This window comes from Paenibacillus catalpae (assembly GCF_900112695.1).
GTDB lineage: Bacteria > Bacillota > Bacilli > Paenibacillales > Paenibacillaceae > Pristimantibacillus > Pristimantibacillus catalpae.
In genome coordinates, this window is sequence record NZ_FOMT01000003.1 from 1 (window position 1) to 57671 (window position 57671).

Annotated in this window: 50 protein-coding genes and 4 tRNA genes; 42 read left to right on the forward strand and 12 right to left on the reverse strand. The window is 50.1% G+C overall.

All coding sequences use genetic code 11. The annotated features are described in order from the left end of the window. The first annotated feature begins 2 nt into the window (after positions 1-2). The 10 genes from BM200_RS13720 to BM200_RS13765 all read left to right on the forward strand — a co-directional run bounded on the left by BM200_RS13720 (position 3) and on the right by BM200_RS13765 (position 5050). Positions 3-77 (forward strand) — tRNA-Gly (locus tag BM200_RS13720). Between the two features lie 11 nt (positions 78-88). Next, positions 89-162: transfer RNA gene (locus BM200_RS13725), tRNA-Cys, on the forward strand. Positions 163-180: 18 nt separating this feature from the next. Further along, positions 181-257 (forward strand) — tRNA-Arg (locus BM200_RS13730). Positions 258-269: 12 nt separating this feature from the next. Continuing rightward, positions 270-351: transfer RNA gene (locus BM200_RS13735), tRNA-Leu, on the forward strand. Between the two features lie 670 nt (positions 352-1021). Further along, on the forward strand, positions 1022-1321 hold the full coding sequence (locus tag BM200_RS13740) for a LiaF transmembrane domain-containing protein (protein ID WP_091186360.1): 300 nt from the start codon (positions 1022-1024) through the stop codon (positions 1319-1321). 23 nt (positions 1322-1344) lie between these two features. Continuing rightward, on the forward strand, positions 1345-2028 hold the full coding sequence (locus BM200_RS13745; protein ID WP_091186363.1) for a PspA/IM30 family protein: 684 nt from the start codon (positions 1345-1347) through the stop codon (positions 2026-2028). Continuing rightward, positions 2016-2510: a PspC domain-containing protein gene (locus BM200_RS13750; protein ID WP_091186366.1), complete on the forward strand. Its 495-nt coding sequence runs from the start codon at positions 2016-2018 to the stop codon at positions 2508-2510. Before BM200_RS13745 ends, BM200_RS13750 begins: the two co-directional genes overlap by 13 nt. Before the next feature lie 2 nt (positions 2511-2512). After that, positions 2513-3211, forward strand: coding sequence for a PspA/IM30 family protein (locus BM200_RS13755; RefSeq protein WP_091186367.1), 699 nt, complete (start codon positions 2513-2515; stop codon positions 3209-3211). Between the two features lie 130 nt (positions 3212-3341). Beyond that, complete coding sequence (locus BM200_RS13760) at positions 3342-4355, forward strand: sensor histidine kinase (RefSeq protein ID WP_091186370.1); 1014 nt, start codon at positions 3342-3344, stop codon at positions 4353-4355. Positions 4356-4372: 17 nt separating this feature from the next. Then, complete coding sequence (locus tag BM200_RS13765; protein WP_281248378.1) at positions 4373-5050, forward strand: response regulator; 678 nt, start codon at positions 4373-4375, stop codon at positions 5048-5050. A 106-nt stretch (positions 5051-5156) separates the two neighbouring features. Here the strand turns inward: BM200_RS13765 and BM200_RS13770 are convergent, their stop codons facing one another. Next, positions 5157-5822 carry a hypothetical protein gene (locus BM200_RS13770; protein WP_091186376.1) on the reverse strand — a complete coding sequence of 222 codons (666 nt, stop codon included), beginning with the start codon at positions 5820-5822 and terminating at the stop codon, positions 5157-5159. A gap of 71 nt (positions 5823-5893) precedes the next feature. Next, complete coding sequence (locus BM200_RS13775; RefSeq protein WP_091186378.1) at positions 5894-6277, reverse strand: hypothetical protein; 384 nt, start codon at positions 6275-6277, stop codon at positions 5894-5896. Between the two features lie 91 nt (positions 6278-6368). Between BM200_RS13775 and BM200_RS13780 the strand changes: the two genes are divergently transcribed. From BM200_RS13780 to BM200_RS13820, 9 genes are all read left to right on the forward strand, one after another. Beyond that, on the forward strand, positions 6369-7139 hold the full coding sequence (locus tag BM200_RS13780; protein WP_091186380.1) for a YwmB family TATA-box binding protein: 771 nt from the start codon (positions 6369-6371) through the stop codon (positions 7137-7139). Between the two features lie 123 nt (positions 7140-7262). Next, complete coding sequence (gene zwf, locus BM200_RS13785; RefSeq protein ID WP_091186383.1) at positions 7263-8807, forward strand: glucose-6-phosphate dehydrogenase; 1545 nt, start codon at positions 7263-7265, stop codon at positions 8805-8807. 50 nt (positions 8808-8857) lie between these two features. Further along, a complete protein-coding gene (locus BM200_RS13790) occupies positions 8858-9481 on the forward strand; it encodes a cyclase family protein (RefSeq protein WP_091186385.1) in 624 nt (207 codons plus the stop codon). Between the two features lie 39 nt (positions 9482-9520). Next, the gene (locus BM200_RS13795; RefSeq protein ID WP_091186387.1) at positions 9521-11107 is read left to right on the forward strand and encodes a peptide chain release factor 3; all 1587 of its coding nucleotides are present in this window, start codon (positions 9521-9523) and stop codon (positions 11105-11107) included. A gap of 451 nt (positions 11108-11558) precedes the next feature. Further along, the gene (locus BM200_RS13800; protein WP_091186390.1) at positions 11559-12572 is read left to right on the forward strand and encodes a LacI family DNA-binding transcriptional regulator; all 1014 of its coding nucleotides are present in this window, start codon (positions 11559-11561) and stop codon (positions 12570-12572) included. A 28-nt stretch (positions 12573-12600) separates the two neighbouring features. Beyond that, the gene (locus BM200_RS13805; RefSeq protein ID WP_091186392.1) at positions 12601-13770 is read left to right on the forward strand and encodes a Gfo/Idh/MocA family protein; all 1170 of its coding nucleotides are present in this window, start codon (positions 12601-12603) and stop codon (positions 13768-13770) included. A gap of 30 nt (positions 13771-13800) precedes the next feature. Then, positions 13801-14496, forward strand: a complete 696-nt coding sequence (locus tag BM200_RS13810) for a ThuA domain-containing protein (protein WP_091186395.1) — start codon at positions 13801-13803, stop codon at positions 14494-14496. Continuing rightward, the gene (locus tag BM200_RS13815; protein ID WP_091186397.1) at positions 14489-15589 is read left to right on the forward strand and encodes a Gfo/Idh/MocA family protein; all 1101 of its coding nucleotides are present in this window, start codon (positions 14489-14491) and stop codon (positions 15587-15589) included. Before BM200_RS13810 ends, BM200_RS13815 begins: the two co-directional genes overlap by 8 nt. A 124-nt stretch (positions 15590-15713) precedes the next feature. Next, positions 15714-16916 carry an alpha-D-ribose 1-methylphosphonate 5-triphosphate diphosphatase gene (locus BM200_RS13820; RefSeq protein WP_091186398.1) on the forward strand — a complete coding sequence of 401 codons (1203 nt, stop codon included), beginning with the start codon at positions 15714-15716 and terminating at the stop codon, positions 16914-16916. 1 nt (position 16917) lies between these two features. On the opposite strand, the gene sspI is transcribed toward BM200_RS13820, so the two are convergent. Next, positions 16918-17145, reverse strand: a complete 228-nt coding sequence (sspI, locus tag BM200_RS13825; RefSeq protein ID WP_175532869.1) for a small acid-soluble spore protein SspI — start codon at positions 17143-17145, stop codon at positions 16918-16920. A 165-nt stretch (positions 17146-17310) separates the two neighbouring features. Between sspI and BM200_RS13830 the strand changes: the two genes are divergently transcribed. The 5 genes from BM200_RS13830 to BM200_RS13850 all read left to right on the forward strand — a co-directional run bounded on the left by BM200_RS13830 (position 17311) and on the right by BM200_RS13850 (position 23296). Beyond that, a complete protein-coding gene (locus BM200_RS13830) occupies positions 17311-17976 on the forward strand; it encodes a potassium channel family protein (protein ID WP_091186401.1) in 666 nt (221 codons plus the stop codon). Between the two features lie 8 nt (positions 17977-17984). Continuing rightward, positions 17985-18782 carry a TrmH family RNA methyltransferase gene (locus BM200_RS13835; RefSeq protein ID WP_091186402.1) on the forward strand — a complete coding sequence of 266 codons (798 nt, stop codon included), beginning with the start codon at positions 17985-17987 and terminating at the stop codon, positions 18780-18782. A gap of 112 nt (positions 18783-18894) precedes the next feature. After that, the gene (locus BM200_RS13840) at positions 18895-19863 is read left to right on the forward strand and encodes an aldo/keto reductase (protein ID WP_091186405.1); all 969 of its coding nucleotides are present in this window, start codon (positions 18895-18897) and stop codon (positions 19861-19863) included. Positions 19864-20056: 193 nt separating this feature from the next. After that, a complete protein-coding gene (glgP, locus tag BM200_RS13845; RefSeq protein WP_091186407.1) occupies positions 20057-22225 on the forward strand; it encodes an alpha-glucan family phosphorylase in 2169 nt (722 codons plus the stop codon). Between the two features lie 144 nt (positions 22226-22369). After that, a complete protein-coding gene (locus BM200_RS13850) occupies positions 22370-23296 on the forward strand; it encodes a glycoside hydrolase family 43 protein (RefSeq protein ID WP_091186409.1) in 927 nt (308 codons plus the stop codon). A 98-nt stretch (positions 23297-23394) separates the two neighbouring features. On the opposite strand, the gene BM200_RS13855 is transcribed toward BM200_RS13850, so the two are convergent. Then, entirely contained in the window at positions 23395-23829 is a 435-nt protein-coding gene (locus BM200_RS13855; protein ID WP_091186411.1) for a DUF2663 family protein, read from the reverse strand. Positions 23830-23954: 125 nt separating this feature from the next. On the opposite strand from BM200_RS13855, the gene BM200_RS13860 reads away from it, so the two are divergent. Together BM200_RS13860 and BM200_RS13865 are read left to right on the forward strand one after the other, a co-directional pair. After that, positions 23955-24188 carry an HPr family phosphocarrier protein gene (locus BM200_RS13860; RefSeq protein ID WP_091186414.1) on the forward strand — a complete coding sequence of 78 codons (234 nt, stop codon included), beginning with the start codon at positions 23955-23957 and terminating at the stop codon, positions 24186-24188. A 163-nt stretch (positions 24189-24351) separates the two neighbouring features. Continuing rightward, positions 24352-25983: a response regulator transcription factor gene (locus BM200_RS13865; RefSeq protein WP_091186416.1), complete on the forward strand. Its 1632-nt coding sequence runs from the start codon at positions 24352-24354 to the stop codon at positions 25981-25983. 72 nt (positions 25984-26055) lie between these two features. On the opposite strand, the gene BM200_RS13870 is transcribed toward BM200_RS13865, so the two are convergent. Further along, positions 26056-28785 (reverse strand): alpha-mannosidase, encoded by a 2730-nt coding sequence (locus tag BM200_RS13870; RefSeq protein ID WP_091186419.1) that lies wholly within the window; start codon positions 28783-28785, stop codon positions 26056-26058. A 139-nt stretch (positions 28786-28924) separates the two neighbouring features. Between BM200_RS13870 and BM200_RS13875 the strand changes: the two genes are divergently transcribed. From BM200_RS13875 to BM200_RS13885, 3 genes are all read left to right on the forward strand, one after another. Then, positions 28925-30733, forward strand: coding sequence for a cache domain-containing sensor histidine kinase (locus tag BM200_RS13875; protein WP_091187859.1), 1809 nt, complete (start codon positions 28925-28927; stop codon positions 30731-30733). 161 nt (positions 30734-30894) lie between these two features. After that, the gene (locus BM200_RS13880; RefSeq protein WP_091186421.1) at positions 30895-32220 is read left to right on the forward strand and encodes an ABC transporter substrate-binding protein; all 1326 of its coding nucleotides are present in this window, start codon (positions 30895-30897) and stop codon (positions 32218-32220) included. A gap of 128 nt (positions 32221-32348) precedes the next feature. Further along, complete coding sequence (locus tag BM200_RS13885; protein ID WP_091186423.1) at positions 32349-32651, forward strand: hypothetical protein; 303 nt, start codon at positions 32349-32351, stop codon at positions 32649-32651. Positions 32652-32797: 146 nt separating this feature from the next. Here BM200_RS13885 and BM200_RS13890 read toward each other — a convergent pair whose 3' ends face one another. Continuing rightward, the gene (locus BM200_RS13890; protein ID WP_091186425.1) at positions 32798-33007 is read right to left on the reverse strand and encodes an H-type small acid-soluble spore protein; all 210 of its coding nucleotides are present in this window, start codon (positions 33005-33007) and stop codon (positions 32798-32800) included. 117 nt (positions 33008-33124) lie between these two features. Here BM200_RS13890 and BM200_RS30820 point away from each other — a divergent pair, with 117 nt between their 5' ends. The 5 genes from BM200_RS30820 to BM200_RS13915 all read left to right on the forward strand — a co-directional run bounded on the left by BM200_RS30820 (position 33125) and on the right by BM200_RS13915 (position 36455). After that, on the forward strand, positions 33125-33568 hold the full coding sequence (locus BM200_RS30820; RefSeq protein WP_091186427.1) for a CBO0543 family protein: 444 nt from the start codon (positions 33125-33127) through the stop codon (positions 33566-33568). A gap of 132 nt (positions 33569-33700) precedes the next feature. Then, complete coding sequence (locus tag BM200_RS13900; RefSeq protein ID WP_091186430.1) at positions 33701-34030, forward strand: PadR family transcriptional regulator; 330 nt, start codon at positions 33701-33703, stop codon at positions 34028-34030. A gap of 15 nt (positions 34031-34045) precedes the next feature. Further along, positions 34046-34912, forward strand: coding sequence for a pentapeptide repeat-containing protein (locus tag BM200_RS13905; protein ID WP_091186432.1), 867 nt, complete (start codon positions 34046-34048; stop codon positions 34910-34912). Positions 34913-34925: 13 nt separating this feature from the next. Next, positions 34926-35687, forward strand: coding sequence for an ABC transporter ATP-binding protein (locus BM200_RS13910; RefSeq protein WP_091186434.1), 762 nt, complete (start codon positions 34926-34928; stop codon positions 35685-35687). After that, complete coding sequence (locus BM200_RS13915) at positions 35688-36455, forward strand: ABC transporter permease (RefSeq protein WP_091186436.1); 768 nt, start codon at positions 35688-35690, stop codon at positions 36453-36455. A gap of 105 nt (positions 36456-36560) precedes the next feature. Here BM200_RS13915 and BM200_RS13920 read toward each other — a convergent pair whose 3' ends face one another. The 3 genes from BM200_RS13920 to BM200_RS30025 all read right to left on the reverse strand — a co-directional run bounded on the left by BM200_RS13920 (position 36561) and on the right by BM200_RS30025 (position 38976). After that, entirely contained in the window at positions 36561-37877 is a 1317-nt protein-coding gene (locus BM200_RS13920; protein ID WP_091186439.1) for an amino acid permease, read from the reverse strand. A gap of 67 nt (positions 37878-37944) precedes the next feature. After that, entirely contained in the window at positions 37945-38571 is a 627-nt protein-coding gene (locus BM200_RS13925; RefSeq protein ID WP_091186441.1) for a LysE family transporter, read from the reverse strand. 249 nt (positions 38572-38820) lie between these two features. Next, complete coding sequence (locus BM200_RS30025) at positions 38821-38976, reverse strand: hypothetical protein (RefSeq protein WP_175532870.1); 156 nt, start codon at positions 38974-38976, stop codon at positions 38821-38823. Positions 38977-39190: 214 nt separating this feature from the next. Here BM200_RS30025 and BM200_RS13930 point away from each other — a divergent pair, with 214 nt between their 5' ends. From BM200_RS13930 to BM200_RS13965, 8 genes are all read left to right on the forward strand, one after another. Further along, on the forward strand, positions 39191-40114 hold the full coding sequence (locus tag BM200_RS13930; protein ID WP_091186443.1) for an ABC transporter permease: 924 nt from the start codon (positions 39191-39193) through the stop codon (positions 40112-40114). A gap of 17 nt (positions 40115-40131) precedes the next feature. Further along, positions 40132-41016: a carbohydrate ABC transporter permease gene (locus tag BM200_RS13935; protein WP_091186446.1), complete on the forward strand. Its 885-nt coding sequence runs from the start codon at positions 40132-40134 to the stop codon at positions 41014-41016. 56 nt (positions 41017-41072) lie between these two features. Continuing rightward, positions 41073-42638: an extracellular solute-binding protein gene (locus BM200_RS13940; RefSeq protein ID WP_091186448.1), complete on the forward strand. Its 1566-nt coding sequence runs from the start codon at positions 41073-41075 to the stop codon at positions 42636-42638. 129 nt (positions 42639-42767) lie between these two features. Continuing rightward, positions 42768-48701, forward strand: coding sequence for an S-layer homology domain-containing protein (locus tag BM200_RS13945; RefSeq protein ID WP_091186451.1), 5934 nt, complete (start codon positions 42768-42770; stop codon positions 48699-48701). Positions 48702-48858: 157 nt separating this feature from the next. Then, on the forward strand, positions 48859-49827 hold the full coding sequence (locus tag BM200_RS13950; RefSeq protein WP_091186454.1) for a Gfo/Idh/MocA family protein: 969 nt from the start codon (positions 48859-48861) through the stop codon (positions 49825-49827). Positions 49828-50027: 200 nt separating this feature from the next. Further along, complete coding sequence (locus BM200_RS13955; protein WP_091186455.1) at positions 50028-51251, forward strand: enolase C-terminal domain-like protein; 1224 nt, start codon at positions 50028-50030, stop codon at positions 51249-51251. Between the two features lie 28 nt (positions 51252-51279). Beyond that, a complete protein-coding gene (locus BM200_RS13960) occupies positions 51280-52119 on the forward strand; it encodes an NAD-dependent epimerase/dehydratase family protein (RefSeq protein ID WP_091186458.1) in 840 nt (279 codons plus the stop codon). Between the two features lie 118 nt (positions 52120-52237). Then, positions 52238-54838 (forward strand): GH116 family glycosyl-hydrolase, encoded by a 2601-nt coding sequence (locus tag BM200_RS13965; RefSeq protein WP_091186460.1) that lies wholly within the window; start codon positions 52238-52240, stop codon positions 54836-54838. Between the two features lie 159 nt (positions 54839-54997). Here the strand turns inward: BM200_RS13965 and BM200_RS13970 are convergent, their stop codons facing one another. From BM200_RS13970 to hxlA, 3 genes are all read right to left on the reverse strand, one after another. Continuing rightward, positions 54998-56146 carry a family 8 glycosyl hydrolase gene (locus BM200_RS13970; RefSeq protein ID WP_091186462.1) on the reverse strand — a complete coding sequence of 383 codons (1149 nt, stop codon included), beginning with the start codon at positions 56144-56146 and terminating at the stop codon, positions 54998-55000. Between the two features lie 187 nt (positions 56147-56333). After that, a complete protein-coding gene (gene hxlB / locus BM200_RS13975; RefSeq protein WP_091186464.1) occupies positions 56334-56885 on the reverse strand; it encodes a 6-phospho-3-hexuloisomerase in 552 nt (183 codons plus the stop codon). Positions 56886-56890: 5 nt separating this feature from the next. Further along, positions 56891-57523 (reverse strand): 3-hexulose-6-phosphate synthase, encoded by a 633-nt coding sequence (gene hxlA / locus BM200_RS13980; protein ID WP_091186466.1) that lies wholly within the window; start codon positions 57521-57523, stop codon positions 56891-56893. Positions 57524-57671 lie beyond the last annotated feature (148 nt).

Genomic DNA, 57671 nt, shown 5'->3' on the forward strand with positions numbered 1-57671 from the left:
ATGCGGAAGTGGCTCAGCGGTAGAGCATCGCCTTGCCAAGGCGAGGGTCGCGGGTTCGATTCCCGTCTTCCGCTCCATTAATTAGGATGGCGCCATAGCCAAGTGGTAAGGCAGAGCTCTGCAAAAGCTTTACCCCCAGTTCGAGTCTGGGTGGCGCCTCCACAATTATTTCAATAAGATGTGCCCTTAGCTCAGCTGGATAGAGCGTTTGACTACGAATCAAAAGGTCAGGAGTTCGAATCTCTTAGGGCACGCCATATTTTCTAAATGCCGGTGTGGCGGAATGGCAGACGCGCGCGACTCAAAATCGTGAGGGAAACCGTGGAGGTTCGAGTCCTCTCACCGGCACCATATATTGAAATGATTGCGCTGATTGTACTCATGTACGATCAGCGTTTTTGCGTTTTAATCAGAAGTTCCTAAGATTATATGATCTTAGGTTTTTTTTGTTTGTTTAGAGCTTCTCTCTATGGCTTTAAGACTGACTAAGCAAGACAGCTGGATCTTTTTAATTATCGGGATGTGCTGGAAATGCTTTCTGTATTGCTCTAAGTTACTCTGATGTCACGCTATCCGGTGAAATGATATCAGGCAAAAGGCTTGGGTCTCTTTCTTATGTCATTTAGCCTTTTGTTAACGGCATTCCAGCCTGGCATTATTCTGTCGGTATTGTCGATTATTATGGACAAGAATATCGTGACATAAATCGGGTTTACACGAAGGGGATAGTTGGTTTATGCAATGATATCTATACTCGTTATCCCAATGCTTCTCCTTTATGTCGATCTGATCCGCTCTAATTGGGAGAAGACCATTTACGCTGCACTTGTCAGGGAATCGGCTTTTTTGTTGTATTTTGACCCTTAAGGCGGAAGAGCGACTCGACCTAGGTCTAGCAAAGAAACCGTCGGTGGTCCGTTTTAGAAAGAGCGAAATCGATCTACAATAGGAACATAAGCAAGAGAGCATCACAGTAAGAAAAAAAACAAAGCAATTCTATAGAGAGGCGGTGGAAGAAGCAATGGATGGTAAAAAAGCGTTAGGCTTATTGCTTGCTGTTGCAGGCGGTATCATGGTACTTAAATTCTTCGGCATACATCTTGGAGCATTAATTGGTACCCTGTTCGCGATTGTATTAATTGGACTTGGGGTAGTTGCCTGGAGAAGCAATAGAAAGATTATCGGCGGAATTGTTGGTGCAATTGGTATTTTAATGCTACTTCCGGCATTGTCCAAATTGATCATGCTGGGAATCGCGGTTGTGCTGATCTTGTTCGGCATTTCCCTGGTTAAGAAAAATAACAATCATCGACATTTCTAATAAAAAAGTTGGGAGGGCCAAACATGAGTATTATGCGGCGAGTGCGCGACATTACAGTTGCAACCTTAAATGAAAGATTGGAGAAAGCAGAAGATCCGGTTCGCCTGATTGACCAGTTCCTCTGGTCGACACGTGAAGAGATTATTCAAGCGGAGCGACTGCATCAGCAATATCTCGGACATAGCAATCATCTCAAAGCGCAGTGGCTGCAAGCGGAGCAGCAGAAGGAAAAGCGTGAGCAGCAAGCATTGACTGCACTGAAAGCCGGTGAAGAACAGCTGGCACGGATTGCACTTCACGAGAAAGCAACGAGTGAGGAGCGTTCGATACAATACCGTGATTTGTATGAGCAAAGCCGTCAAAATACGATGGATCTGGAAGATCAGCTTCGCGAAATGCGCAGCGAATACCAGCTGGTATATGACAAACGTGAGTATTACGCAGCAAGAATGGAGTCCCTGAGGCTTCAGCAGCGTATGAATGCAAGGTACACGGAAGGCAGCCAAGGCGGCATTCAGCCCGGTTCGATGTTCCGCAGACTGGAAGACCGGATCGGCGATATGGAGATGGAGGCGAAAAGTCTTCATGATCTGCGCCGGATGGGTAAAGAGTTCATTTCTGAAGCAGGCAATCAAGTGCAATCCGTCATCGAACGCGAGCTGCAGCAATTAAAGAAGAAGCTTGAGAAGGAAGGATGGTCGTCTTGAAAAAACTGTACCGATCCCGCCGCGATAAGAAGTTATTCGGCCTTTGCGGCGGACTTGCGGAAATGATCAATGTCGATGCGACTCTTATCCGTATCCTGCTTATCGTTGTAACGATCTTTACGAGCGGATTCGCCATCCCGGTATATATCATTGCAGGCCTTATCGTTCCGAAGGAACCTAACCTTTATAACGGCAACGGTTTTGGACCTGGTCCAGGCTTTGGAGGATACGGAAGCGGATTTGGCGGCAGTGGTTACGGTAACGGCTATAACGGAGGTCAAGGCGGCTACGGCTCCTCCTTCGGCGGCCCTTACAAGAATCCGCCGCAAGGACAATGGGACAACTTTTCGCAAGCACGTCCCGGCCAGCAATCGTCGTCGCAATTCGATAGCATGATGGATGATTTGGAAAAAAAAGCTCTACGCAAGGAAGTTGAAGAATTGCGTGCCAAATTGGCTAAATACGAGAAGGGAGAGATTTAACAATGGGAATCTTTAAAAGAATGAAGGATATGACTAAGGCATCGGTAAATGAGGTATTGGACAAAATGGAAGATCCGGTTGTTATGCTTAATCAGTACCTGCGTGACATGGAATCGGAAATTCATCAAGCAGAGGTAACGGTAGCGAAACAAATGGCGAATGAGCGCCGTCTGAAACAACGTCTGGATGAAGCGGTCCGCAGCATTGCCGACCGTGAATCAAAAGCAGAAGCGGCACTTCGTGCTGGTCAAGAAGAGCTTGCTCGCAAGCTGCTGGAAGAAAAGCTTTATTTCGAACAAAAGGTGAGCGAGTACAGCGATCTTCATGCTCAAGCGAGAACACAGGCTGAAGAACTGATGCAGCAGCTGCACGATATGAAAGACGAGTTCTACCAGCTTCGCAATAAACGAAATGAGCTCGCATCCCGCGCTCAAATCGCGAAAGCGCAAAAGCAAATGGCTACAATCTCTTCGAACCATACGATCGACAGCGGTACAGCTTCGAGAGGCTTCTACCGTATGGAAGAGAAAATTATGCAGCTTGAAGCGGAAGCAGATGTTCTTCGCACTCCTTACGCCGCATATAACGGTTCAAGCAATACGGCCGGTGCTTTTAATGCCGTCGACATGGAGAAAAAGCTGAAGGTTGATGAGCAGCTTGAAGCTTTGAAAAATAAGCTGAACAAACCGGAAGAACAATAATCATTAAGATGGTATGCCATGATGGAAGAGCGGATCGGGTAACCGCAATGTCATTAAGTCTTAGACTTAATGACATTGCGGGAAACCGGTCTGCTCTTCCCTGCGTGCGTATGAAAAGGAGTGGACTTCGTTGGCGGATGGACAAGCGAATGAGCATCATCGTACGGACAGGCCTAATAAAGAAGCAAGACGCAAAAATGTGACCGAGACCGTATTATGGCTCATTATTATCGTGAGTCTTGTCATCATAGTGCTGCAGGCTATTGGTTCTGTGCAGCTGTATACCTTTAGAGGGAAGTGGGCGATTCTAGGTCTGACTGTCATTGGAGCAGCTATGGCAGCGGCAGCTATTGTCGGCTTCCTGCAAAACTCCAAGCTGAAGCAGGCGGTTGAGAGACTGAGCGAACAGCAGCGCAGACGCAGCTATAGGGTAACGCTGAATTCGACCGAGGAGACGGAGGGCGCACCTGTATCCGAACAGGAAGAAAGTGATGCCATCTGGACGGAAAAGGTCAAGTTCTCAGCTGTTATCGAGGAACGGCAGCGGCTCGCCAGAGAACTGCATGATGCGGTCAGCCAGCAGCTGTTTGCCATATCGATGACGGCGACGGCGGTCAGCCGTACGATAGAACGGGATTGGGAACGTGCCCGCAGACAGGTGCAGCTTATTGAAGAGATGGCTTCGGTTGCCCAGTCGGAGATGCGCGCCCTGCTGCTTCACCTCAGACCAGTTCATTTGGATGGCAAAAATCTGTCTGCCGCGTTAAGCGCGCTAGTGGAAGAGCTCAAGCAGAAGGTACCAATGACGATCGATTTGGATGTTGATGATTCGATTACCATGAAGCCAAATGCGGAGGATCATTTGTTCCGGATTGCGCAGGAAGCCTTGTCTAATACACTCCGGCATTCAAAAGCAGAGAGTATGGAAATTAAGCTGCATCGGAAAGGCCCTGAAGTACGTATGATAATAAAAGATACGGGCATCGGGTTTGATTTGGAAGCGAAGAGACAGACCTCTTATGGATTATTAACGATGGAAGAGCGTGTAAATGAGCTGGGCGGCTATTTACATATGGTTTCAAAGCCGGGAGAAGGAACAACCATTGATATTCGGATTCCGGCCGATGGCGGAATAGAGTCGTAGTACATGTGAAGGAAGCGGTGAATAAGTTGGAACCGATCGAACAACTAAATGAGCAAATTAAAGTATTGTTAGTGGATGATCATGAAATGGTACGAATCGGACTTGCTGCGGTGCTGGACACGGAGGAAGGCATTGAAGTTGTTGGGGAAGCCAGCAACGGTTATGACGGAATCCGGCTGGCCCAAGCTTATAAACCTGACATTGTCCTTATGGATCTTGTTATGGACGGCATGGATGGTGTGGAAACGACTCAAAAGCTTCTTGAGCTGTATCCGGAGTGCAAGGTTATCGTGCTGACGAGCTTCATTGATGACAGTAAGCTGTATCCTGTGATTGAAGCAGGTGCATTCAGCTACCTGCTGAAGACAGCAAGAGCGACGGAGATTGCAGATGCAATCCGGGCGGCAGCACGCGGCCAGTCTGTGCTGGAGTCGCAGGTTGCAGCCAAGATGATGAACCGGCTCCGCAAGCCTAAGCAGCCGGTACAAGCAGCCTTGCATGATGATCTGACAGAGCGGGAGATGGACGTACTGAAGCGGGTAGCCAGGGGGATGTCCAATCAGGAAATTGCGGACGAGCTTTTTATCGGCGTGAAGACGGTGAAGTTTCATATTACGAACATTTTTAATAAGCTTGGCGTTGAAGACCGTACACAAGCGGCCATCTATGCGCATAAGCAAGGAATAGCGGAGTAGACAGTATGATAGTTACCCACGAGGGGCCAGCCTGAAGTTTTTCTTTAGGAGAGGCCCTTTTTATTTTGGAGCGGTGGAGGATGGAACCCGTTTTTGTTGAAATAAGTTAAAGGCGACGATTAAGCAGCATCCCGCTTGTAGGGAACGGCCAATACGTGGTCATGGAATTGTAGTAACAGCTATAAGGCTGCAGAAGAGGAATATCTTTGCGCAGCAAGTCAAGAGCACTGACGGAGAGAGGATCTTCCAGCGCTTTATGAAGACAAGTGATCCAGCCTTTAGGGCCAGTAAGCTGTTGAATAGAAATTTCTGTCCTCGCGGAATCGGGTAAATGGAGCTGCCATGTGCCGCATTCACCAATCAAGCCAAGCTGGCTGGCAGCAGGATGCGCCATCGCCTGCTCAATGCCATGCCAAAGCTGCGGCTTCAGAAGAGATTCATCCTCCTTGAAGAGGACATGAAGTCCGTTAACTGCCGAAACGATACGCTGGAGCTCTTCTTCTATGACAGCAGGGGAAGGATTGTGCTTAATCTGCTTGGCGGAGAGACGAAACGTAAGTTGGGCTTGTCTGCTGTGCTGAAGCCAGCTTGCCGCTGTTTCGGCAGCGCGACGGTAAGTGGCACCCCAATCAAAGCTGTCAAACAAAGCAGATCCGGGAGGCAGCCGTGTCGGCTCCTCTTCACGGAATGTGTTACTGCCGTATGGCCGAATGGGAGAAACGACAAATAATCGTTCTGTACGTTTGGCAGGCGATAATGGTGATATTGGCATTTAGGCTACCTCCTTTGCAGTTAGCACAAGCATATTATGCTTTCACGGCAAAAGCTGGCGAATGATGTCTGTCAGAACAAAAGAAACAAGAATGCAACAAGCGCAAAATCAAGCGTAATCACGTCGCGGAACGGATAGTACGGACGAGGCTCGTAGTAGTAAGGATCAAACGGATAGGATTGTGTTTGAACGGGCGGCTCCGGCTTATTTGATTTGGCTTGTGATTGTGATTTGGATTTTGAACCTTTTTTATTCTTCTTCGAAGAAGATTTAGGCGGCACAGCTTCCGGCTCGGCCGCAGCCGAAACATTAGGATCCCCGTTCAACGTCAGCTTCCCGTTGCTGCATCTGCTCAAGAGGCCGATGTGCCTCGTTCCATCCTTCATCACGATATACACGGGCATTCCGCAATATTGCGATACGACATCTTCCTCAAGAGGATAAATTTGTTCCATCCTGGCTCCTCCTTATGATTTGCAATAGGCTTTGCAACCAGTGTATTCACCTACAAGCGAATAGGTATGGTTAAACACCTAGCGGTAATAAATGGTTGAGAAGGGGGTACCCGTCATCGGAACAAATCGATTCGTCCGAAAGTCAGCCGAGCAATCCTCCGCAAAGAGAGCCCGGCTTGCTGTTATGATGGCTGCTGTTGTGCTGGTGACCGGAATCATCTGGGCAATAATCAACAAGGATCAGATCCGGTCCGATAAAAATCCGAGTATTCTTGCTCATGATATTGCTTTGTTATGGCAGTGGACGGACAAGCTCTACAGCAAAGGCGCAGCTACTGTGGAATGGACGGTAAGATGGGACATTGAAGGAGATGCAGCTTCTCTGGAACAGGTGCAGCAACAGCTGCAAGCGGATGAAAAAGGACAAGAAAAGGGTACACTGTCCATATTCCCGTTAACGGAGGACAATCAGGCGATGATTGTGTATGTCTCGAAACAGAAAACGGATGAGAAGCAGCTGCTGAATGTTATTAATAGCGCAGAGGCTATTTTTAAGGAATCGGGCCTTACCTATTCCGGGGGAATGACGGTTCGGGGAGAGACGGAATATAATAACGCAGCAGAGCGTCTGGCCCAGGCTGCAGGAGGGAAGAGGATCGACCGATATAAGGACGAGAGCGGTACAGTCAGCGAAGCTTATTATTCGGAGAAGCTGTTCTCGGCTGTTGAGGCAGGTGCAGGGAAGAAGGCAAATCTGCAAGTCGCCCAGCACCGTGAGACCGAGTCCGGGAGGCTGTCATTAATTGTTGGAACCCCGCTAATTACAGGGGATTACACGGTTCGGGAGCAAGAAAACGATTAGAAGAAATAAGAAGGCTAATCAGTTTTTTTTATGATTGGATGAATAGCAGTTTAAGGATTAATATGCTAAACTACATAAATAAAAATAAAAAAATATAGGAAAGAATGAGGGAACCGAACTGTTATGAACGTTGAATCATCAAATGCGCAAGGCGCTATTTATTATATTTTTGGAGCGACAGGCGATTTGGCGAAGCGCAAGTTGTTTCCTGCCCTGTTTAGCTTATATAAAGAAGGAAAACTGTCTGAAAATTTCGCCGTTGTAGGTCTCGCCCGCAGAGAGCGTACCAACGAGCAGTTCCGCGCCGATTTGTATGAATCGATCGTAGAATTCTGCCGTTATAAAGCAGATGATGTAGAGCTCTGGAACCGTTTCGCGGAGCATTTCGAATATATGCCGCTTGATATTAATAATGTGGAAGCATTCCGCGGTCTGGCTACCCTGTCGGAACAACTGGATGCGAAGTTCAATATCCCGGGCAACCGTTTGTTCTACCTGGCACTTGCTCCATCCCTGTTCGGCCCTGTATCGTTCAGCCTGCGCGACGGCGGACTGCTGGAATCGAAAGGCTGGAACCGCGTTGTTATCGAGAAGCCATTCGGTTACGATCTGGAATCGGCACAAAAGCTTAATGATCAAATTACGCAAGTATTTAAAGAAGAAGAAATCTACCGTATTGACCACTACCTCGGCAAAGAGATGGTGCAAAATATTCAAGTGATTCGTTTCGCGAACGCGTTTTTTGAACCGCTGTGGAACAATAACCATATCGCAAACGTGCAAATCACGCTGTCCGAAACCGTTGGAGTAGAAGAGCGCGGCGGTTACTACGATAAATCAGGTGCCCTCCGCGACATGGGTCAAAACCATATGCTGCAAATGCTGACGATGATTGCAATGGAGCCGCCTAGCCGTCTGCATGGCGAGGATATTCGCGATGAGAAGGTAAAAGTACTTCGTTCCCTTCGTCCATATAGCTCGAGCGATGTTGTGCGCAGCCAGGTTGTTCGCGGTCAATACAGCGAAGGCTCCGTAAAAGGGAAGGACCTCCCTGGTTACCGTCAAGAGGATTCGGTCGCCGAGAACTCCACGACTGAAACTTACTTTGCGGCTAAGCTCGCTGTTGATAATTTCCGCTGGGCGGGTGTACCGTTCTATATCCGTACAGGCAAACGCCTCCCGGTTAAAACAACGGAAGTGGTGATCGAATTCAAATCGATGCCGCAAAACGTCTTGTTCGCACAACGTCATGATCTGCAGCCTAACCTGCTTGTTATCCGCGTTAACCCGATGGAAGGCATCTATATTAAAGTAAATGCCAAAACACCGGGCGAAGATAATTCGGTACAGCCGGTAAACATGGAATTCTGCCAAAGCTGTCAAATCGGCATCAACACGCCGGAAGCTTACGAGCGCCTGATCCATGATGCGGTTCGGGGCGACTCCACATACTTTACTCGTTGGGATGAAGTTGCTCAAGCATGGGAGTTTGTTGACCGAATTGCTGCTGCATGGCGTGAAGGTTCGTCGGACCTGCAGCATTATCCGGCAGGCTCTTGGGGGCCGGAGAAAGCAGATCAGCTGCTGGCACAAGACGGCTTCAAATGGTGGCCGGTTAACGGGCAAGAAGAAGACAATGTCATTTGGGTTTCAAATAGCGGCAAGTAAGCGATCGCTTGGGTGATCAAAGCACAGCGCTGACGGAGGGATATACCTTTATGTTTAAGGTTTACGATATTTCGATGACAATCGAAGAGGGTATGCAAGTATGGGGCAACCATGAAGGTAAGCAGCCTCATATTAACTCTCAGCCTACCTCTCCAGACGGCGTTAATGAATCGCGCATTGATATGGATGTCCATTGCGGCACCCATGTCGATGCGCCTCTGCATATGTTGGAGGATGGCGAAACAATCGAGACGCTTGGTCTTGAAGAGCTCGTGGGCAATGCCCGGGTTTTGGATTTCACAGAGGTAAAGGACAGCATCACAAGAGAAGATCTGGAGAAACAGGGCCTGCAAAAGGGCGAGTTCATCCTTGTGAAGACGAGTAACTCCTACACGGATACTTTTGCTTCCGATTTCGTATTCTTAAGAGAAGACGGGGCCCGTTATCTCGTAGAGGTAGGGGTGCGCGGTATTGGTACGGACGGACTCGGGATTGAAAGATCCCAACCGGAGTATCCGACACATCGGACGCTGTTCCGCAACAATGTTATTATTGTAGAAGGTCTTCGCCTGAAGGAAGTGCCGCCAGGCTCTTATTTCATGGTGATCGCACCTTTGAAATTGACCGGTATTGAAGCTGCGCCAGCGCGTGCGCTGCTAATCGGGAATGGATAAAGGGGCGTTGCTTCGCGACGCCATGAAGGGAAGGCAAGCATGAGCCAAACGTTAAGTAATGAAATTTCACAGGAAGTAGATAAGCGCCGTACATTCGCGATTATCTCCCACCCTGACGCCGGTAAAACAACATTAACAGAGAAGCTCCTCTTGTTCGGGGGAGCTATTCGTCTTGCGGGATCTGTAAAAGCCCGCAAAGCAAGCCGCCACGCAACATCCGACTGGATGGAAATCGAGAAGCAGCGTGGTATCTCGGTAACATCCAGTGTGATGCAATTTGATTATCTGGGACACCGGGTTAACATTCTGGATACACCTGGTCACCAGGACTTCAGCGAAGATACGTACCGTACGCTGACCGCAGCGGATAGCGCGGTCATGCTGATCGACGTTGCAAAAGGCGTCGAGGCGCAGACGATCAAGCTGTTCCAGGTCTGCCGCAAACGGGGTATTCCGATCTTCACCTTCATTAACAAGCTGGACCGTGAAGGTCAAAGTCCATTCGAGCTGATGGAAGAGCTGGAGCGGGTGCTTGGCATCCGTTCGGTGCCTATGAATTGGCCAATCGGTATGGGCCGCGAGCTTTGCGGGGTCTATGACCGGATGAAAAATCAGGTTGAACTGTTCCAGGGCAATGACCACAACACGATCGAGGTTCGTAAAGTTGATGACTATAATGATCCGGTGATTCGTGAAATGGCCGGAGACTACCTGCATGATCAACTCATACAGGACTTGGAGCTGCTAGACGTGGCAGGCGATCCATTCGATTTCGAAAAGGTTCGGGCAGGTGAATTAACACCGATCTTCTTCGGCAGTGCCGTGAACAACTTCGGGGTTCAAACCTTCCTGGAGAATTTCCTGGAGCTGGCGCCAAAACCGGCTTTGCGGATGAGCACGGACGGACCGGTCGAGCCAACGAACGAGAAGTTCTCCGGTTATGTCTTCAAGATTCAAGCAAATATGAACCCGGCCCACCGCGACCGCATCGCATTCCTCCGGATTTGCTCCGGACGTTTCGAACGCGGCATGAGCGTCCGCCATGTTCGTGCGGGCAAAGACATTAAGCTGTCCCAGCCTCAGCAGTTCCTGGCGCAGGACCGTGATATCGTCGAGACAGCGTATCCGGGCGATATTATTGGTTTGTTTGACCCGGGGATCTTCCGGATAGGTGATTCCTTGTCGCAAGGCTCCGAGATTGTATTTGACGAGCTGCCGACGTTCTCGCCGGAAATCTTCGCAAAAGTTACGGTGAAAAATGCCCTTAAGCATAAGCAATACCAGAAAGGGATCGACCAGCTGACTGAGGAAGGCACGATTCAGGTGTTCCATTCTGCAAGCGGGTTTGACGAGACGATTCTTGGCGTAGTAGGCCACCTGCAGTTCGAGGTGTTTGAATACCGGATGAAGGGTGAATACGGCGTAGATATTCAGCTTCACCGAATGCAGTTCCAATTCGCGCGCTGGATCGTTGACGACAAGATTGATCCTTCGAAGTTCCGGATCAACTCGACGCTTGTGAAGGACAAAAAAGGCAATTATGTTGTCCTGTTCGAGAATGAATATGCAATGCGTACAGCGATGGATAAGAATCCAACGATGAAATTCCTGGAGACAGCTCCATAAGCGGAATAGAGATAAGAAAATCCCCTGATCACTTGAGATCAGGGGATTTTTGTTGTTATTTTCGATGCATGATGATCTGCACCAGAAGCTCCTCTTCAACTTCTTTGTTGCATTCTCTGACATGCGGTAGACCAGGAAGAGATCTACAATGATCCAGATGGTCGAGACGAACAAGGCAATGGCAGGCACTGCAAACAAGATAATGCCGAGAACCTGAAAGACAGTTTGCTCGGATCCCGAAGCAATAGCGAAGAAGTTTAGACTAACAGCTAAAGTATAGAGGCTCTGTAAAATTCATACAACCCTAACTTTTATGAAATAAAAGGGAATTTTATTGGCTTATCCGGTTGACGGAACAGCGCTTTCATGCCATAATGTACGCGTGTACATTACTTATTGAAGATGAATGACAGCAGCAGAGTTGTCTTATGATTAACGCATTAACAGGAGGCTGTCGACTATCAGCAGGAAAGAAGTAGCGAAGCTGGCGGGTGTATCGGAAGCAACGGTATCCCGGGTACTAAACAATGTAGGGCCAATCAAGGAAGAGACTCGATTACGCGTGCTGGAAGCGGCGAGGGAGCTTGGTTATGTACCTAATGCGCTGGCGCAGCGTTTTGCCAGGAGGAAAAGCGGGAACGTTGGCGTTATTCTTCCGTTTGTTCCGAAGGTGCATCTGTTCTCGACGTATTACTTCGCCGAAATTTTAAGCGGCATAGGCGAGGCGGCGAAAGCCTGCAACTATGATCTGCTCCTGATTTTCCGGGAGCCGGACAGCCCGAGGGATTATGCCAAGCTGTTCCGGACGCAGAAGGTGGATGCCTGTATCGTTCTTGGCGCGCAAAATGTAGCCGAAGAGCGTGCGGCATTAGCTGAGCTTCAGGAGGAAGGTTATCCGTTTTGCCTGGTGAATCAACGCTTTGACGAGGAAGGTTATTTAACCGTTGATGCTGATCATGAGTCAGGCAGCTATACGGCTGTGCAGCATCTGATTGCAAGCGGCTTCAAGCGCATTGCCTTCCTGAATGGACCTGGCGCGTTCTCAAGCAGCGGAGACCGGCTTGCCGGCTATGAGCGTGCGCTGGCAGAGGCGGGCATTCCACTCTCGGAAGAGAGAATCTTCACCGGCAATTACAGCAGGAAGAGTGGATTCGAAGCAGCGGAACGGATGGCTGAACGCATCAAGAACAAGGCAATCGACGCGGTTTTTGCGGCTAATGACCGGATGGCGATTGGGTTGATGGACGGCCTTCGGGAACACGGCTTGGAAGCAGGCAAGGATTACGGGCTGATCGGTTACGATGATTCGGACAGCTCCAGAATCGTTAGTCCAAAGCTGTCGACGGTATCGGTTCCTTTTTACGAGATGGGCCGCAGGGCAGCAATGAAGCTGCTTGCAACGGAATCCGAAGAGATGGAGAATACGATTCTTCCTGTTCAGTTACTTAAGCGAGAAACCACATAAACACTCATTGAGAGGCGGTTGTGAAAGAATGAGCAAACTTCGTGTCGGAATGGTTGGCTATAAATTTATGGGTAAAGCACACAGCAATGCGTACCGCGCGCTGCCAATGTTTTTCCCCGAAACGGCGGTTCTGCCGGAAATGACGGCGATCTGCGGCCGTGATCCGGTAGGACTAGAGAAAGCTCGTGCGCAGTTCGGATGGCAAAGTGGCGAAACGGATTGGCGCAAGCTGGTTGCGCGCGAAGATATCGACCTGATTGATATTAACGCACCTAGTGATGCCCATAAGGAAATCACGATTGCTGCAGCGAAAGCGGGCAAGCACCTGTTCTGCGAGAAGCCGCTTGCGCTGACCCTGGAGGATGCCAATGAAATGCTGGTTGAAGCGGAAAAAGCGGGCGTGAAGCATATGGTTGGCTTCAACTATCGTTTTGCACCGGCTGTGCAGCTGGCGAAGAAGCTCATCTCGGAAGGACGCATCGGTAAAATCCATCATTTCCGCGCGGTATTCCTGCAGGACTGGATTCTTGATCCGGAATTCCCGCTTGTATGGCGTCTGAAGAAGGAAATTGCGGGTTCCGGCTCGCATGGCGACCTTGGCGCTCACTTGATTGATATGGCTCGTTTCCTCGTAGGCGAGTTCAAGGAAGTTATCGGGATGGAAGAGACGTTCGTGAAAGAGCGTCCGATCTCCGAGTCGATGACAGGGCTTAGCGCAACGAAGAGCAGCGATGATGCGCCTCGCGGCGAAGTAACGGTTGATGATGCCACGTTGTTCCTGACCCGATTCGAAAATGGTGCGCTCGGCAGCTTCGAGGCTACCCGCTTTGCGGCAGGCCACCGTTGTACGAATGCTTTCGAGATTAACGGCAGCAAAGGCAGCATCAAGTTCGACTTCGAACGGATGAATGAGCTGCAGGTGTACTTCACAGATGACGCAGAAGATGTACAAGGCTTCCGCCGCGTACTGGCAACGGATGCTTCCCATGCTTACATGGATGCTTGGTGGCCGGCTGGTCATACGATCGGCTACGAGCATACTTTCACGCATGAGGTTCATGAGCTGATGACGGCTATCGCGGAAGACCGCCAGCCGGTGCCAAACTTCCATGACGGCGTGAGATGCCAAGAGGTGCTTGTTGCGGTTGAACGTTCAATTGCGGAACGCCGCTGGGTTGCTTTGAAAGAATTTCAATAATTCCGCTAGCAGAGGAGATTAACGAAGACGATGAGAAAAGCGCTAATCGTATGGGGCGGCTGGGACGGACATCAGCCGAAGGAAGTTGCGGGGATTTTTCAAGAGGTGCTGGTGAAGGAAGGCTTCGAAGTTGAAGTATCGGATACGCTGGATGCATTTGCGGACGGGGAGAAGCTGAAGGGCCTTGATCTGATCGTGCCGATCTGGACGATGGATAAGATCAAACCGGAATATGTGCAGAATGTATCAGAGGCCGTTCAAAGCGGCGTTGGACTTGCAGGCTGCCATGGCGGCATGTGTGATGCTTTCCGGGAAAACGTAGACTGGCAGTTCATGACCGGCGGCCAATGGGTGGCGCATCCGGGTAATGACGGCACGAATTATGTCGTTAACATTAAGCATAGCTCCAGCCCGCTGACACAAGACATCGAAGATTTTGAAGTAAGCACCGAACAGTACTACTTGCATGTGGATCCTGCGGTTGAAGTGCTGGCAACAACCCGGTTCCCGGTTGTCACAGGCCCACATTCGCTGAATAAAGCGGTAGATATGCCGGTAGCCTGGACGAAGCGCTGGGGCGTAGGGCGCGTGTATTATAACTCGCTTGGCCATCAAGCCAACATTATCGATATCCCGGTTGTAAAAGAAATGATGCGCCGAGGCTTCGTCTGGTGCGCGGAAGGAAAAACAGCAGCGGTAAACGGAGGGACTCACGCTCATGCATAAGCTAAAGGTCGGCGTTATCGGAACAGGCAACATCAGCAGTGCGTATTTGAACAATGGTACGAAGTTTGACTCGATGGAAATTGTTGCTTGCGCGGATCTCGATGTTGATCGGGCTAAAGCAAAAGCAGAGGAATTTGGTATCCGTGGCTGCTCCGTAGAAGAACTGCTCGCTGATCCGGAGATCGGGATGGTCATTAACCTGACGATTCCGCAGGCCCACGCAGCCGTATGTCTGCAGGCGCTTGAAGCCGGCAAGCATGTCTATGTAGAGAAGCCATTTACGGTTACCCGTGAAGAAGCGCAGCAGGTGCTTGAGCTTGCGGCGCGCAAGGGACTGCTCGTCGGCAGTGCACCGGATACCTTCCTTGGAGGCGGAATTCAGACCAGCATTAAGCTGATCGAAGACGGCTGGATTGGTACTCCGATTGGAGCAACGGCATTTATGATGTCGGGCGGTCATGAAAGCTGGCACCCGGCACCGGAATTCTATTATCAGAAAGGCGGCGGCCCAATGTTTGATATGGGTCCGTACTATCTGACAGCGATGGTTGCCATGCTTGGACCAATCAGCCGCGTAACGGGTATGGCCCGCGCTTCGTTCCCTGAACGGACCATTACAAGCAAGCCGAAGTTCGGTCAAAAAATTCAGGTTGAGGTTCCGACTCATGTTGCAGGCATGATCGAGTTCGCAGCCGGTCCAATCGGCACCTTGCTCACAAGCTTTGATGTGAAAGGCGGTTCCACTTTGCCTCGTATCGAAGTATACGGCAGCGCCGGAACGTTGCTTGTTCCGGATCCGAATACATTCGGAGGCCCAATCCAGTTCAAACGTGCAGGTTCAAATGAGTGGTCGGACATTCCGCTTGTGTATCCGAATACGGACAACGTGCGTGGACTTGGTGCTGCTGATCTTGCTAAGGCGGCCCTCACCGGACGCAAAGCGCGACCTAGCGGCGAGCTTGCTTATCATGTGCTTGAAGCGATGCATGGCTTCTTCGATGCAGCGGAGCAAGGCGCGCATTATACGATGAAGAGCACCTGCGACAAGCCGGCTCCATTCACGCTTGGCCTTCATGCGCATAGCTTGGACTAATTTATTTATAAAAATCACACAGGCTGGCGGGTATCCGCCGGCTTGTTTTTTCTGTTCTAACCTCTTATGAATGGTGTTAAAATATGGTATCGTGTGGGAAGAAGCATGAAAGGGGAAATGCCTGATGACTGCCCGGACGCATAAGGGAAGGATGCTTATCCGTAATGGAATGGTGGTGCTGGAAGACCAGCTTGCTTCTGCAGCGATAGCCGTGAAGGACGGTATCATTGATGCGATACTGACAGACGAAGCCTCTATACACCAGTATGAGCAAAGCTGTGAAAACGATCGACTGATCAGCCTAAATGCAGCAGGGCGTTATATTCTCCCCGGACTCATTGATATCCATAACGATGCTATTGAGAAGGAAGTGCAGCCTAGGCCGGGTACATTATTTCCGCTCACGATGTCACTTCTGGAATTCGAACGCAAAATGCCGATTCATGGCATTACAACGATGTATCATTCCCTATCGCTTGGCGTGGGACTTAGCTTGCGCGGCGACCATCTTCTGACGGGAATGGTTGACTTTATTCATCAATATCGTCAAACCCGTTCGGTTATCCGCAACAGAATTCATCTGCGTTATGAAGTTTCTTATTTAGCCGGCTATGCCATCGTGGAACGATATATTAAAGAGCGCATGATTGATTATTTATCCTTTATGGATCATTCTCCTGGGCAAGGACAATACCGGGCACCAGGTTCTTTTGAACGATATGTCATGAAAAATCAAGGCGTTGGCGTAGAGGAAGTACAGGTGATTGTTGAAGAGCTGCTGACGCGGAGGAGCCAGATCGATTGGGAAAATCTACGTGAGCTTGGACGTTTAGCCGGGCGGCAGGGCATCAGACTCGCCTCCCATGATGACGATTCCATTGAGCAAGTGGAGCGGTCCAAAGGCTTTGGTATTTCGGTAACGGAATTCCCGATTAATATGGAAACAGCCAGGCATGCCGCAAAGTCAGGCTTATTCGTGTGCGTTGGGGCACCTAATCTCGTCAGAGGAGGATCTCATGATCATAATTTGCGGGCATTGGATGTTATTATGGAAGGGGCAGCATCTGTCATTTGCTCGGATTATCATCCGTCCTCGATGCTGACTGCCATCTTTATGCTTGTGGAACAAGGGATTATGGATTTGCCTGGAGCGGTTCGTTTGGGTACTCTTTACCCGGCGCAAGCGCTTGGAATTGAAGATCTATACGGAGCGATTGCGCCCGGTAAAGCAGCTGATTTAATTCTTGTGGATCAGTATCAGGGTCATCCTTGGGTTACGCATACAATCGTTGGCGGAAAAACCATCTATACAGCGGATGTACATTAAGTTAAGTCGCTGCCGATTTGGTTTGCTGGAGTTTGGCATGCAGAACGTCAACGAGCCTTGACTGCTCCTCCGCGGTGATCTCTTTCCAGATCATCTCGAATAATACACCAAGTCCGGGAAGCGTTTTTTCATCATTGCCGACGGAGTCCTCAATGACGTCTTTCATTTCTTCCTTCGTGTTGTTTCGGACATTGTTAATAATGGCTTGACGTAAATCCAGATTGATCAATCGGATTCCCTCCAAGTCTTCATGAAATTGTGCCTTAATTACTGTTTCCGATTTAGGCGATTTTCATCCGAGTGTGGTGGATATGCTATAATAATCAAGGATTAGGCAATATCGTATACGCATCTTGCAGGCTTGCAGGCATGAAGGGAGTAGGATGAAACGAAAATGGCCAAGAAACAATTTGCAGTGATTGGAATGGGGCGGTTTGGCTCCAGTATCGCCACTTCGCTGACGAACATGGGATACGAAGTGCTGGCGATTGATTCGAGCGAGCAGCGCATCCAGGAAGCGATTAATACAGTAACTCATGCCGTATCGGCTGATTCGACGGACGAAGATGCTTTGCGTTCGCTTGGTGTGCGCAACTTTGATGTTGTCGTTGTAGCCATCGGTCAAGATATCCAGGCGAGTATTCTGACTACGCTTATCCTGAAGGATCTTGGTGTAAAGATGATTGTTGTGAAAGCGCAAAACGAGTTGCATGGCAAAGTGCTGACGAAGATTGGCGCAGATAAGGTTGTTTACCCGGAGCGGGATATGGGACTTCGCGTAGCGCATCATTTAATTTCTCCTAATATTTTGGATTATATCGAGATCTCTGAGGATCACAGTATTATTGAAATCAAGGCGCCGGAAGCGATGATCGGGAAAAGCCTCAAGCAGCTCGATATCCGGGCGAAATTCAAATGCAACGTGATGGCAATCAAGACTAATGGTGTAATGAACATCGCTCCTTATGCGGAGGATCTTATTCGTCCGGAGGACATTCTTGTTATTGTCGGGAAAAACTCGGATTTATCCAATTTGGAAATAGCTTATTCGGAAGGCTGATCGGATTTATGAATCATTTATGGTTAACCTCTATTCAGAACGAACGTGTGAAGCAGTGGGCTTCCTTGCTGGATAAAAAATACCGGGACCGGACCGGCCAATTCATTATTGAAGGCGTTCATCTTGTACAGGAAGCGTTCCGGGCTTCCGCTGCTGTAAAATGCGTTGTCTATAACGGAGAGCGCGGTATTCCGCAGGAGCTCGAGCAGCTTGCCTGGGAAGGCGGCACGGAATGGGTGCAGGCGACAACGCAGGTGATGGCCAAATGTACGGGGACGGATACGCCGCCGCCGGTCTTTGCTGTACTGGAGAAGCTGAAGAGGGATGATACGGCTTTGTTCCGGGAGAACAGTCTTGTTGTTGTTCTTGACGGTGTTCGAGATCCCGGCAATGTCGGTACGATTATCCGCAGCGCGGATGCGGTGGGTGCGGATGCCGTCGTGCTTGGTAAGGGCAGTGTAGATTTGTACAATCCCAAGACAGTACGCTCGACAATGGGATCTCTGTTCCATCTGTCGATTATGGAGGCTGATCTGGCGGAGCTGCTGCATGAAGCCAAGAAGCAGGGAATCCGGCTGGTAGGGACAAGCCTGCAGGCAACCCATACTTGTTATTCGTATGATTGGACGCCTGGAACATGGCTGTTAATGGGCAATGAATCGGAAGGACTGTCCGAATCCGTTCGGCAGACGGTGGATGAATCGGTTATTATTCCAATGCAGGGCGAAGCGGAATCGCTTAATGTTGCAATGGCCGCTACCGTGCTGTTGTATGAGGCTTTGAGGCAAAGGAAGTTTAATGAATAAACCATATAAAAAGACTGGAGCCTGGATGACGATTTCTTCAACCATTTCTCCAGTCTTTTTCTGCGTTTAGGATTGTGAGCATGCCTATCATGTAGGTAAACAAGGAGGAGCCATGGAAAAGGTTAAGATTTCAGGTACTGATTTGACGAGTTCGTCGCTTGCGCTTGGCGGTGTGCCGTTCGGAAGCTCACTTGATGAGAAGATGTCCTTTGAGCTTATGGACGCGTATGCGGCCAACGGTGGCAATATGATTGATACGGCTGAGGTGTATGCGAATTGGCTGCCCGGTGAGAGAAGCATCAGCGAATCCATCATTGGAAAATGGATGAAGTCCAGAGGCAACCGCAATAGCTTGATTGTAACGACCAAGGGAGCGCACCCTCGATTGACGTCGATGCAGGTCTCTCGTTTATCGCGCGAGGATATCTTAGAAGATGTGAATGGAAGCCTGGGAAGGCTGCAGGTGGACGCCATCGATTTGTACTGGCTCCACCGTGACGATGCAAATCGCGATGCTGGTGAGATTATCGAGACGCTGAATGACGTTGTTAAAGAGGGTAAGATTCGATATTTTGGCTGTTCCAATTGGACAAAGGAAAGGATTGAGGAGGCACAGCTTTATGCCGCATCTCATGGGCTACAAGCTTTCTGTGCGAACCAGCCGATGTGGAGTCTGGCTTCAATCGATTCCTCTAAATTGGAGGATCCTACATTGGTAATCATGGATGAAGAAATGTTTAGACTGCATACCGAAACGGGCATGACTGCCATTCCATATTCATCGCAAGCGCAAGGGTTGTTCACCAAGCTCCATGAAGGCCGATTCTCTTTCAGCAATGATAGTGTCGCACCCATGTACCGAATGGAAGCTAACCGGGAAAAATTCGAGCGGATTCGAATGCTTGCAGCGGAAAAGGGAGTTCCAGTTAGTCAAGTTGTGCTAGGTTACATGCAGTCCCAACCTTTCCCGACTATTCCGATCATCGGATGTCATTCCCTTGTTCAGCTTGAAGATTGCATGAAGGCTGACAAGGTCCGCTTAACCGATGCCGATATAGTCTACCTGTCCTTACGGGACTAAGGCAGCCATTGATCATTAGGACGCATTCGCGTCCTTTTTTATTGATTACTCACGTGGGTGCCATGCCGATTGTTGACTTCAAGGCGCGCTTGCACGTAGGCACGGGTACCAGCAACCGGCATATAGTAGTAAAGCATCAAGTTATTTAGCGCTTTCACAGCGAAGCGCAATCCGGCGAAAATGAGGTGGGATAATGCAAAACAGCGGTATAGTGTATTTTTCGGCAGAGTTCGGACTTGATGAATCCTTGCCAATTTACTCGGGTGGCCTTGGCATTTTGGCTGGCGACCATGTCAAGGCTGCGGCAGACTTGAAAATTCCGCTTACGGGCGTCGGTATATTTTACGGTAAAGGTTATTTCCAGCAACGTATTGACGAAGGCGGTTCGCAGCAGCACTTGTATCCCGAAATCGACCTAGAAGAGAGCGTCTACCCGGTTCGGCTCGTGCGGGATGACAATGGCCGGCCTCTCATCATCGAGGTTCCGTTGAATGGCAGGCAGGTATATGCGAAAACGTGGTCCGTGCAGGTGGGCTCGGTTACACTGTACCTGCTCAATACCGACGTTGAAACCAACAGCGAGGCGGACCGCCGCTTGACTGACACGCTATATCCCGGCAATCAGGACGTCCGGATAAGTCAGGAGATACTCCTCGGTATCGGTGGTACGAGGCTGCTTGCGGCGCTTGGCATCCATCCCGAGGTTTGGCACATGAACGAAGGGCACTGCGCATTCCTATCGCTCGAGCGAATTCGCATGCTGTCCGCCGAAGGCGTGCCTTTCGAGACGGCACTTGAAGTCGTCAAGGCAAGTACCGTCTTCACGACGCATACACCGGTTCCGGCCGGGCACGACGTCTTCTCTATCGACATGATGGACCGTTACTTCGGCGATTATTACTGGCAGCTCGGCGCTGACAGGGAGCGGGTATTGTCGCTCGGCCGCATGGACGGCGCGTTCAACATGACGCGTCTTGCCGTCAGCACGTCTTCCAAAGTAAACGGGGTGAGCAAGCTGCACGGCGAGGTCACCCGGGAACTGTTCCACCGGTGGATGCCGCATATTCCGGTACGGGATATTCCCGTCGATTCGGTCACAAACGGCATCCATACCGGGACATGGCTGGCCGCCGGCATGAAGGAGCTGTTCGACCGGCATCTACCTTCCGACTGGGCTTTACGAGCAGCGGAACCGGAAGTATGGGCTGCCGTTCGGGATATTCCGGACATCGAACTATGGGAGGAGCACCAGCGGGCGAAATCCAAGATGCTACAGGCATTTGGGCTGCCGCTCTCCTCGGAGGGCGGAGGACCGCTAATCATCGGTTTTGCCAGACGATTTGCAACGTATAAGCGGGCGCTGCTTATCTTTAGCGACTCGGAGCGGCTTGCGCGCATCCTGGGCGATCCGAATCGCCCGGTAGTTCTCATTTTGGCCGGCAAGGCACATCCCTCGGACGGACCGGGACAGGAGCTGATCCGCAAAATTGTGGAGCTGTCTCGGGAAGAAAGGTTCAAGGACCGCGTTCATATCGTAGAGAACTACGCGATGGATAAGGCAAAGCTGCTCGTTCAAGGCGTTGATGTATGGCTTAACACGCCGCTCAAGCCGATGGAAGCAAGCGGCACAAGCGGGCAGAAGGCTGCCCTGAATGGCGTGCTTAACTGCAGCGTACTGGACGGCTGGTGGGAAGAGGGGTACAACGGGCGAAACGGCTGGGCCATCGAGAGCGCGATAGACGGCGATCCCGAGCTCCAGACGAAGCAGGATACAGAAGTGCTTTACCGGCTGCTCGAGGAAGAGATTATTCCGCTATTCTATAAGCGAGGGGATCGGATGATCCCAATGGAATGGGTCGATCGAATGAAGGAGTCGATCTGCTCCCTCGCCCCTGTCTATAACACCCACAGGATGGTGAATGATTACTGGCACAAGCTGTACGTTCCAACGAGCGCGAGAGGGAAGCGCTTCGCTGCGGATAACTTAGAAGTCGCTTCAAGGGTTGCAGCCTACAAGCAATTCATCCGCAATAGCTGGTCAGTCCAGGTCAGGAACGTGGATATTCATGAAAATAATAGCAGCGGGAACGGGATGACAAAATTCAGCGCCGAAATTCAACTAGGCGCCATATGGCACGGGGATGTCCGCGTGGAGGCGGTCGGCTCCGATGGCCACCGTGGGATCTGGAAGGTGATTCTGGAGCCGGTACAGCAGCAGGCTAAGGGATTATATGTGTACGAGGGTGCATCTCCAAACATCCCGATTAATAACATCTGGAAGGCTAACGCGAACGTGCGGGTCACACCAATCAGTCCTGATTTCGCTAACGATTTCGAGATGGAACTTTCCGCTTGGGGGTAATCAAGAAAGGGTACAGCAGCCCTAGCATTAGGGTGGCTGTACCTTTTTTTATGTATAACAAGGTTGCTAACAGATATCCATTTTATGTTACTCTACTAATAGATAATTGTGTTTCTATCAATCTTTACATAGGGGGATGTATTGATGGAGATTTATTCAAGTCCTTGGATTATAAACAGAGCAGATCCATATGTGCTTAAGCATACGGATGGGTGTTACTATTTTACAGCCTCTGTACCGGAGTATGACCGGCTTGTGTTACGCAAGGCAGCTACGCTTGAAGGGCTTGTTGATGCTGAAGAGACGGTGATCTGGCGCAAGCATGAAGTCGGAGAGATGGGCAACCATATCTGGGCGCCGGAGCTTCATTATATGGACGGCAAATGGTACATCTACTTTGCGGCGGGAACGGCCGAAGATCAGTGGGCTATACGTCCGTATGTGCTGGAGTGCGGCGATGAAGACCCGATAACAGGCCATTGGGTCGAAAAGGGGAAAATGGCTCTCGACTTCGAGAGCTTCTCACTCGATGCGACAACCTTCCGTCATCGCGGGAGTCAGTATCTGATCTGGGCGCAATATAAAGAATCGGACAGCAATCTATACATAGCCAAGCTGGTCAACCCATGGACAATTGAAGGTCCTCAGGTATTAATATCAACACCGGAGTATGATTGGGAGATTCAAGGTCATCGGGTAAATGAGGGGCCGGCCGTACTGGTGCGCAACGGGCGGATTTTTGTTGCTTACTCGGCAAGCGCTACGGATCACCGATATTGCATGGGACTGCTGGAAGCTTCTGAAGAAGCTGACTTGCTTGATTCGAACAGCTGGACCAAGCATCCTGAGCCTGTATTTGAGACCAATGAGGAAACCGCAAACTATGGACCGGGTCATAACAGTTTTACAGTGAGCAAGGATGGCTTGACCGACCTGATCGTCTATCATGCCCGCCCTTATAAGGAGCTTACAGGCAGCGCGCTTTCTGATCCGAACCGTCATGCCCGCGTGCAAGCCTTCACATGGAACGAAGATGGTACTCCTAACTTTGGGATACCGGGGAAATCATAACTTTAATAGTAGCAGCCTTCCGATCATCATTCGGTAATGAGGATGAATAAGATCACCCCATAAATCCCCCTACAGCCAGGCTGCAGGGGGATTTCATTTTACCCTTTATAATCGATGTTAATATCGTAAGAGTTCATCTCTTTCGAGATTTCGCTTCTTGTCTCGAAGCTGATGCTTTTCAGCCAGGTTGTATCAAAGCGGTCGATCGTTTCTTCTCTCAGCGTTTCATACTTTTTCTTCGCTTTATCGATTTCCTTGGCCAGCACATACAGGTAAACAAAGCTAACGATGAATACGGCTATCAGAAAGATAAGGAAGGAGCTATTCGTTATGCCTTCAAACAGGCTGACAAAGCTGCCATTAATGGTGCCGATATTTCTGTAGTACACAATGGCAAATAGTAAAAAACAAAATAAGCAAAGCAATGCACATGCAGCAGCTCTTGATTTGAAGATATCCAATTTTCTTTTGCGATCGATTAAAGTGTCGAATGTTTTCCTCGCATCGTTTGGTATGAGATCACGCCAAGCCATGTCAGCCCTCTCCCTTCACTTACCTGTCCAATACATGTTATGCCTGTACGTATAAAGCAATGTCTGTCAGCGCACAACTAATAAGAAAAAATTGGATGTACGCTGGAAGGAGCATAATAAACCCCATGATTGTGCCTATCAAAGTAAAAGATGTCAAAGACATCGAACAGATTAACCATATTGTATCCCGTTATGATTTCGACATCTGGATTCATGGAAAAAGCGGAATGGCCGATGCCAAATCGATTCTGGGCCTGTTTGTGCTAAAGCTGAATGAACCGCTGACGCTTGTCGTGCCGGATGATGTGAATGTCAAAAAGCTTTTCAAGGAATTGGAGCCGTTCCTCGTGATCGGTTAGTATGGAGAACGCGCAAGCATCCCTCACAACAATTTAATACAACCCCATAAAGTTTTGCTTTACCCCCGTGCAATCCAAAATAGAACCGTTTAGTATGGAGGTAGACCAAAGCAGCCAGACAGGTTACAAATCTCGCATCATGCATAATGGGGAAGGTGAATGGATGCTGCGTACTTTAATCGTAGATGATGAATTCGAGATTCGCGAAGGTTTACGTAACCGCTTTCCTTGGGAAACGTTTGGCATTGGGGAGGTACTGGTTGCCGATGACGGGGATACAGCGCTAATGCTGGCGCAGGATGTGCGACCGGATCTGATTGTAACGGATATTAAGATGAACCGGATGTCCGGGCTGGAATTTCTGAATGCCTTGCAGCCGATCAAGGATTATCATCCGGAAGCGGTTGTGGTAAGCGGTTATGATGATTTCGATCTCGTAAAGCAGGCAATGAAGACCGGAGCCCTCGATTATATTCTTAAACCAATTAACATCAATGAACTGGAGCAGATCGTCCGTAAAGCAGTTGAAAATATTCAGCGGAAACGTCTGGAGCAGCATAATGAGCAGCAGTTGATCAATCAGGTGAAATTCGCCATTCCGAAAATGCGCGAAGAGCTCCTGCGCGAAATGGTTGAGCAGGAGCATGATCCCTATAAAGAGACAAGACGGCGCCATCGGCTTACGACTTTAAATATGGAATGGATAACAACCGATTATATGACGGTGATGGTCATCGAAGCGGATGATCTGAAAGCGATCGAGAACCGCCGTGCGCAGGAAAAGGACCTGATCTTGTTCGGGATTGGCAATGTTGTCAATCAGACGCTGGAGGAGGATTATCCTTATCCGTATGCGATTTGCACGGACAGCTCCGGCAGATGGGTGGTGCTGCTTAGCTGCATGAGATCGGAACAATCCGAGCTGACGAGCGGGATAGCGCATCTGTGTATTAAGCGGATTAATGATTTTGTGAAAGTGAAGGCCAGTGTCGGGCTGCGGACGAACCCTTGTACCTTCGAGCACTTGCACGAAATGTATGCGGAAGCCGTTAGCGTTCTTGAGCAAAAGGCCGTGTACGGCGGCAACCGGGTATTTACGCTGCAGGGCAGTTATGAAGAGGGCGAGCATGCCGATCTGAAGCTGGCCGTGCCCGAAGAGGTGTTGGATCTGGTCAAATTCGGATCGGATGTGGATATTTCGGCTGCGATGGACCGGTTTGAACGAATGGTTCAAGCTTGGCAGCTTACCCAGCTGCGGGATATTCAGCAAAACATCTTCGAGTGGCTGTTTGAGATCTTTAAGAAAGCAGCGGCAGCCGGCATTCCCAATAAAAAATGGGGGAGCAACCCGATTGCGCTTTGGGAGCAGCTGGAGCAATATGATACGCTGCAATCGCTTAGGGAGCAGGCGGAAAGATGCCTGAAGGAAATGGCAGCCGATTTCCGCCGTCTCACCGCACCCCCAAGCCAGATCATCTGCGAAGCGGAGAAAATTCTGCAGCGGGACTATGCGGACAGCTTAACGCTGCAAAGCGTGGCAAGCGCCGTTCATGTTACGCCTGTTTGGCTCAGCAAGCTGTTCAAGAAAGAGAAACGGCAGACGTTTCTTGAATATTTGACCGATATTCGGATCGAGAAAGCGAAGGAGATGCTTGGCGATATCCAGTACAAGGTGTACCAGATCTCCTATCAGGTCGGTTACAAAGACCCTGTCCATTTCTCAAAGCTGTTCAAGAAGCAGGTCGGCTGCACGCCAAAAGAATACCGCAGACAGCGGGGCATTATAGACGAGTAAAGCATAAAGGCAGTATCCAAGGTGAATAACGCTTTCCCTTTGGAACTGCCTTTTGCCGTATCTATATAAGGATTAAGATGTAATGCCGACTGTTATGATTTTGTAGCCTTCCACTGGAATGCGGCTGTCTGCAGCCTCGCTGTTGACATCCTCCATTATGTTGCTGATGTAGGATCCGGAAGGCGCCGGTTTCGCCTGAACGATAAGGCTTGTTGGTTCACTCGACAGATTGTACCAGCGGGCCATCAGGTCACCGCGGTCCTCGTTGATCTTCAGACTGGAGAAGGCAAGGCCGTCCCCGTTCCAGGCGAGGAATTTTTCCGTCAGCGGAAGCTCTCCTTGCTGCAAACGGACGCCAGCTGCGGTAAGCGGAACCGGGAACCGGTAAGCTTCACGGTAAGCGTCAAACCGCTCGCTCTCTCCGCCGTAAGGGATGACCATCCACTCCGCGACATTGGCGCCGAGGCACTGCGCATCCGGAGTATGGAAAACTCCCCAGTCACCAAGCTCGCCAACGGAACGGAGCAGCGTCAAGGCGATTGTATTGCGCCCGTCTTGCAAGACTTCGTATTCGTTAAGACCTTTGCCGGCAGCAGTCAAACCTCTCTCGCGATCATGAACGTCGATGAAGGTCTGCAAATGCTGACAGTTGCTTGGGTTCTCCCACACTGCAGACGGTACAGTCCGGCGCTCGGCAACCTCGAAGATCGAATCGGCAAAATGAGTGGACCCTTCCGCATCGGAAGGCAGCAATACCCGTACCCGGTGATCCTTGGATTGATTGTCGATCTTTGCATGGACACGCACGCCTTTACCGTCTCGCTCCAGGCTCAGCCTTGTGATGATAACAAGCGGAGCAAGCTCGCTAGAGCGTCCAGCCTTCCGGCTGCGGAATTCAACCATGGTGTCAACCTCTTCGGCTAACCGTTCGTCGGCACTCGCCGGAATGGCGAAGGAATGGGTGATCTCGATTGCCGCTTTGTACGGCGTGTCTTCAACGACACGAATGGCGGCTTTCAGGCCTTTGGTAGTAATGGCTTTATCGCCAACGGGCTGTTTGAAAATATATTCATTGCCGATATCGCCTGCATCTTCATAGATGCCAAGCCCGCTGAAGGTTTGACCGCTAGCTTTATGATAGACGGAATAACTTCCGTCATCCTCTACCGTCAGCTTCAGATGGAGGTTCTCGATTGTACGGCCTCCGCTCAGAAGAGACTTCTCTTCTCCTGCACCAAGCCCTTCAGCGTCGCCAAGGCTTGGAATCCAGGCGAAGGTCTGATAGCCAATTTGAGGCAGGTTAGCTGCCTCAAAGGTTAACCGCAATGCACGTGCCATATAAGGCTGGCGGAATTTATCGTTAGGCAGCTCGTAACCGAAACGTACGCCCAAATCTTCTACGGTATGCGGAATGGCTTTGCCCTTAGCATGAATGAGGTAGCCTTCTGCATGGGTACGTGCCTTAACGTCGGCAGCTATGGCAACCGGATCCTCGCTTTGGTCGAAGAAGCGGTGGGAGAATTCAAGCTCAACGGTCACAACAGACGAGCCTTCGTAGCCGCTTGTATTAAAGACAACAAGCGGAACAGCCTCATCACTGTACGCAGCGAAGGAGGAAGTATTGATTTTGGAACTGATAAAATTGACGCTGTCTTCGGTCAGACGTTTGCCAACCTCCATACTTTTGGCGAAACGCGTCTTCATCTCGTCGTAAACTTCATCCACGCTGCAGCCGCAAATGCTGTCATGCGGGTGATTCTGCATCAGCGTCTTCCAGGCGTATTGCATCAGTCCATGCGGATAAGGCTTGCCGAGGCTATGCGCAGCAGCGGCAAGCGGTTCCGCTACCTTTTCCAGCAGCGTCTGATTCTGCTGATTCAGCTGTTTAATATAGACGCGGGCCGAAGCGGTGTTGACGAGAGAATACCAGCCGTCGGTCTGCTGGCCGCGCAGCTCGCCGCGAGTAACGCTCAGGCTTTCCGGCCGCTCGGCCTCGACAGCCTTTACATAATCATCGAAGTTCGAATGAACAAACTCATAATCCGGGAACAGCCTTCTTGCCACTTGCAGCGCTTCGGACAGGTTTGTCTGCACCGGCTGGTGGTCGCAGCCGTTCATAAGAAGCAGATGCCGGGTGGAAGCGAATTGCTCGGCTCGAGCCAGGCGATGCTCCCAGTAAGGCTTCGCTTTTACCGGATCAACCGGAATTTCCATCCCGTTGTTGTACCAGTTGGCAAACAGGATGCCAAGCACGCTGGAGCCGTCCGGGGATTGCCAGATAAGCTCGGAGAACGGGGATTCCAGTCCCGAATCATCCACCCGGTTATTGAAGCCGGTTGCCTTGACCCCTCGTCCGAAGACGGCCGTATCAATGCCGGCCTGCTTCAGAAGCTGCGCGGCCTGTCCCATATTGCCGAAGGAGTCGGGGAAATAGCCAAGCTTCGAGATTGGACCAAACTTCGCCGCATCGCGGTGGCCGATCTGCAGGTTGCGGACATTGGCCTCACTGCTTGTCAGAAATTCATCCTGCAGAATATACCAAGGACCAAGAGAGAGCTTGCCTTCATCGCATAGCTTCTGGATCTGCTCTCTTTTCTCCGGATATACCTGCAAATAATCTTCAAGGACAATGGTTTGCCCATCGAGGTAAAAGCTGCGGAATTCCGGGTCGGCTTCAAACGTCCGAAGCAGCGTATCCATCGTTTCGACGAGCTTTACGTGATGGGCTTCATATGGCATATACCATTCCCGGTCCCAGTGAGTATGAGAGATAACATGTACGAAACGCTTGGAAGATGCCATGGTGGTTCCTCATTTCAATAGTAGGTTTGTCATTACGCAACTAGTGTAAAGAATAGGGCATTCCTTTACAATGAGGCATAAGCAAACTTTAATGTTCATTTTTAACGCTTTTTCTTTGCATGAAAGGCAGGTTAACCGAGTGAGAAAAATTTCGTTCCGGCTCGCATCATCCTTCCGCAATCGTATGATTTTTATCTTCTTGCTGACGATTATCGTCCCATTCCTGCTGTTCGCTTACTATTCTCATATCAAATCGATTGAAGGGATATCCGAGACGAATACAAAGATGACAATGAGTTATCTTCAGCAGGCCAAAAAGAACTTCGAAATCTATTTAAATAATTTGAATGAACAGGTGAATGAGGTTATCGGCAATAAAAGCGTCCAGGAGCTGCTGTATAAGGAACCGATAGACGAGCAGGACGAGGAATCGTTTGCGGTTAATATGCTGACGGCTCTCTATCATGCGACGCCTGTGATAGACGCGTTCCGGGTGAAGGTGTATCCGATTAATCCTACGAAGTACCCTTCGTATATGAGATCCATAGATGAATCGGTGCGGATTGGCGATCAATATTGGTTCCAGCGGTCGAAGGCAACGGTTGAGCCGACCTGGTACTTAACGATGCCGAAGCAGGGGAAATATGCCAAGCCGCTTCTTACTTATGTGAAGAGGTTCTCCGGAATGTATGATTCCAAGCAGCGGGGACTAATCGTCACGGATCTGTCCGATGATTTCCTGGAGCGCTACTTCTCCCCGTCCGATCAGCTGAAGGATCAGAAGCTTCTGCTTGTCAACGATAAAGGGATCGTTCATTATGATTCGGCGGTGAATGAATGGACCGGGCAGCCGTTCCCTTCGGAATCTTTTGTCGGCTATATGAAAAAAAGCGACGCCGGCTCGAAGTCGATAACAATCGGCGGACACACCTACCTGGCGACATACGTGACGATGGCTAACCATCCGTGGACGATCATCAGTTTGACCCCGCTCAAAGAGCTGACCGGTGCGATGGATGAAATTAACCGGGTACTGATTATTTTTCTGGTCGTCTATTTGCTGTGCTGCATCAGCGTGGTTATCTATTTGACGGTTACGTACACGCAGCCGATTGCCCATCTCGTTCGTCTGATGCGCAAGCTGGAATCGGATAATCTCCATTTTTTATCGCCATGGTCATCCCGTAAGGATGAGGTCGGCTGGCTGTACCGGAGTGTCGGCAGCATGGTTCACCGCATTGACGGATTAATTAAAGAGGCTTCGCGTTCGGAGCGTAATAAGAAGGCACTGGAATTCCAGGTGCTGAGCCACCAGATTAATCCGCATTTTCTATATAACACGCTGGAGTCGATCCGGTGGAAGGCGGAAAATCACGGCAGAAGCGATATAAGCGAGATGGTCTCCGCGCTTGGCAATCTGCTCCGTTTAAGTCTCAATCAAGGGAAAGAGATTACGACATTGAAGCGGGAATTCGATCAAGTGAAAGCTTATGTGGCTATTGAGCAGGCTAGGATGGGCAAGACGGTAAGGATTCTGTACTCGGGGGATGAGGAGACACTTGATCTGCCGTTCCTGCGTCTCTTGCTGCAGCCGCTGGTAGAGAATGCGATCCAGCACAGCGTAAGGGATAACTTTGATAGAGGAAAAATTATGATTGCCGCAAGGCAAGAAGAGGATGATATTGTCATTGATATCGCCGATAACGGGAAGGGCATTCCGCAGCATGTACTCGACCAGCTCGAACAGGCGGAGGAGCCGGCAGGCAGCAAGTTCTCGCCATCGCGCAGAGGAGTAGGGCTGCGAAATGTGAATGAACGGCTGAAGCTGTATTTTGGCGAGGCGTATAAGCTGAAGATTGTAACAGGACCGGATACCGGAACGAAAATCACGTTAAGGCATCCGGTGTTAAAGGAAGGCCAGGAGCTGGATTCAACCTTGAATGAGTGAGGATGCTTTCGAAGTAAGAATTGCGTCGCAATTCTAAGCCTATGCTTTCGAAGTAAGAATTGCTTCGCAATTCTATGCGTATTCTTACGAAGTAAGAATTGCAACATCATGGCCCATACAGGCCATAAAAAAGTAGCAATTCTTTTTAGGAGGAGTATCAATTGAAAAACAAACATTATGTTGTTGGAAGTTTACTCCTGACGATTATACTGGTTCTTGCCGCATGTTCCGGTTATATCCCTGCAACGTCCGGTAAGTCACCGGAGCCGGCCCCTGTTACGTTAAGGCTGCTGACTTGGGCGGACGACCGTTATCAGCAGCTGTACGACATGTTTAACGAGAAGTATCCCTGGATTACAATTGAACCGGTCAAGGTGCAGGCGAACGATAAAGATATTATGGCGAAAATCAAAGAGCTGGAGAAGGCCGGTACTCCTGCGGATCTGACGTGGATCGACGGGGATCTGCTGGCGTATGAGCAGCAAGGGCTTCTTGCCAATTTGAAGCCTTATATGGAGAAGGACGAGTCCTTTCAGGATAAAGTACTTCCGGATGGCTATTTCGATACGATGAATTTTCGGGGGCGGAGATTGGCTGTTCCGTTCGTGGACGTACCGATGTGGATTGTCGTGAATAAAGATCTGCTGGCGAGGCATGGGGTTAAGATGCCGCCGAATACGTGGACCTTTGATGATTTCCGGACTATCGCGAAGCGGGTCACGGATCCGAAAGAAGGCGATTACGGCCTTACGACCAGTAATGAATTTGTCATGCGCCTGCTGCCGCTCAAAGCAGCTGCTGACGGACATGCGCAGAATCTGGCTTATTTGAATGAAAACATGACCCAGAGCCTGCTCGGAACGCCTGCTGTTCTGGACGATGTAGAGTGGCTGACCGAATTTGTGACGGAGGATGGCTCCATGCTCTCGTGGTCCAAGGCCAAGGAGCAGCATGATGTCGCTCGCAATTTCCTGAACGGCAAGACGGCCTTCGAGGTCGGAGGAGACTGGCTGCTGCCCCGGCTGAACCGGGAGGCGATGTTCAACTGGGATATCCTTCCTTTCCCTCGAGGGAAGCAGAACCAGTACTCCTTGCATATTTACGGACCGCTCGCTCTGCTCAGCGGCTCGCAGCATAAGGAAGAAGCGTACAAATGGATCAGCTTTCAATTTGAGCTGGAGGCGCAGAAGTGGAAGATCGACGAAGGTGCCAACGCATCCGTAATTGATCCGGAGCTGACCGATTATATCGATAAAACGCCGATCTGGCAGGGCCGTAACATCGAAGCGGTCAAAATGACCAAAGACAACGGCCTCGTCCTTCCTGGCGCGACGATCCCGGGCTTCTCCGAGTACAACTGGGTGAATATGATCAACGAGATCGTGTTCAACGGCTACGAAGCAAAGCACCTGATTCCGGAGACCAAAGCGTGGAACAAGAAGACGCTCCAGCTTCGCGAGCAGTGGAAGCAGCAAACCCTCAAATAACAAATAAAGCCGTCCATTTTGGACGGCTTTTTCTTTGTTAATCGCGGAATTGGGATCGAAGCATAACTAACCGGCATCTGGAAAAGATAAGCAATGGAAAACACGTTCCGGAATAAGGAGGGGATGGTATGCGCATCTTTCGCCAATTCAAAAAACACGATAAACAATTGAAAGCAAGACGAAATGAAAAGGTGTTTGTACCGTTAGAAAATGATGCAGCTGCTCTGAACTCATCGCTGTCCAATACGCTTTCCATCCTTCGTTCAAGAATAGGCTTCAGCTCTGATTTCATCATTCGGGAGTTGGGAGACAAGATAGCGATAAGCTATATCGAAGGATTGGTTGACCAGAAGCAACTAAGTGAATTGATGGAAGCGCTCATTACCGGAAATAATCAATTTTCCTCTTTTACACATAATCCTGCTTTTTGAGCGAATGGACGTATAAATGGCTGCTTTTTTTGTCGGCGCAGTGACTGGCTTGCAAAGAGTAACGGGTATCGGATTAAAAAAAGTGGGTTAACAATAGTGAAGAACAACAAAACGGCAGCTGATCAGCTGCCGTTTTGAAAGACGATTCACATAAACGGTGTATCAAACTCGTCGTTGAATTCTTCCGCCAGCACGTCGACGGGTACCGTCTGCTCCTCGTCCGGCCTGTCCAGTGGATGAATTCTTGCCGTACCGGCTCCCAAATTGACATGTTCGATAAACACAGGAACGCCAAAGTACGAGACGATTATCATATCCGGAGAGTCGGCGATCTCCTTCGCTCTGTACGCTTCCACGATGTCATCACCTCTTGTAAAGTATTCACGGAGACCTTGTTGTTTATCCGCGTGCGCGGATGAGTGGGGATAACTTTAGAGAATACTATTTGTAAAATGAGCAGGTAAGGTGTAATTATGATTTTTAATGTTAGCATTGGGTTTATCATTCCTTGGTTATGCTTTTTGATTGCACCACTCCCAAATAAAATAAAGTTAGTTCTTCGTGTTTTTCCTATTAGCGGGCTTATGGCATTTGTTCTCAATGACTTTTTTGTAAAACATGGCTTTTGGATTGTTAAGCCGATTGTAGATGAGAATGAATCTTATTCGGCAATACCCTATAATCTAGGTTTGTATCCGGTGTGGGCAATATTCCTCATCTACTTTATTGAGAGGCGTTCTTGGTCGCCCGCTATATTAATTGGTATTTGGAGTATTGGGATTACATTTGCGGAGTACGTCCTTGTAGAGATAGGAAGGGTTCTCTATGATAATGGCTGGCATGTCCTTTGGACTTTCATTTCATATGTGGTGGCATTCACAATCGTAGTCCTGTACAGCAAATCAAATAGGAATTGAATCAGAAACCGCACGGAGCGCGGTTTTTTTGTTATGTCTGCTCAAATTATTTGAGGCAGAGTATTTTATTTATAAAAGTACCTTGACAGTCAAGGTACTATGCTTTATTATGCAGTTATGGAGGTGATTTGCATGAGCGAAAACAAGATCACATCCGACCTGCTTCGCGGACATACGGATACGATGATATTACGGCTCTTGTCTGAATCAGATCGCTATGGGTATGAAATTGTCAAATTGATTGCGGAGCGTTCAGGCGGTGAATATGAACTAAAGGAAGCAACGATGTATTCCAGCGTTAGGCGACTAGAGGCGGACGGTGATATCGAATGGTATTGGGGAGACGAATCACAAGGCGGCCGCCGCAAATACTTTAGAATTACCGAGAAGGGCAGAGAGATTTACGCCCGCAACAAAAGCAACTGGGAATACGCAAAGCAAGTTCTTGAACACTTATTATAAGGAGAGTGGATGTTAATGAACGAGAAATTGACGAACTATCTGAACGGTGTTTTCGCAGCCTACGATGGGGTAAAAAGCGTACAGGAATTAAAGGCGGATCTGCAGAGCGATCTGCAGGAACGGTTCCGTGAACTCAAAAAAGAGGGCAAGGACGATGAAACGGCATTTCAGCTCACCATCGATAGCATCGGCGACATTGAGCAAACGGTACTAGAGGTTGCGAACCTCTCCCGCTCGCTGGAACGGCAGGTGGTTACAAATTTTAGCGCAAGCAACCTGGTGAAAAGCGATTTTGCAGGCGTTAAAGCCCATAAAGGACAGTTTAATGGCAGCGCGCTGCACGGTTCCGACTTTTCGGGCGCAGATTTGACCGGCAGTACGTTTAAGAGCAGCGACGTACGCGAAGCCAATTTCGACGGCGCGAATCTAACAGATTGCAGCCTTTCCACGCTTGACCTGGCAAATGCGAGCTTCAATAAATCGATCCTCGTGCGAACCAATTTCAGCAAGTCGGGGCTTGACGGGGCCAAATTTACAGGAGTTAGACTTACTGACGTGTCGTTAACGATGACCGATCTTAGAAAAACGATTTTTGAAGGTTGTTTATTTGATGGGGTTGACTTCAAGCTCTCCGATCTGAGCGGGCAGCGTTTTGACGGACAGACGTTTATCGGCGTTATGTTCGACAAAGCGGCCTTAACCGAAGCTTCGTTCAAGGGCGCTACCTTAAAAAATGTTTCCTTCCAGCCGGGGTTTACGTTGACTAAGAAGTACTATCGCATGCTCAAAACGATCTGCTTTGACGGAGCGATGATGGATAAATTGACCTTTGCGCAGCTCAAAGGCATGGATGTAGATCTTTCAAAAGTTACCGTCATTTAAGGGGGGAAACCAAATGAAAAACACTGCCATTAAAGTGAAGGGGCTGCAGAAGTCTTACAAAGATCTTCAAGTCCTGAAGGGCGTAGATTTCGAGGTGGAGAAGGGCAGTATCTTTGCACTGCTCGGCTCCAACGGGGCAGGAAAGACAACGGTTGTCAAAATTCTCACCACGCTGCTCAAACCGGATGGCGGAACCGCTGCCGTGAGCGGATTTGATGCAGCATCACAACCGGATCAAGTTCGTCAGACGATCAGTCTGACCGGGCAGTTTGCCGCCGTGGATGAAATTTTGACGGCCAGAGAAAATCTGGTCATGATCGCCAAGCTGAGATACCTCAAAAACCCGCGCCAGGTTGCGGATGACCTGTTGCAGCGCTTCGGCTTAACAGATGCTGCGGACCGCAGAGTGTCTACTTATTCCGGGGGCATGCGACGCAGGCTCGACATCGCTTTGAGCATGGTTGGAAAACCGCAGATTATTTTTCTCGATGAGCCGACCACCGGGCTTGACCCAGAGGCTCGGATCGAGGTGTGGAAGATAGTCAAAGAACTGGCGGCCGGCGGGACGACCGTACTTCTTACCACGCAGTATTTGGAGGAGGCGGAGCAGCTTGCCGACAAGATTGCCATTTTGCACGAAGGCAGAATTATCGCGAGCGGTACGTTACAGGAGCTAAAGAAGATGTTCCCGACCACAAAGGTGGAGTATGTCGAGAAGCAACCGTCGTTAGAGGAGATTTTTCTCGCAATCATCGGTAAAAGGGAGGCTGTTTAAATGGAAACGGCAAAGAAGCATTTCTTCATCGATATTAGCGTTATGCTTGGACGCTCCATGCGTCACATTTTCCGCAGCATGGACACCATCATTACGGTTACCGTCACGCCGATCGCGATGATGCTGCTGTTCGTCTACGTATTAGGCGGTGCCATCGAGACCGGTACGGATAATTATGTGAATTACTTGTTGCCCGGAATCCTTCTTATGGCGATTGCCAGCGGAATATCCTACACGGCTTTCCGTTTGTTTACGGATGTACAGCGGGGCATATTCGAACGATTTCAAACGATGCCGATCTCACGTTCCGCCTTGCTTTGGGGTCATGTACTGACTTCGCTTGCATCCAACGCCATATCGGTGGTCGTCATCATTCTCGTAGCGTTAATCATGGGTTTTCGTTCGTCCGCGGGAGTGCTGCCATGGCTTGCCGTAGCGGGGATCCTCGCTCTGTTCACGCTGGCGTTAACATGGGTCGCAGCCATAGCCGGACTGTCCGCAAAAACGGTCGATGGCGCGAGCGCCTTTTCCTACCCCCTAATCTTCCTTCCCTTTATCAGCTCCGCCTTTGTGCCAACCGATTCAATGCCAACTGTTGTTCGCGTCTTTGCCGAAAACCAGCCGGTGACCTCTATCGTAGAATCCATCCGCGCCTTGCTGTCGGATCAGCCGGTGGGCAACGACATCTGGATTGCGCTTGCGTGGTGCGTCGGAATTATGCTCGTAGCTTATATTTTTGCAATGAGGGTTTATAAAAAGAGAGTGTAAAACCGTCGACAGGCAGTTAACGGTGTTGGGACACGATAGATATCTATTTCGGAAGGAACAAGTGATCGTGTCCTTAAGCTGCTCGAAATTTGATAGCAAGTTTATTCAGGAAGCATGCTTCCATTTATGCGACATAAACACTGTCAAGCACCCGATCAAGGCCAGAAATCCAATGCTTATGTAAAAACCAGGCCGGCTTGTGGCATGAAACAAAGTACCGCATATTGCCATGATGATAAAGCTAACCCCGATCCAACGCTTAGCTTGTCCCCATTGGCCAAGTTGCAGCAGCCTGCCTGATGTCAACAGAATGAATATCCAGTTATACAACAGCATTAAGGCTGCCGCCGTCGTAATGTACTCGTAAACGCTGTCGGGCATAAGCAAGGCTAGCAAGATGGAACCGGCAAGCATGATTATGGTTATGCCGAAGGCAAAGTAAGGCATGCTGCGTTTGCCTTTACTGACCTTGCAGAACAAGGAAGGGGCATTTCCGTCTTTAGCTAAAGTGACCAGAATTTTTGTGACAGCGAATAAGGAAGCAATCATCGTTGAGAAACCGGCTATTATGAAAGCCGCGTTAAAAAAATGCGGGACAAAAACAATCCCGTAGCCTTTCAAAGACGAGACGAATGGACTCTCTTTCTTTTCAATTGAAGTCCAAGGCGCGAGACTAAGCGCAAGGGTAAGCGATAGAATGTACAGAGCCGTCAGAGTGATGATCATGACTCGACCGGACTTGGGTGCTTCCTTGGGATCCTTGAGCCGAATCGCCAACAACCCCATAACCTCGATTCCTCCAAAAGAGTAAAAGGCATAAATCATGCTGGCCCAGCTTTCCTTCATACCTTGTGGGAATAATGGCAGCGGCCATTTCGGTTCATGCTTGCCCACTCCGAGGATTCCCATCAGGGCTAACACGGCAATAATGACGAATATGACAATTGCAGCCAGCTTAATGACCGCAAAGATATGCTCCATTCTTTCGAAGCCCTTCGTTCCAATCGCAATAATTCCGATACCCAGTAAGGCATAGATCGAAGCGAATATCCATAAGGGAACATTCGGGAACCACAGCCTTGTAAATAAGGACAGCGCCGCCATTTGGCTCCCCATTATTAATAACTCTGAGGACCAGTACACCCATCCGCTTGAAAATCCGGCCCAACGTCCAAACGCCTTCTTGGAATAGGCACAAAAAGATCCGTCCATAGGGTCGGCAGCCGTCATTTTTGCTAAGAAATCAAAGACAACAAAGGTTGAGAAGGCAGCGAGAATAAAAGCAATAAGAATCGCATTTCCTCCGACCCTTATTCCTACGCCTGTGCCCAGGAAATACCCCGTGCCAATGGTACATGCAACACCCATAAGTGATAGTTGCCACCATTGAAGAGGCTTTTCCGCGCTTTTCTGTTGACTCATTCCCATCTCTCCCATAATCACTTCATACAAGTGATAGTGTGAGGAGAACCCGCGAGGAATATTCCCTTTAATGAATCAATTCCCTGATGGCTTCGATGCCAAAATATAAACCAAATCCAATTAAGGATAAGCCGGAGAGAACGGAAATGAGGGACAATGCGCGATCATTCAAAAAACGGTGAAAATGGCTGGATACGGCGGCCATGGACAAATCCCATATAAATACCCCTAACAATATACCTGATGTACAAACGAGGAGCTGGCTTGGCTCAAATTTTTTTGTCGCTTCCGCAAGAACCGAACCGTAAATACCGATCCAGAACATGATCGTCAAAGGATTGAGCACCGATAAGATGAAGTCTGTCCCATATGATTTCAGGCCAGACTCTTTCACTTTGTTTCGATGGAATAGCTCCGTTTTAACCCCTTGCAGGCTTATGATTCCGGTATACAGCAGAACGAAACAGCCAAAAGACCACAGCAGGGTTTTCATAAAAGGGTTATCCAAAAAATGAACGGTGCCTAAGTAAACGACCAATAAATAAAGGATATCTACGGTCATAGATCCTAATCCAAGGAGCCATGCGTTCCAAAATCCGCTTCGAATTCCGCGTTCCATCTGTGCAGCATTAATGGGACCGATTGGAGCGGCTAAGGAGAGCCCGAGTAAAATATATTCGAAATAAAATGACATCAACGTATTGACCCCCTGAATCAAATAGGCTTGTACTAATCTATTCAGGGTTATCGAACGATTATGGTATTCAACCTTGATTTTCTGACCGAACAAGGAACATAGGACAACGGCTTGTCCGCAATTTACCGTAGAAAGCAGCGAGAGATCTCAATATAAAAATAGCGTTGCAGAGATAGCCCTCTGCAACGCTATTTTTATGAAAATCACCTTTTCAATACGTATGCGAGTTAGTCGATCCGGTGCGGATTAAAACATCGGCAGGAGGTATTTCGCGATGAAATACAGCACCCCGAAAGTAATAATCACATAAGCAAAGTATTTGATAAATGTGGATGCTACACGGCTCGGATCGTGCTTTTTCTCGATATGGCGTTCTTCGTAATTGCGCTGTTGAACGGACATTCGGATCACCGTCCTCGATTTTTTTTGGCGAGACTTCTTATTGTTTTTGTACCCGAAGCGGCCTGGAATGAAACTGGTACATCACTAATCATTACAATCCGACCCTCAGGACAGCTTTGTTTAATCCCAAACTATAAAGGATAAGATCCACTCATGGTTTTCAATTTCCCTCAAATCTACAATAAAACTATCACAAGAGAGAAGGGAAAACGCTATGAAAAATGGAGTCATTCGGGAATTGTTTAAAAATCGCACCTTACTGCTTATGTTCCTCCCTGTAGCGGTACTCCTATTTTTGTTCAACTACCTGCCGCTGGCCGGACTTGTAATCGCCTTCAAAGATTTCGACTTTACGAAAGGCATCTTCGGCAGCAACTGGATGAACCCGCTGCTTGATAACTTTGATTACCTGTTCTCATCGGACACGGCGTTCCGGGCAGTGAGGAACACGATTTTGCTAAATGTGCTGTTCATCACTGTAGGCCTGATCTTTGAAGTCGGGTTCGCGCTTCTGCTCAATGAGGTCAGGAACAAATATTTCAAACGGGTATCGCAATCGCTTACGTTCCTGCCGTTCTTTATCTCCTGGATCGTCGTTGGCGTATTCGCCTACAATCTGCTCGATTTCGAGAGCGGCGCGATTAACCACTTCCTTGCAAGCATTGGCCTCCAGCCGATCGACTTCTATAGTGAAGCGGGCCTCTGGCCAATCATTCTCACCATCGCGGTGAGATGGAAGGCGACCGGATACGGCACCATCATCTATCTGGCAGCATTGACCTCTATCGATAATTCTTACTATGAAGCAGCCTCGATCGACGGGGCGACGAGATGGCAGCAGATCCGTTATATCAGTCTTCCGATGCTGAGACCAACGATCATCATATTAACGCTGCTGGCCGTAGGCAGAATTATGAATGCGGACTTCGGCATGTTTTACGCGATGGTTGGAGATGCTTCGCTGCTCTTCCCGACAACGGATGTTATCGATACGTTTGTGTACCGCAGCTTGCGCAAATCCGGCGATATCGGAATGGCTTCCGCAGCAGGCTTCCTGCAGTCGATGATTGCCTTCGTTCTGGTCATTGCCAGCAACTACGCAGCACGCAAGATCGATAAAGATTCGGCCATCTTCTAGAACGGAGGAAACACGATATGCTTGCCAAAAAAATCTCAATCTCGCAGTCTCTGATCATTATCATCATCTCCCTGTTCAGCTTATCCTGTTTATTTCCATTCATTATGGTTATTTCGGGCTCGCTAAGCACGGAGAAAGACATTATTAACTACGGCTATTCGCTGTGGCCGCATCACGTTACGTTTGACTCCTACCGGATCCTGTTCCTAGGCTCCAACCGGATTATCGATGCATACGGCATCAGTATTCTTGTTACGGTGGCCGGCACAATCATGTCCGTATTCGTCACCAGCATGGGCGCTTACGTGATGGCGAGGCGTTCTTTCAAGTACCGGAATATTTTATCCGTCTACGTCATCATTACCATGTTGTTCAACGGCGGTCTCGTGCCATGGTATATCATCTGCGTTCATTATCTCGATCTGAAAGACTCGCTGTGGGCACTCATTCTGCCGATGCTCGCCAATGCGTTCAATATGTTCCTGATCCGCAATTTCATGCATTCGATTCCGGAGGAGATTAATGAGTCGGCGAAAATGGACGGTGCCGGTGAGTTCAAAATTTTTTATAAGCTCATTATGCCGCTGTCGCTTCCCGTACTCGCAACCGTTGGTTTGTTCGTTGCCTTGAGCTACTGGAACGACTGGTTCCTCGGTCTTATGTTTATCGACAAACAGGAGCTTCAGCCGCTGCAGCTGCTGCTGCGGACGCTAGTCTCCAACGTCGAGTTCCTGAAGAGCTCCAGCAACGCTTCCGCGATGCAGCGCATATCGGCGCAAATTCCGTCGGAATCAATCAAGATGGCGCTCACTGTCGTCACGATCGGGCCAATCGTTTTCCTGTACCCGTTCGTACAGCGTTATTTCGTTAAAGGCCTCATGGTAGGCGCGGTAAAAGGATGACTATATCGGCTAACGCCGTGTAGTATATAAATGACAAGCATAAGGGAGAGGTCAGGATGAAGAAGAAGATCCGCATCATGTCGTTAGCCCTCGCAGCTACGATGTCAATGAGCATTATGCTCTCGGCATGCAGCTCGAACAACGGCAATGGCAACACGCCAAGCAACAGCGGTGGCAGCAACACTCCTAAGGAAAGCTCGCAAACCGACAACACAGAACCGGAAAAAGAAGTGACGCTGAAGTTCTACTTCGGCGGAGACAAGAAAGCCGCTACGGATGAAGTATGGTCCAAGGTCAGCGAGTACGTGAAAGATAAAGGACTTAACGTTAAATTCGATATTAACTTTATACCGTTTGGCGATTTCAAGGATAAAATGCTCGTTATGGCCGCTTCCGGCGACAAATGGGATATGAACTTTGACGGCGACTGGCTGTCGTATAAGCAAATGGCTGCAAAAGGCTCCTACATGACGCTGAACGATCTGCTGCCGGAATATGCGCCTAATCTCTATAAGAAATATGAAGAGCAGGGTACGCTTGGCGCAGCTACGGTGAACGGCAACATTGTTGGTCTGCCATGGACAATGAAGATGAATGAACGCAAATTTATGGCTTGGCGCTCCGATTTGACGGAGAAGGCGGGAATCGATATTCCGGAAGGCTCGATCAAAACGATTGAAGATATTGACAAATTGCTTCGTCAGATGAAGGAAGCTTATCCGAACGAAAGAATTAACCGCACAACGCCGCTGTCCGTTTATATGGTCCGCGATGAGTGGGTGGATCTGAACTTCCATGGGCTGGGCTTCTACTTGAATGACGAGAACGTAAAAGTGCAACCGGTAGAGCAGCAGCCCTTTTATTTGGAAGCATCCAAGCTGGTCAAAACATGGTATGACGAGAACCTGATTAACCGTGACGCCATGATCGACAAAACGGATGGCGCAGCAGAGTGGAGAAACGGCAAGATGCTCGTGACGCTTACCTCCCATGAATGGGTTAAAGCGAACCCCGGCTTCTCCGATCCGACGTACAAACTGGCTTCCTCCGAGCTTTACCCGGACAAACGTTTCGTTAACCGCACGGCGCTTGCTAACGTTGTAGCGATCAACCGCAACTCCAAAAACGCCGACCGCGTTCTTCGTTTCCTTGACATGATTGAAACGGACAAAACGCTTTATGATCTTGTTCAATATGGTATCGAGGGCAAAACGTACGTCCTGAACGGTGATACCGCTGAATATCCTGAAGGCATGGATACGACTACAAGCAACTACATGGAGTGGGGCGGCCAATGGGCGTTCTGGAAGCCGCAATTCATGCGTCCAACAATGACGTACGGACCTGATTTCTGGGTAAACGAAGCGAAATTCGCAAGCGAGCCCAACAATGTCAACTCGCCAATCGACGGTCTTTTCCTTGCGGAAGACACGATGAAGAACGAGCTGGCCAAGCGCGACGCAGCAAGCGACGAGCTGAGCAGGCCAATTGAATTCGGCGTTGTGAAGGATGTAGAGAAAGCAGTTAACGATTATATCGAGACGCAAAAGAAAAATGGTCTTGATACGATTATCGCTGAGACTCAAAAACAAATCGACGCGTTCCTTGCTGACAAGAAGTAAGAACATCTAACATATCGCACAGACACTCGAAGAGAAGCCAGCCTGATGACACCTATAGGGGGCTTCTCTTTTTCTCGGAATTGTAAGCGAATACAACACTCAAATACATGGCAAAATGGAGGTTTGATTGTGATTACGAACCGAAATGGGATAAAAGTACGTGCTGGAGTGGCAAGACTGCTCGTTATGCTGATGATTTTCTCTTCTGTTGGTTTTATCGGCTTGCCAAGTGTTTCGGCCGCTGAAGACGACACGGATGTTGCGGCAATTACACTCGGTGCTGAACCTGTCGAAAGCGGGATATCCGGCAGAGCAGGCGATAATGGAGACGGTCTCCTGACGGGAACGGAAGCAGACGTTCCTTATTGGCAGACAAACAAGGCAGAAGGCACCACCTATCTGTATATGAACGTCAGCGACGATTATTTATTCGACAGCGCGGATTATAACGTAGATGTGACTCTGCGCTATTTTGATGAGGGAAGCGGAAGCTTACTGCTCCAATATGACGCGCAGTCGGCCGCATTCAAGGACAGCGCCAAGTTCACGTACGGCGACACGAAGACGTGGAAGGATTATACGTTTAATCTGACTGACGCGAAGTTCGCCAACCGCACGAACGATACGGATTTCCGGATCGCTGTTGAAGGCGGCGGAATCGACGGCGGTCTGAATCCTGATTTGAAGGTCGCAAGCGTGACGGTCAAGAAGACGCTTAAGGAAACGGCTTCTCCGGAAGCAAGCATTACGCTTGGCGAGACTCCGGTCTCCCATGGTATTACGGCCCAACCCGGCGACGGCGCAGCGGAGAATCTTCTGACGGGTGAGATCGGCGGAAAAACGTACTGGAAAACCAATCAGACAATTAGCCCTACCGATCATGGCGCAAATATCCTTTATTTCTATTTCAATGTGTCGGACAGCTTTTTGTTCGATAATTCGGATCAGGATGTATTCGTGACGGTTGAGTATTATGACAGCGGCAGCGGCAGCATGAAGCTGCAATACGACGCGCAATCCGCAGCGTTCAAGGATGCGCCGGAATTTACTTATACGAACACGAATACGTGGAAAAAACATACGTTTAAGCTTGGCGATGCCAAATTCGCGAACGGTACGAATGGCGGGGACTTCCGTCTTCATGTATCCGGACCGGGGGCTATTGGCGGCAATCCCGATTTGTATATCGCTTCGGTGTCGGTGAAGACCCAGCCGCAGCAAAATGTATCGACGGAGACGAAAGTCTACGACACGGTTTATCCAACGGATGATGTCGTCATTGCCGATATGAGCGTCAAGGACTTTGGTGCTGCCGGCGACGGCGTGAAGGATGATACGAAGGCATTTCAGGATGCGCTGGCGGCAGCAGGCAACCGCGGCGGCGGTGTTGTATTTGCTCCGGCCGGCACCTACAAGCTGACTAGTCATCTTATTGTACCTACAGGTGTTACGCTGCGGGGCGACTGGATTAGTCCCGATGCTTCCGGCGGAGAAGTAAAAGGAACGATTCTTGCCGTATATGCCGACAAAGGTGCCGATAATGGCCCAAGCTTCCTGCAGCTGGCACCGGTAAGCGGCGTGACGAATCTGTCCGTCTGGTATCCGGAGCAGTCTCTTAGTACACCGGTTGCTTATCCATGGACGTTCGAGCAGTTGTCAGGCGACAGCATGACCATCAAGAACGTGACGCTCGTCAATTCCTACAACGGGATCAAGATTGGCCCGTCCTGGAATGAGCTTCACTACGTCCGCAATTTATACGGTACAGCCCTGAAGACAGGCATTTTCCTTGACTACACAACGGATATTGGAAGAATTGAACATGTCCGTCTGTCGTCCTCGTATTGGGCGGAATCCAGCCTTGCCGGTTCACCGCAGCAGGCAGAATTAAAAGCCTATACGACAGCTAACACCGAGGGGATCGTAATGGGCCGCTCCGACTGGGAGTACATGTCGGATATTGATCTGGCAGATTTCAAGACAGGCATGCGGATTACAACAAGAACGGGCAGCCTTGAGACGGCTAATGCCCAGCTTTACAAAATTCATGTTCATGACAGCAACGTAGCGCTGAAGGTCGAAGGCGTTAACGATTTTGGCCTCTTAATCTCCGACAGCAGCTTTAAAGCAAACGTGGGTACGGAGCCTAAAGCGGTATATGCAACGGAAGGGTTCCATTCCATCGTTCAATTTAACAAAGTTACGTTTGGCGGCACGCCGCATCATGCGGTTGTGAATGAAGGCAGCGGCGTATTGTCCTTCGAGAACAGCACGTTCGAGAACTGGGATGACCAAGGCGGCGGTTATGCCATTGACGCAAAGCACGGCTCGCTGATTTTGGGCCAATCCAGCTTTGCCAAAGCTTCCAAGCACGTATTGCTGGAAGACAGCGTGGCTACGGTCAATGCCGTAAATTCCGGAAACAACGGCAGTCTGGCTGTTACAAATAACAGCGATGCGGCAGAGCTTAACGTCCATCAGGATGCGAAATACGTACTGGAGCAGCTTCCGGAAGTAGCGGCGCTCGATTTGGAGAACCGGCCAAGACCAGCTAATGACAGCTTGTTTGATGTTACGGCAGCTCCTTATGAGGCAGACAGCACGGGTGAGACGGATGTATCGGCGAAAATCCAGCAGGCGCTTGACGATGCCGATGCAGCAGGCGGCGGCACGGTATATTTGCCAGCGGGCATCTACCGTGTCAATGATTCACTCACCGTACCAAGCGGCGTTGAATTGCGCGGCTCATGGGATGTGCCGCACCATACGATTGGCGGCGGCACTGCTTTATTTACGAATCATGGAGAGAATGACCCGGATGGCGTGCCGTTCCTCACTCTGGAGCAGGATGCGGGCCTCAGAGGCTTATCTGTTTATTATGATGAGCAGAGCTGGACGAACGTGAAGCCTTATGCCTGGACGGTTCAGGGCAAAGGAAGCGGCGTCTATCTCATTGATACAACACTGATCAACCCTTACAAGGGAGTGGATTTTGGCTCCTATGATACCAGCGGTCATTATATCGATTACGTAGCAGGCTCGCCTCTTATGGAAGGCATCTTCCTTGGGGGCGGCGCTGAAGGCGGCTTAATGCGCAACGTGCAGTTCAACCCGCATTATTACGGCCGGAACAACTTCCCGAACCATCCTACTACGGATCAGGACTTTGATGCGGTATGGAGCTACCAGAAGGAAAATCTGGATGCGTTCCGGATTGGCGATGTAACAAGCGAGACGATCTTTAATACGTTTGTGTACGGTTCGAAATACGGTATTCACTTTGAGGAGCAGGACGGGGCTGGTCCTGAAGCGGTAGTCATTGGCCATGGTACGGACGGCAGCAAGAAAGGCGCCGTGCTTGATGCTGCCGGGGCAGCGGGCCTCAAGCTGATTAATACCGAGCTGGTGTCGATGAGCACCTCCGACAAAGTATACGTTGTAGTTGGGGAAGATTTTGACTCCAAGGCTGTATTCTTCAACTCTTCCATGTGGGGAGACACGACCCGTTCCTTTGATATTTTCGGAGGAGATGTCCGTATTCAGCAAAGCAACTTTACAAGGGTAGGGCAGCGCGGCATTAACGCGGTTGGCGGCGACATTACGCTCTATGATTCCTACTTTCAGCAGCCAAACACGAATCATGTGTATGCCGGTCCTGACATTGAGAAGCTTGTTATTGCCAACAATCTGTTCAAGGGCGGCCTTCAGTTGGTGAATGAAGCGGGTACCAAAGTGACGGGTTCAAACCTGGTTCCGGTAGCGCTGGATCTGGTGAAAGGCGAATTTGATGAGAGTCATCCGGCTAATTCGAATGTTGCGCTGAAGCTGACGAACATGACGGAATCCGACCCTCTTGCGGGCAAGATTGAAGTGATTGCGCCAGACAGCTATAAAGACAAGTTTGTACCGGTCCGCTTCAACCATATTGCTCTTGGAGAAAGCGTAACGGTTACTCTCCCTTATTTGTCGGGCGATACGCTGAAATACAAAGTAACGCTGGATAATGGCTACTCCTATGTGACGCAGGTGAAGACCGCGCAGTCCTTTGCAACGCGCAAGGATGAGGACAGCCAGGTTCAGCCACTCATTGATATTTCAAGCTCGACCAATTACTCGAGTCTGGGCGGGATTTGGGGCGGCAAAGACGACCTGAGTGCTGAAGCTGGCGTGCGGTGGGATGATGATAATCTCTATGTGACGGTCAGGGCAACGGACAATACCCATTATCAGACTTGGACGAACGGCGATATTTGGCAGGGTGACAGCTTGCAGCTTGGTATTGATTTATCGAGAAAAGACGGCTCCGCCAGCCAAAATGTCAATGAGCTCGGATTTGCGCTTACGAACAGCGGCACGGTCTCGAAGTGGAGATGGCGTGCACCGGCTGGAGTTGCAGCCGGAGCGTTTAACGCTGCGGATGCCGTTATTACAAGAGATGAAGCTGCTCATGCGACAGTCTATGAAATCACGCTCCCTATCTCGGAGCTGCATGGGGCAGGATACACGTTCTCGCAGGAGGATCCGCTTGGTTTGACCATCCTGCTTAATGAACATGACGGCGCAGGACGTTCCGGTTTTATCGAGTATAACCAAGGTATCGGAACAAGCAAGGATGCAACGCAGTTTGGCGATCTGTATCTGCTAAGCTCCGAATATGAGAGTCTGCTGGAGCAGTCGGCTGAAGCGGCAGTTGCAGCGGCTGAACAGTCGAAGGATGTTGCAAGCATTGACGCTGCGGCAAACTTTGTCAGCCTGCTTCCGCAAGGAACAGTGAAATCAGGTCTGACATCGAGACTGGCGGCGCTTGGCGGGACAACGAATCCGGGCTCAGGCTCAGGCAATGGTTCCGGTTCCGGGCAAACCGCCGAGCCGAAAGTGACAGTCAAACCGGATGGTTCTGTTCAGGTTGACGGTACGCCAACTCTGGGCACGGGCACGAATGATGCAAAACTTTCCCTGACAGGAACATTGCTGGGTCAAGCGTTCTCGAAAGCAGCGGCTAATCAGGACGGCAAGAAAAAAGTGACGATTGTACTGCCTGCTGTCACGGGTGCTGGCGGATACGCTCTGGAGCTTCCTGCAAGCTATGTGAATCAACAGTCGCCGGATAAGCTGATCGAGCTGGTAACCCCTTCGGGAACCATGCTGTTGTCCAGCGATATGCTGAAGCCTGATGCGGATAAGCTTGGTCAAACGGTAACGATCCGTATGGGTAGTGCGAATACAAGCAGTTGGAGCGACGAGCTGAAGAAGAAAATCGGAGAGCGTCCGGTTGTTGATCTGTCTGTCCAATCCTCCGGACAAACGATTGATTGGCATAACAGCCAGTCGCCGGTTACCGTCTCCATTCCTTATTCGCCTTCGGCAGCTGAGAAAGCGGACGCTAAGAAGCTGACCGTATGGTATATCGACGGAAGCGGCAAGCCGTTTCCGGTACCAAGCGGTCAATACAAGGAAGCGCTTGGAAGTATCGTATTTACGGCGAAACATTTCAGCCAATATGCGACTATTTTTGTGCAAAAACCGTTCAGCGATCTGAACGGCTACGACTGGGCAAAGGAAGCGATTGAAGTACTGGCGGCAAAAGGGATCATCAACGGTGTATCCGATACATCCTTTGCTCCTGGCGCATCAATTAAGCGGGCGGATTTTGTGAAGCTGCTTGTCGATACGCTTGGCCTTACTTCAGATGCCGAGGGCAGCTTTGCTGATGTAAAGGCTGACCGTTATTATGCCGATGCTGTAGGAATTGCAAAAGCGCTGGGCATCACAAACGGTGCCGGCGGCAACCGGTTTAATCCGGCAGCACCGATTACGAGAGAGGAGGCGGCAACGTTTATCGAGCGCTCGCTCGCCGCAGCTAAGGCCGGTCTGCCGTCTGGCTCCGAAGACGTACTTGCGGGTTTTGCCGATGCAGGTGACATTTCGGCTTACGCGAAGAGCAGCCTAAGCGCACTGGTGAAGGCTGGCCTCGTGCAGGGTCATGACGGACTGCTGGAGCCAAAAGGAAAATTGACGCGAGCGGAAGCCGCCGTTCTTTTCTACCGGATTTATAATCGTTAATAAAGAGCTGAGGGAGCCGGTTTCCATGCAGGAATCCGGCTCCTTTTTGGCGTATTAATAGCGTACTAAACATGCCTTTGCACAAATAAGCTAGACAAGTAAAGCTTTGCAGATTGCAGACACTGGAACGGCTATTCATGTTGGGAGGCTATAGGCGATGAGCAACATTCGTATTGGATTTATTGGCACGGGAGGTATTGCAGGCTGGCACGCCAAGCAGCTGCTGGAGCTCCCGGAGGTTCAGATTACGGCTCTATCGGATACAAGCGAAAACAATCGCGTTGCTTTTGCAGAAAAATTCGGTTTGCAGAATGCCAGGCAGTTCACCGCGTATGAGGACATGCTGGAGTATGGAGCTTTGGATGTGGTTGTTATATGCTCGCCTCATACGCTTCATTACAGACAAGCCTATGATGTGCTGGACAGAGGGCTGCATGTGCTGATTGAGAAGCCGATGACCTGCTCATCAGTGGAAGCGGAACAGCTCATTCAGAAGGCGGAAGCATCGGGTAAAGTGATGCAGGTGTCGTACCAGCGGCATTTTCAGCCGGAATTTCTATACATTCGGAATGCGATTGCAAGCGGAGAGATTGGCAGGCTGACCTCTGTAACCGCTTCACTCAGCCAAGAGTGGTATCAGCTTACTCAGGGTACATGGCGGCAGGTGCCGTCTCTGTCCGGCGGCGGGTTCCTCATGGACTCCGGCAGCCATATTATCGACGTGCTGCTGTGGACGACCGGTCTGACACCGGTAGAAGTGAAGTCCCAGGTGCATAACCATGGGGCAGCGGTTGAAATTGACAGCTTCACCTCCATCCGCTTTGCGGAAGGGGCTCTTGCCGGTTTGAACTTTGCGGGTTATGCTCCGGGCTGGAACGAGACGTTTGCGTTCTGCGGGGATAATGGCGGGATTTACTACGACAATGGCCAAATCACGCTCCGCCGCATGAATGAAGAGCCTATCGTACCGGAGCTTCCCGAGGCTGTAACGAATCAGGATAAAAGCTTCATCGACGCCATCCTCGGGCGTCATGAGGTACTCGTCCCCGGCGAGTTCGCCCTTAAGGTCGTGCGCCTGAGCGAAATGATTTACCAAGCAGCGGGATACGATCCGCTCAAGAGATAAACCTAAAAAGGCTGCCCGGTCAGGTCCTATGGATCCATGGGCAGCCCTTTTTTAGGTTTGCAAACCTCTGAATGTTCCCCCTTAACGCAGCTGGAGCAAAAGAAGCCAATATTACGACAGAAAGTTTAAAGATGTCTTATTTAGCATACTTGTAAAGCGGCTTAGAATGGGAAGGAGCACGACAAGAGGAGGGTAACGGGATGGCTAAAATTACAGGAATCAAATGTATTCGCACCCGCAAAAACGGGACCTGGACCATCGTTAAAGTCATGACGGACCAGGATGGGCTGTACGGGTTAGGGTCTGCGTCCGATGTGTATAATCCGGAAGCGGTCGTGCAAATTATCGAGCAATTGCTTGCCCCTCTATTAATCGGCAAAGATGCCGCCAATATAGAAGATCTGTGGCAGACGATGTATATGAGCGGGTATTGGAGAAACGGCGCTTTGCTGCATACCGCAATCGGCGGAATTGATATGGCGCTCTGGGATATAAAAGGCAAGGAGGCGGGGCTGCCCGTCTATCAGCTGCTTGGCGGTGCATGCCGTGCGGCTGTGCCTTGCTACGGTCATGCAGGCGGGAAGGATATAGCCGAGCTGAAAGAGGATGTACACAAGTTCATTGAAGAAGGCTACACCGTGATCCGCGTTCAAACGGGCGGCTACGGAGGCGGCGGATTTATTGACCGGGACAAGGCCAATATCCCTGCCGGGGCATGGGGCAGTGGTCCGGTGTTTGACGAGCAGTCTTATTTGCAGGCCATACCGCATATGTTTGAACAGCTGAGAAATGAATTCGGCATGGGCGTCCAGTTCACGCATGACGTGCATGAGCATCTGTCCCCGGTGAACGCGATCCAGCTTGCGAAGCGGGTGGAGCCTTACAGCCTGTTCTTCCTTGAGGACGCGATCGCACCGGAGCAAATCGGCTGGTACCGCCATTTGCGGCAGCAAACCGCGACGCCGCAGGCGGTTGGCGAGCTGTTTGTTAATCCGCAGGAGTGGACGCAGCTGATCAAGGAGCAGCTGATCGACTTCATCCGCGTGCGCGTATCCAAGGCCGGCGGTATAAGCGCCTGCCGCAAAATCGCCGCTCTAAGCGAAGCGTTTGGCGTCCGTACGGCTTGGCAGGAGGGCGGGGAGAATGATCCGGTCAATCAGGCGGCGGCCGTTCATCTCGATATGGCGATATGGAACTTTGGCATTCAGGAAGTGAACCATTTTAGGCCCGAGGAGAAAGACGCTTTCCAGGGACATATTGAGCGAAAAGGCGGCTACCTGTATCCCTCGCAAAAGCCAGGTCTCGGAATCGAGCTGGATGAGCTTAAAGCGCAGCAGCTGCTTGGAGAAGGCTGGAGCAAGTCGGTCTATTTCAACCCTTACCAACTGGACCGAAAGGCCGACGGTACTCTGGTTCGTCCGTAACGACATTTGACATTGGGAGTGTACTCGTATGAAGACAATTGCAGTGACAGGCGGCAGCGGCAAGCTGGGGACAGCGCTCATTAAGGAGCTTCTACAAGAAGGATATACGGTTGTATCGCTTGACCAGCAGCGTTCAAGCGAGCTGCGCTGCAGGCAGATCAAGGTGGATCTGAATGATTTTGGACAAGTCGTATCCGCGCTTCACGGGGCTGACGCTGTCATCCACATGGCGGCGATCCCGGCTCCGCTTGGCTATCCGTATCCGTATATTTTCGCCAATAACGTTGTGTCCGGCTATCATATTTTGGAGGCAGCCTCGCTGCTTGGCATCCGCAAAGTTGTGGTGGGATCAAGCGAATCCTCCTATGGCTTCGCTTGGGCGAGAGCGCCGTTCTCGCCGGATTACCTGCCGGTAGATGAGGAGCATCCGCAGCAGCCGCAGGAATGCTATGGGTTGTCAAAAATCGTAAATGAGCTGACGGCCGCCATGTTCGACCGACGTAACGGAATGCAGGTTATCTCGCTCCGTTTCTCCATGATTACGAAGCCGGAGGACTACAAAGACCTCTCCATCCGCAAACCGGAAGCTTTCAAAAATATTTTCTGGAGCTATATCGACATCCGTGATGCTGTCAGCGCCTGCATCGCCTCGCTGAAGGCCGAGGATAGAGGGGCCATCTGCCTCAATATCACAAGCAGCGATACGCTAAGCGATCTGCCAACCGTTCAACTCATTGAACAGTTCTATCCTGACGTGAAGGATCTGCGGGATGCCTTCCCGGAACGGACTGCGATCGTCAGCAATCAGGAGGCTCAAAGGGTGCTTGGCTGGAAGCCGCAGCACTCCTGGGCGGATAGCATAAATTAAACAAGGCCGGGACTTCTCTCATAGAGGTCCTGGTTTTTTGTCTTCATTGTAAGGTTTTTCTAAATGCCGGAGCCCATTATAATAGAATCATAACCCTTGCAATGAGAGGAGTTTCAATATGGGTAAAAGGTATAAAGGCGCCAAAACGAGAGAAATTTCATTCCCTCTTGGCGGAATAGGCAGCGGCAGCATTGGGCTTGCAGGAAACGGGAGGCTGATTGATTGGGAGATTTTCAATCGGCCGAACAAGAAGAGCTTTAATGGATTTAGTCACTTTGCCATTAAAGCGGAGCAACAGGGTCGTCTGCTGGATGCCCGGATATTAAACGGGGATTTGCAGGGACCTTATATAGGAGAACACATCCGCGGAGGACCATGGTACAGCGGGTACGGCTTTGGACCGGAAAGCCAGACCATGGCCGGCATGCCGCATTTTGCGGAGACGGAGTTCCGGGGAGAATTCCCTCTGTCGGGAATGACGTTTGCTGACCCTTCCTTTCCGGGGCGGGTAGAGCTGCTCGCCTTTAATCCTTTTATCCCTCTCAATGACCAGGATTCGAGTATTCCAGCTGCTTTCTTCGAATGGGAGATCGAAAATAGCGGCGAGGAACCCGTCACCTATACGATTGGTCTGTCCGCGGGTAACCCGATGCCTACGGAGAAAGTCATCCATCGTTATAAGGAAACGGTGAGCGAGACCGGCTGCCAAGCTCATACGCTGTCCCTTTCCTCTTCGCAATACGACGCCGATCATCCGCAATATGGCGATATATGTATCGCTACGGATGCGGCCGAAGTCAGTCATCAGGATTTCTGGTATCGAGGCGGATGGTGCGATGCGCTGGAGATGTACTGGCATGACTTTGCGAAGCCCGGTCCACTGACGAATAGAACGTATGCCGTGGATATGCCGCCAAGCGAGAGGCATAAGGACACGGGCACTCTTGCGGCTCACGTGACCTTAAGTCCGGGTGAAAAGGGGAAGGTCAGGTTCACGATCAGCTGGAACTTCCCGAATATGGTTAATTTCTGGAATCCTCAAAGGACGGGGTCTAACAGCTGGAAGCATTACTATGCAACGCTATTCGACAATTCCGAAGCAAGTGGAGTATATGCGCTTAAGCACTGGGATCGCCTCTTTGCCGAAACCATAACCTTTAAAGACGCGTTATTCTCTTCAACCGTACCCGAGGTCGTGAAGGAAGCCGTATCTGCCAATTTATCCGTGCTCAAGTCAGCGACCTGCTTGCGTTTGACGGATGGATCCTTCTATGGTTTTGAGGGGGTTACGGAAGACACCGGCTCCTGTGAAGGCTCTTGTACGCATGTGTGGAACTACGCCTATGCGCTGCCGTTTCTGTTTCCAAAGCTGGAGAGAAGCATGCGCGACCTTGATTTTCGCTATAACAGCCGTTCGGATGGCCGTATGTCGTTTAGACTCATGCTGCCCGTCGGCCGGGAACAGCAGCATTACCATGCTTGCGCGGATGGTCAATTCGGGGGCGTTATTAAAGCGTACCGGGATTGGAAAATATCGGGCAATACAGAGTGGCTAATCTCAAACTGGCCTGCGATACGAAAATCCATTGAATATGCTTGGGCCGATACCAACGTCGATCAATGGGACCCTTTAAGAAAAGGGGTTTTGGAGGGAAGGCAGCATCATACCCTCGACATGGAGCTGTATGGACCTAATTCCTGGTTGACCGGATTTTATTTAGCTGCCCTGAAGGCCGGTTCCGAGATGGCCGCTTTCTTAGGGGAATCAGAAACGGCCGAGGCTTACAAACAAATTTTCGATAAAGGAAAAGAATGGGCGGATCGGTATCTGTTTAACGGCTCCTATTATTCGCAGCTCATCGATTTGTCGGATCAAACGATCCTTCCGCGTTACGGGGAGGATGCTGTACGAGGATACTGGAATGAAGAGCTGGCCGAGATCAAATATCAAATTGCGGACGGCTGCGTGATCGACCAGGTGCTCGCCCAGTGGCATGCCAATCTATGCGGGTTGGGAGAAATCTTCGATAAGGAACAGACGCGCACGGCGCTGCAATCGTTATACCGGCATAATTATAAGCCTAGCATGAGAAACGAGGCGAACACGTGGCGCTTATATTCCCTGAATGATGAAGCAGGTCTAGTCATTTGCACATGGCCGGAGGGAACCGTAAAGCCTTCGATCCCGCTTACCTATAATTCGGAGACGATGACAGGCTTCGAATATCAAGCGGCTTCGCACATGATTCAGGAAGGTCTTATCGAGGAAGGCCTATCGATTGTCCGGGCCATCCGCGATCGCTACGACGGAGAGAAACGCAACCCTTGGAACGAGATCGAATGCGGCAGTAACTATGCGCGGTCCATGGCGAGCTACTCCTTGCTCCATGCTTTTAGCGGTTTCGAGTTCGATATGGTCAAGGGAATGATCGGCTTTCAACCGGTTCAAACGGTGGATGAAGAGTTCAGAACCTTCTGGTCGCTCGATCAGGGCTGGGGCATCTTCGAGATGTCCGCAGGCAGCGTGAGCGTAAAGGTACTAGGCGGAGAGCTGGGTCTGAAAGAGCTCAAGCTTGCACCGGCCCTGCTGAATAAGATCAGTCGCATTCATGCCGGCGATGAAGAGATACGATTCGGGATTAATGAAGATACCGTCCATTTTCAGGACGAATTGATTTTGCACGCGGATCAAGCGGTCGTTCTTACGTTATTCAACTAATAAATTAGACAAAAAAGCCCTGATCATCAAGATTCCTTGATCGATCGGGGCTTTCGTGTTTATCCTTTAATAGCAGTGCCAAGGCAGCTGCTATGTCTCTAGTTATCTAGTCGACAATCTGTCTAAATTGTAGCACAGATTGTCATTCTAGTTTAGAAGCTATGAATAGATCCGGTAATTACCGCTTAACGCCAGCAGGCTGAAGAAGTAGAGGCAATTATCATAATAACGGCGTTCGCCGCTGCGGAGCGGTGTGTTCCAGAACAGATGAACAAAATGGGCAGCATCCGGTCCGTCCGCGGCAAGTGATGCCATGGCATTCGTGGCGAGCAGTCCAACAGGGTGGAGTGCCGGTTCCTCGAACGGCGTGCCGTCAATCGTATAGCGGCGGTAATCGGCTACATCGATTGGACGGAAAAACCGCTGAATCCGATTTGATTGTTCAACCTGCCACAGATCCTTGCGGAACCAGGCCCAATCCAGTCCGATATTGGCTGCTGTCCGGTAAGCATCGCTGTAGAAATGCCGGAAGTCGCCATGCCTCTGAACGGCTGCCGGCGTACCGTCATAGTTGGCATATTCCGGCGAGAGCCCGGTCTCAGGATGACAGGCAAGATGAAGATAGGCCCGGCTCGCTTCAGCGGCTTCTCTCCAGAACGGCCTGTCCGCTTCGTCGGCCCAAATGGCAAACAGGTCGTAGAAGTGGGGAAGATGGTAGGACGGGTCGCTGAACAGGGATTCCGGTACGAATTTAATCAGCTTGGTCGCCGGATCCCACATCGGGTCTCCGCCGCTCTCGTCTTCACCCTGGTGGATACATGCCCGTAAAATCCGCTTCGCCTGCTCCGAATAGTTGAACGGCTCCGGTCCGTCACCCCAACGGTTGGCTGCGAACAACAGCGCCATGGCAAAAAACTCTTCGCCATCCGGGGCAGGCCCTTGGGACAGGCGGGTTCCGTCAGGCTTGCAGTGCCAGGCGAAATAATCCTTATATCGCCCTTCGGAATGCTGCATATAGGTGACCGAGAAATTCCACAGCCGGTCGAAGATCTCCTTGTCATTCATCTGAACGGCCATCATCATGCCGTAGGACATGCCCTCCGACCGGACGTCCAGGTTGCCGGTATCAAGCAGATACCCCTTGTCGTCCCCCAACGGGTAATAGATTCGAATCTCCGGATCGCCATTCAGCAGATCGGCCCATGCTTGCTCAAGCTTCGCTTGAACAGCGGAGTCGGTAAACCCAAGCTCCTTGAACAAATTCCGGTATTCACCGGTATAATAAGCCCCTTTGTCAAAAGCTGTCATAAGTCTGTAAAACCCCCATTCCGCGGTGTATAGCCCCATCTTAGCACAGGCCGGACCATACAGATTAAAGCGTTTTCATTAAAAAGCATAGAATGTCTGAAGAAGAAAGGATCATCAACCTCGATCGCTTGAAAAATGACAAACTCGGCATCCGTTTTGGATGCCGAGCTTTCTCGCGTTCAAGCTGTTATTCCAGATTCGCGTGGTTATTGTACATCGCTGCACCTTGCAGTTGTTTGTTCTCCATCAGGTTCAGGACAATTGTATCCAGCAGAAGCAGGAGGCTTTGCTCGAACAAGGTGCCCATCGGCTGACTGGAGCTGCCGGATGCGCTGTCTTTTGTCGCAGCGGGGATCGTTACAATCGTTGAAGCCAGCTTGCCTAAAGTCGATTCCGGTACAATCGAAATGGCCGCGACGGATGCGCCGATGCTCTGCGCTTTGGAGGCCATGGAGGTCAAGCTTTTGGTCTCGCCTGAACCCGAACCGATTAGAAGCAGATCGCCTTCCGCGATACCCGGTGTTACGGTCTCGCCCACGACATAGGCGCGGAACCCCATATGCATGAGGCGCATCGCGAACGCGCGCATCATTAACCCCGAACGGCCAGCTCCGGCTACAAAAATCTTCTCCGCTTCCGTAATCCGCTTGGCTAACGCCTCTATCTCGCGGGGCTTAACGGCTTGAAGCGTCCGCTCCAGCTCCTTAAGGATAGAAGATGCTGCGATCAGCGTACTCATCGGCATTACCCTTGCTTAATCAGCTGCTGCATTTGAGCAGCTACCGCCTGCTTGTCTCCTGCGCCGGTAATGCCGCCGCCAACGATCACGAGATCAGGCTGAGCGCTGATGACTTCCGGAAGGGTTTGCAGCTTGATGCCACCCGCGATCGCTGTTTTTGCGTGTTTGACGACACGCTTAATTGTAGCCAGATCCTCGAACGAGTTTTTGCCTGCTGCCTGATGGTCATATCCGGAGTGAACGCAGATGTAGTCGACGCCAAGGCTGTCAATTTCTTGCGCGCGGCCGGCGATGTCTTTGACATTAATCATATCGACCATAATTTTTTTGTTTTGCTTGCGTGCTTCGTCTACGGCACCTTTAATAGTGGAATCGTCCGATACGCCAAGCACGGTAATGATGTCGGCGCCTGCTTCGGAGGCTTTCATTACTTCATAACCGCCGGCGTCCATAATTTTCAGATCGGCGAGTACTTGAAGCGAAGGGAATTCGTCCTTGATTTCTTTTACGGCGCGGAGTCCTTCGTTAATGACAACAGGAGTTCCAATCTCCACGATATCGATGTAAGGGGCAACCTGTTTTACAACTTCTTTTGCCTCCGGGATATTTACCAGGTCTAGTGCCAATTGCAGTTCCATAGGTATGAATCTCTCCTTTAATTGTGGGTTGTTAAAGCAATGAGTTCATATTAGGCCGATACCGTAATTTAAGGAAGTACGCACTTTCAAGTAAGTCCGTTTCCTGCAGGATACCGTGAATTCTTAGAATTGCAAAAAAAAGCAGACT

Coding starts and splice junctions, on each gene's coding strand:
- BM200_RS13955 (WP_091186455.1), top strand. CDS start 50,028: ATGGCTAAAATTACAGGAATCAAATGTATTCGCACCCGCAAAAACGGG.
- BM200_RS13915 (WP_091186436.1), top strand. CDS start 35,688: ATGGAAACGGCAAAGAAGCATTTCTTCATCGATATTAGCGTTATGCTT.
- BM200_RS13900 (WP_091186430.1), top strand. CDS start 33,701: ATGAGCGAAAACAAGATCACATCCGACCTGCTTCGCGGACATACGGAT.
- BM200_RS13920 (WP_091186439.1), bottom strand. CDS start 37,877: ATGAGTCAACAGAAAAGCGCGGAAAAGCCTCTTCAATGGTGGCAACTA.
- BM200_RS30025 (WP_175532870.1), bottom strand. CDS start 38,976: ATGTCCGTTCAACAGCGCAATTACGAAGAACGCCATATCGAGAAAAAG.
- BM200_RS30820 (WP_091186427.1), top strand. CDS start 33,125: ATGATTTTTAATGTTAGCATTGGGTTTATCATTCCTTGGTTATGCTTT.
- BM200_RS13820 (WP_091186398.1), top strand. CDS start 15,714: ATGACTGCCCGGACGCATAAGGGAAGGATGCTTATCCGTAATGGAATG.
- hxlB (WP_091186464.1), bottom strand. CDS start 56,885: ATGAGTACGCTGATCGCAGCATCTTCTATCCTTAAGGAGCTGGAGCGG.
- BM200_RS13780 (WP_091186380.1), top strand. CDS start 6,369: ATGGTTGAGAAGGGGGTACCCGTCATCGGAACAAATCGATTCGTCCGA.
- zwf (WP_091186383.1), top strand. CDS start 7,263: ATGAACGTTGAATCATCAAATGCGCAAGGCGCTATTTATTATATTTTT.
- BM200_RS13910 (WP_091186434.1), top strand. CDS start 34,926: ATGAAAAACACTGCCATTAAAGTGAAGGGGCTGCAGAAGTCTTACAAA.
- BM200_RS13850 (WP_091186409.1), top strand. CDS start 22,370: ATGGAGATTTATTCAAGTCCTTGGATTATAAACAGAGCAGATCCATAT.
- BM200_RS13905 (WP_091186432.1), top strand. CDS start 34,046: ATGAACGAGAAATTGACGAACTATCTGAACGGTGTTTTCGCAGCCTAC.
- BM200_RS13795 (WP_091186387.1), top strand. CDS start 9,521: ATGAGCCAAACGTTAAGTAATGAAATTTCACAGGAAGTAGATAAGCGC.
- BM200_RS13865 (WP_091186416.1), top strand. CDS start 24,352: ATGCTGCGTACTTTAATCGTAGATGATGAATTCGAGATTCGCGAAGGT.
- BM200_RS13855 (WP_091186411.1), bottom strand. CDS start 23,829: ATGGCTTGGCGTGATCTCATACCAAACGATGCGAGGAAAACATTCGAC.
- BM200_RS13960 (WP_091186458.1), top strand. CDS start 51,280: ATGAAGACAATTGCAGTGACAGGCGGCAGCGGCAAGCTGGGGACAGCG.
- BM200_RS13750 (WP_091186366.1), top strand. CDS start 2,016: ATGGTCGTCTTGAAAAAACTGTACCGATCCCGCCGCGATAAGAAGTTA.
- BM200_RS13940 (WP_091186448.1), top strand. CDS start 41,073: ATGAAGAAGAAGATCCGCATCATGTCGTTAGCCCTCGCAGCTACGATG.
- BM200_RS13830 (WP_091186401.1), top strand. CDS start 17,311: ATGGCCAAGAAACAATTTGCAGTGATTGGAATGGGGCGGTTTGGCTCC.
- BM200_RS13970 (WP_091186462.1), bottom strand. CDS start 56,146: ATGACAGCTTTTGACAAAGGGGCTTATTATACCGGTGAATACCGGAAT.
- BM200_RS13835 (WP_091186402.1), top strand. CDS start 17,985: ATGAATCATTTATGGTTAACCTCTATTCAGAACGAACGTGTGAAGCAG.
- BM200_RS13925 (WP_091186441.1), bottom strand. CDS start 38,571: ATGTCATTTTATTTCGAATATATTTTACTCGGGCTCTCCTTAGCCGCT.
- hxlA (WP_091186466.1), bottom strand. CDS start 57,523: ATGGAACTGCAATTGGCACTAGACCTGGTAAATATCCCGGAGGCAAAA.
- BM200_RS13860 (WP_091186414.1), top strand. CDS start 23,955: ATGATTGTGCCTATCAAAGTAAAAGATGTCAAAGACATCGAACAGATT.
- BM200_RS13805 (WP_091186392.1), top strand. CDS start 12,601: ATGAGCAAACTTCGTGTCGGAATGGTTGGCTATAAATTTATGGGTAAA.
- BM200_RS13790 (WP_091186385.1), top strand. CDS start 8,858: ATGTTTAAGGTTTACGATATTTCGATGACAATCGAAGAGGGTATGCAA.
- BM200_RS13965 (WP_091186460.1), top strand. CDS start 52,238: ATGGGTAAAAGGTATAAAGGCGCCAAAACGAGAGAAATTTCATTCCCT.
- BM200_RS13755 (WP_091186367.1), top strand. CDS start 2,513: ATGGGAATCTTTAAAAGAATGAAGGATATGACTAAGGCATCGGTAAAT.
- BM200_RS13950 (WP_091186454.1), top strand. CDS start 48,859: ATGAGCAACATTCGTATTGGATTTATTGGCACGGGAGGTATTGCAGGC.
- BM200_RS13870 (WP_091186419.1), bottom strand. CDS start 28,785: ATGGCATCTTCCAAGCGTTTCGTACATGTTATCTCTCATACTCACTGG.
- BM200_RS13840 (WP_091186405.1), top strand. CDS start 18,895: ATGGAAAAGGTTAAGATTTCAGGTACTGATTTGACGAGTTCGTCGCTT.
- BM200_RS13930 (WP_091186443.1), top strand. CDS start 39,191: ATGAAAAATGGAGTCATTCGGGAATTGTTTAAAAATCGCACCTTACTG.
- BM200_RS13815 (WP_091186397.1), top strand. CDS start 14,489: ATGCATAAGCTAAAGGTCGGCGTTATCGGAACAGGCAACATCAGCAGT.
- BM200_RS13745 (WP_091186363.1), top strand. CDS start 1,345: ATGAGTATTATGCGGCGAGTGCGCGACATTACAGTTGCAACCTTAAAT.
- BM200_RS13935 (WP_091186446.1), top strand. CDS start 40,132: ATGCTTGCCAAAAAAATCTCAATCTCGCAGTCTCTGATCATTATCATC.
- BM200_RS13770 (WP_091186376.1), bottom strand. CDS start 5,822: ATGCCAATATCACCATTATCGCCTGCCAAACGTACAGAACGATTATTT.
- BM200_RS13740 (WP_091186360.1), top strand. CDS start 1,022: ATGGATGGTAAAAAAGCGTTAGGCTTATTGCTTGCTGTTGCAGGCGGT.
- BM200_RS13885 (WP_091186423.1), top strand. CDS start 32,349: ATGCGCATCTTTCGCCAATTCAAAAAACACGATAAACAATTGAAAGCA.
- BM200_RS13810 (WP_091186395.1), top strand. CDS start 13,801: ATGAGAAAAGCGCTAATCGTATGGGGCGGCTGGGACGGACATCAGCCG.
- BM200_RS13775 (WP_091186378.1), bottom strand. CDS start 6,277: ATGGAACAAATTTATCCTCTTGAGGAAGATGTCGTATCGCAATATTGC.
- glgP (WP_091186407.1), top strand. CDS start 20,057: ATGCAAAACAGCGGTATAGTGTATTTTTCGGCAGAGTTCGGACTTGAT.